This window comes from Lysinibacillus sp. DFXJR4, from assembly GCF_057196045.1.
Map to the genome: position 1 here is coordinate 1 of NZ_JBXUNW010000007.1, position 57,264 is coordinate 57,264.

At 38.4% G+C, this 57,264-nt stretch carries 71 protein-coding genes, 2 pseudogenes and 2 other annotated features (1 of these 75 only partly in view); of the genes and pseudogenes, 3 read left to right on the forward strand and 70 right to left on the reverse strand.

The features are described from left to right. The first annotated feature begins 369 nt into the window (after positions 1–369). Entirely contained in the window at positions 370–951 is a 582-nt protein-coding gene (locus tag AC2CGN_RS15030) for a hypothetical protein (RefSeq protein WP_429983456.1), read from the forward strand. Between the two features lie 33 nt (positions 952–984). Here AC2CGN_RS15030 and AC2CGN_RS15035 read toward each other — a convergent pair whose 3' ends face one another. Further along, complete coding sequence (locus tag AC2CGN_RS15035) at positions 985–1,665, reverse strand: KinB-signaling pathway activation protein (protein WP_429983457.1); 681 nt, start codon at positions 1,663–1,665, stop codon at positions 985–987. Between the two features lie 152 nt (positions 1,666–1,817). Between AC2CGN_RS15035 and gerD the strand changes: the two genes are divergently transcribed. Continuing rightward, positions 1,818–2,423, forward strand: coding sequence for a spore germination lipoprotein GerD (gene gerD / locus AC2CGN_RS15040; RefSeq protein ID WP_429986350.1), 606 nt, complete (start codon positions 1,818–1,820; stop codon positions 2,421–2,423). A gap of 57 nt (positions 2,424–2,480) precedes the next feature. Here the strand turns inward: gerD and AC2CGN_RS15045 are convergent, their stop codons facing one another. The 69 genes and pseudogenes from AC2CGN_RS15045 to ispF all read right to left on the reverse strand — a co-directional run bounded on the left by AC2CGN_RS15045 (position 2,481) and on the right by ispF (position 57,016). Then, complete coding sequence (locus AC2CGN_RS15045) at positions 2,481–3,536, reverse strand: P-loop NTPase (protein ID WP_286925681.1); 1,056 nt, start codon at positions 3,534–3,536, stop codon at positions 2,481–2,483. 72 nt (positions 3,537–3,608) lie between these two features. Continuing rightward, positions 3,609–4,322: an N-acetylmuramoyl-L-alanine amidase gene (locus AC2CGN_RS15050; RefSeq protein ID WP_286925680.1), complete on the reverse strand. Its 714-nt coding sequence runs from the start codon at positions 4,320–4,322 to the stop codon at positions 3,609–3,611. Positions 4,323–4,490: 168 nt separating this feature from the next. Further along, positions 4,491–5,441, reverse strand: a complete 951-nt coding sequence (locus tag AC2CGN_RS15055; protein ID WP_484514713.1) for a DUF4822 domain-containing protein — start codon at positions 5,439–5,441, stop codon at positions 4,491–4,493. A 235-nt stretch (positions 5,442–5,676) separates the two neighbouring features. Beyond that, positions 5,677–6,504, reverse strand: a pseudogene (locus AC2CGN_RS15060) (DUF4822 domain-containing protein); the annotation flags it as partial. Positions 6,505–7,001: 497 nt separating this feature from the next. Continuing rightward, entirely contained in the window at positions 7,002–7,760 is a 759-nt protein-coding gene (locus AC2CGN_RS15065) for a MerR family transcriptional regulator (protein ID WP_429988300.1), read from the reverse strand. 42 nt (positions 7,761–7,802) lie between these two features. Beyond that, positions 7,803–8,135: a magnetosome magnetite crystal formation protein family gene (locus AC2CGN_RS15070; RefSeq protein ID WP_429983463.1), complete on the reverse strand. Its 333-nt coding sequence runs from the start codon at positions 8,133–8,135 to the stop codon at positions 7,803–7,805. A 425-nt stretch (positions 8,136–8,560) separates the two neighbouring features. Then, complete coding sequence (gene rpsI, locus AC2CGN_RS15075) at positions 8,561–8,953, reverse strand: 30S ribosomal protein S9 (protein WP_004233744.1); 393 nt, start codon at positions 8,951–8,953, stop codon at positions 8,561–8,563. A gap of 25 nt (positions 8,954–8,978) precedes the next feature. Further along, positions 8,979–9,416, reverse strand: a complete 438-nt coding sequence (gene rplM / locus AC2CGN_RS15080) for a 50S ribosomal protein L13 (RefSeq protein WP_004233742.1) — start codon at positions 9,414–9,416, stop codon at positions 8,979–8,981. A 178-nt stretch (positions 9,417–9,594) separates the two neighbouring features. Continuing rightward, positions 9,595–10,335: a tRNA pseudouridine(38-40) synthase TruA gene (gene truA, locus AC2CGN_RS15085; RefSeq protein WP_484514716.1), complete on the reverse strand. Its 741-nt coding sequence runs from the start codon at positions 10,333–10,335 to the stop codon at positions 9,595–9,597. A gap of 13 nt (positions 10,336–10,348) precedes the next feature. Next, a complete protein-coding gene (locus AC2CGN_RS15090; protein ID WP_054771434.1) occupies positions 10,349–11,146 on the reverse strand; it encodes an energy-coupling factor transporter transmembrane component T family protein in 798 nt (265 codons plus the stop codon). Continuing rightward, complete coding sequence (locus tag AC2CGN_RS15095) at positions 11,143–12,015, reverse strand: energy-coupling factor ABC transporter ATP-binding protein (RefSeq protein ID WP_286925673.1); 873 nt, start codon at positions 12,013–12,015, stop codon at positions 11,143–11,145. Before AC2CGN_RS15095 ends, AC2CGN_RS15090 begins: the two co-directional genes overlap by 4 nt. Then, a complete protein-coding gene (locus AC2CGN_RS15100; protein WP_286925672.1) occupies positions 11,991–12,836 on the reverse strand; it encodes an energy-coupling factor ABC transporter ATP-binding protein in 846 nt (281 codons plus the stop codon). Before AC2CGN_RS15100 ends, AC2CGN_RS15095 begins: the two co-directional genes overlap by 25 nt. Positions 12,837–13,342: 506 nt before the next feature. Further along, positions 13,343–13,723, reverse strand: coding sequence for a 50S ribosomal protein L17 (gene rplQ, locus AC2CGN_RS15105; RefSeq protein ID WP_012296051.1), 381 nt, complete (start codon positions 13,721–13,723; stop codon positions 13,343–13,345). Positions 13,724–13,780: 57 nt separating this feature from the next. Next, positions 13,781–14,725, reverse strand: a complete 945-nt coding sequence (locus tag AC2CGN_RS15110) for a DNA-directed RNA polymerase subunit alpha (protein ID WP_004233733.1) — start codon at positions 14,723–14,725, stop codon at positions 13,781–13,783. A gap of 139 nt (positions 14,726–14,864) precedes the next feature. Further along, complete coding sequence (gene rpsK, locus AC2CGN_RS15115) at positions 14,865–15,254, reverse strand: 30S ribosomal protein S11 (RefSeq protein ID WP_004233731.1); 390 nt, start codon at positions 15,252–15,254, stop codon at positions 14,865–14,867. 25 nt (positions 15,255–15,279) lie between these two features. Further along, positions 15,280–15,645, reverse strand: coding sequence for a 30S ribosomal protein S13 (rpsM, locus tag AC2CGN_RS15120; protein ID WP_004233729.1), 366 nt, complete (start codon positions 15,643–15,645; stop codon positions 15,280–15,282). 24 nt (positions 15,646–15,669) lie between these two features. Beyond that, positions 15,670–15,783 carry a 50S ribosomal protein L36 gene (rpmJ, locus tag AC2CGN_RS15125; protein WP_000868344.1) on the reverse strand — a complete coding sequence of 38 codons (114 nt, stop codon included), beginning with the start codon at positions 15,781–15,783 and terminating at the stop codon, positions 15,670–15,672. Positions 15,784–15,820: 37 nt separating this feature from the next. Beyond that, positions 15,821–16,039: a translation initiation factor IF-1 gene (infA, locus tag AC2CGN_RS15130; RefSeq protein WP_004233690.1), complete on the reverse strand. Its 219-nt coding sequence runs from the start codon at positions 16,037–16,039 to the stop codon at positions 15,821–15,823. Between the two features lie 86 nt (positions 16,040–16,125). Beyond that, positions 16,126–16,194: pseudogene (locus AC2CGN_RS15135) on the reverse strand (hypothetical protein); the annotation flags it as partial. Positions 16,195–16,453: 259 nt separating this feature from the next. After that, the gene (locus AC2CGN_RS15140; RefSeq protein WP_286925574.1) at positions 16,454–17,107 is read right to left on the reverse strand and encodes an adenylate kinase; all 654 of its coding nucleotides are present in this window, start codon (positions 17,105–17,107) and stop codon (positions 16,454–16,456) included. A gap of 70 nt (positions 17,108–17,177) precedes the next feature. Next, positions 17,178–18,473, reverse strand: coding sequence for a preprotein translocase subunit SecY (gene secY, locus AC2CGN_RS15145; RefSeq protein ID WP_286925572.1), 1,296 nt, complete (start codon positions 18,471–18,473; stop codon positions 17,178–17,180). Continuing rightward, a complete protein-coding gene (gene rplO / locus AC2CGN_RS15150; RefSeq protein WP_054771430.1) occupies positions 18,473–18,913 on the reverse strand; it encodes a 50S ribosomal protein L15 in 441 nt (146 codons plus the stop codon). Before rplO ends, secY begins: the two co-directional genes overlap by 1 nt. A 34-nt stretch (positions 18,914–18,947) precedes the next feature. After that, the gene (rpmD, locus tag AC2CGN_RS15155; protein WP_054771429.1) at positions 18,948–19,130 is read right to left on the reverse strand and encodes a 50S ribosomal protein L30; all 183 of its coding nucleotides are present in this window, start codon (positions 19,128–19,130) and stop codon (positions 18,948–18,950) included. A gap of 13 nt (positions 19,131–19,143) precedes the next feature. Then, entirely contained in the window at positions 19,144–19,647 is a 504-nt protein-coding gene (gene rpsE, locus AC2CGN_RS15160) for a 30S ribosomal protein S5 (RefSeq protein ID WP_054771428.1), read from the reverse strand. 21 nt (positions 19,648–19,668) lie between these two features. After that, on the reverse strand, positions 19,669–20,028 hold the full coding sequence (rplR, locus tag AC2CGN_RS15165; RefSeq protein WP_286925571.1) for a 50S ribosomal protein L18: 360 nt from the start codon (positions 20,026–20,028) through the stop codon (positions 19,669–19,671). 32 nt (positions 20,029–20,060) lie between these two features. After that, positions 20,061–20,600 carry a 50S ribosomal protein L6 gene (gene rplF / locus AC2CGN_RS15170; RefSeq protein ID WP_054771426.1) on the reverse strand — a complete coding sequence of 180 codons (540 nt, stop codon included), beginning with the start codon at positions 20,598–20,600 and terminating at the stop codon, positions 20,061–20,063. A gap of 30 nt (positions 20,601–20,630) precedes the next feature. Further along, positions 20,631–21,029, reverse strand: coding sequence for a 30S ribosomal protein S8 (gene rpsH / locus AC2CGN_RS15175; protein WP_008181717.1), 399 nt, complete (start codon positions 21,027–21,029; stop codon positions 20,631–20,633). Between the two features lie 29 nt (positions 21,030–21,058). Continuing rightward, the gene (locus tag AC2CGN_RS15180; RefSeq protein ID WP_004233656.1) at positions 21,059–21,244 is read right to left on the reverse strand and encodes a type Z 30S ribosomal protein S14; all 186 of its coding nucleotides are present in this window, start codon (positions 21,242–21,244) and stop codon (positions 21,059–21,061) included. Between the two features lie 21 nt (positions 21,245–21,265). Continuing rightward, complete coding sequence (rplE, locus tag AC2CGN_RS15185; protein ID WP_004233654.1) at positions 21,266–21,805, reverse strand: 50S ribosomal protein L5; 540 nt, start codon at positions 21,803–21,805, stop codon at positions 21,266–21,268. Between the two features lie 28 nt (positions 21,806–21,833). Continuing rightward, positions 21,834–22,142, reverse strand: coding sequence for a 50S ribosomal protein L24 (gene rplX / locus AC2CGN_RS15190; RefSeq protein ID WP_053482809.1), 309 nt, complete (start codon positions 22,140–22,142; stop codon positions 21,834–21,836). A 35-nt stretch (positions 22,143–22,177) separates the two neighbouring features. Then, positions 22,178–22,546, reverse strand: a complete 369-nt coding sequence (gene rplN, locus AC2CGN_RS15195; protein WP_004233650.1) for a 50S ribosomal protein L14 — start codon at positions 22,544–22,546, stop codon at positions 22,178–22,180. Positions 22,547–22,589: 43 nt separating this feature from the next. After that, the gene (gene rpsQ / locus AC2CGN_RS15200) at positions 22,590–22,853 is read right to left on the reverse strand and encodes a 30S ribosomal protein S17 (protein WP_004233648.1); all 264 of its coding nucleotides are present in this window, start codon (positions 22,851–22,853) and stop codon (positions 22,590–22,592) included. 18 nt (positions 22,854–22,871) lie between these two features. Then, a complete protein-coding gene (gene rpmC, locus AC2CGN_RS15205) occupies positions 22,872–23,072 on the reverse strand; it encodes a 50S ribosomal protein L29 (RefSeq protein WP_004233646.1) in 201 nt (66 codons plus the stop codon). Further along, positions 23,062–23,496: a 50S ribosomal protein L16 gene (rplP, locus tag AC2CGN_RS15210; RefSeq protein ID WP_004233644.1), complete on the reverse strand. Its 435-nt coding sequence runs from the start codon at positions 23,494–23,496 to the stop codon at positions 23,062–23,064. The genes rpmC and rplP overlap by 11 nt, the downstream gene beginning before the upstream one ends. A 1-nt stretch (position 23,497) precedes the next feature. Continuing rightward, a complete protein-coding gene (gene rpsC, locus AC2CGN_RS15215; RefSeq protein ID WP_004233642.1) occupies positions 23,498–24,151 on the reverse strand; it encodes a 30S ribosomal protein S3 in 654 nt (217 codons plus the stop codon). Between the two features lie 3 nt (positions 24,152–24,154). Continuing rightward, positions 24,155–24,499 (reverse strand): 50S ribosomal protein L22, encoded by a 345-nt coding sequence (rplV, locus tag AC2CGN_RS15220; RefSeq protein WP_004233639.1) that lies wholly within the window; start codon positions 24,497–24,499, stop codon positions 24,155–24,157. Positions 24,500–24,521: 22 nt separating this feature from the next. Further along, entirely contained in the window at positions 24,522–24,800 is a 279-nt protein-coding gene (gene rpsS, locus AC2CGN_RS15225) for a 30S ribosomal protein S19 (RefSeq protein WP_036151954.1), read from the reverse strand. A gap of 60 nt (positions 24,801–24,860) precedes the next feature. Beyond that, positions 24,861–25,691, reverse strand: a complete 831-nt coding sequence (gene rplB, locus AC2CGN_RS15230; RefSeq protein WP_054771424.1) for a 50S ribosomal protein L2 — start codon at positions 25,689–25,691, stop codon at positions 24,861–24,863. Between the two features lie 48 nt (positions 25,692–25,739). Next, positions 25,740–26,024, reverse strand: a complete 285-nt coding sequence (gene rplW, locus AC2CGN_RS15235) for a 50S ribosomal protein L23 (protein ID WP_004233628.1) — start codon at positions 26,022–26,024, stop codon at positions 25,740–25,742. Next, positions 26,024–26,647 carry a 50S ribosomal protein L4 gene (gene rplD, locus AC2CGN_RS15240; protein WP_004233626.1) on the reverse strand — a complete coding sequence of 208 codons (624 nt, stop codon included), beginning with the start codon at positions 26,645–26,647 and terminating at the stop codon, positions 26,024–26,026. The genes rplW and rplD overlap by 1 nt, the downstream gene beginning before the upstream one ends. Before the next feature lie 26 nt (positions 26,648–26,673). Next, complete coding sequence (gene rplC / locus AC2CGN_RS15245) at positions 26,674–27,303, reverse strand: 50S ribosomal protein L3 (RefSeq protein ID WP_429986354.1); 630 nt, start codon at positions 27,301–27,303, stop codon at positions 26,674–26,676. A gap of 46 nt (positions 27,304–27,349) precedes the next feature. Further along, positions 27,350–27,658: a 30S ribosomal protein S10 gene (gene rpsJ, locus AC2CGN_RS15250; protein ID WP_004233624.1), complete on the reverse strand. Its 309-nt coding sequence runs from the start codon at positions 27,656–27,658 to the stop codon at positions 27,350–27,352. Between the two features lie 448 nt (positions 27,659–28,106). Then, the gene (locus tag AC2CGN_RS15255) at positions 28,107–30,092 is read right to left on the reverse strand and encodes an FtsX-like permease family protein (RefSeq protein ID WP_484514725.1); all 1,986 of its coding nucleotides are present in this window, start codon (positions 30,090–30,092) and stop codon (positions 28,107–28,109) included. Beyond that, a complete protein-coding gene (locus AC2CGN_RS15260; RefSeq protein WP_283870070.1) occupies positions 30,082–30,843 on the reverse strand; it encodes an ABC transporter ATP-binding protein in 762 nt (253 codons plus the stop codon). Before AC2CGN_RS15260 ends, AC2CGN_RS15255 begins: the two co-directional genes overlap by 11 nt. Positions 30,844–30,939: 96 nt before the next feature. After that, positions 30,940–31,956 (reverse strand): sensor histidine kinase, encoded by a 1,017-nt coding sequence (locus AC2CGN_RS15265; protein ID WP_429983467.1) that lies wholly within the window; start codon positions 31,954–31,956, stop codon positions 30,940–30,942. Between the two features lie 6 nt (positions 31,957–31,962). Beyond that, positions 31,963–32,652, reverse strand: coding sequence for a response regulator transcription factor (locus AC2CGN_RS15270; protein WP_429983468.1), 690 nt, complete (start codon positions 32,650–32,652; stop codon positions 31,963–31,965). Between the two features lie 219 nt (positions 32,653–32,871). Then, positions 32,872–34,059 carry an elongation factor Tu gene (gene tuf, locus AC2CGN_RS15275; RefSeq protein WP_429983469.1) on the reverse strand — a complete coding sequence of 396 codons (1,188 nt, stop codon included), beginning with the start codon at positions 34,057–34,059 and terminating at the stop codon, positions 32,872–32,874. 135 nt (positions 34,060–34,194) lie between these two features. After that, complete coding sequence (fusA, locus tag AC2CGN_RS15280; protein ID WP_429983470.1) at positions 34,195–36,273, reverse strand: elongation factor G; 2,079 nt, start codon at positions 36,271–36,273, stop codon at positions 34,195–34,197. A gap of 42 nt (positions 36,274–36,315) precedes the next feature. Further along, a complete protein-coding gene (gene rpsG, locus AC2CGN_RS15285) occupies positions 36,316–36,786 on the reverse strand; it encodes a 30S ribosomal protein S7 (RefSeq protein WP_054771422.1) in 471 nt (156 codons plus the stop codon). A gap of 44 nt (positions 36,787–36,830) precedes the next feature. Further along, the gene (gene rpsL / locus AC2CGN_RS15290) at positions 36,831–37,250 is read right to left on the reverse strand and encodes a 30S ribosomal protein S12 (RefSeq protein WP_004233609.1); all 420 of its coding nucleotides are present in this window, start codon (positions 37,248–37,250) and stop codon (positions 36,831–36,833) included. 98 nt (positions 37,251–37,348) lie between these two features. Further along, positions 37,349–37,597, reverse strand: coding sequence for a 50S ribosomal protein L7ae-like protein (locus tag AC2CGN_RS15295; RefSeq protein WP_054771420.1), 249 nt, complete (start codon positions 37,595–37,597; stop codon positions 37,349–37,351). A gap of 136 nt (positions 37,598–37,733) precedes the next feature. After that, positions 37,734–41,420, reverse strand: a complete 3,687-nt coding sequence (rpoC, locus tag AC2CGN_RS15300) for a DNA-directed RNA polymerase subunit beta' (protein WP_429983471.1) — start codon at positions 41,418–41,420, stop codon at positions 37,734–37,736. Positions 41,421–41,622: 202 nt separating this feature from the next. After that, the gene (gene rpoB / locus AC2CGN_RS15305) at positions 41,623–45,198 is read right to left on the reverse strand and encodes a DNA-directed RNA polymerase subunit beta (RefSeq protein ID WP_429983472.1); all 3,576 of its coding nucleotides are present in this window, start codon (positions 45,196–45,198) and stop codon (positions 41,623–41,625) included. 242 nt (positions 45,199–45,440) lie between these two features. Next, positions 45,441–46,043 carry a class I SAM-dependent methyltransferase gene (locus AC2CGN_RS15310; RefSeq protein WP_286925560.1) on the reverse strand — a complete coding sequence of 201 codons (603 nt, stop codon included), beginning with the start codon at positions 46,041–46,043 and terminating at the stop codon, positions 45,441–45,443. Between the two features lie 77 nt (positions 46,044–46,120). Continuing rightward, on the reverse strand, positions 46,121–46,483 hold the full coding sequence (gene rplL, locus AC2CGN_RS15315; RefSeq protein ID WP_054771419.1) for a 50S ribosomal protein L7/L12: 363 nt from the start codon (positions 46,481–46,483) through the stop codon (positions 46,121–46,123). A gap of 72 nt (positions 46,484–46,555) precedes the next feature. Continuing rightward, entirely contained in the window at positions 46,556–47,056 is a 501-nt protein-coding gene (rplJ, locus tag AC2CGN_RS15320; protein ID WP_054771418.1) for a 50S ribosomal protein L10, read from the reverse strand. 32 nt (positions 47,057–47,088) lie between these two features. Then, positions 47,089–47,234: a sequence feature (ribosomal protein L10 leader region), on the reverse strand. Between the two features lie 51 nt (positions 47,235–47,285). Further along, a complete protein-coding gene (rplA, locus tag AC2CGN_RS15325; protein WP_286925558.1) occupies positions 47,286–47,984 on the reverse strand; it encodes a 50S ribosomal protein L1 in 699 nt (232 codons plus the stop codon). 116 nt (positions 47,985–48,100) lie between these two features. Then, entirely contained in the window at positions 48,101–48,526 is a 426-nt protein-coding gene (rplK, locus tag AC2CGN_RS15330) for a 50S ribosomal protein L11 (protein ID WP_004233593.1), read from the reverse strand. A 233-nt stretch (positions 48,527–48,759) separates the two neighbouring features. After that, on the reverse strand, positions 48,760–49,293 hold the full coding sequence (gene nusG / locus AC2CGN_RS15335) for a transcription termination/antitermination protein NusG (RefSeq protein WP_283870079.1): 534 nt from the start codon (positions 49,291–49,293) through the stop codon (positions 48,760–48,762). Between the two features lie 335 nt (positions 49,294–49,628). Further along, a complete protein-coding gene (gene secE / locus AC2CGN_RS15340; RefSeq protein WP_054771416.1) occupies positions 49,629–49,814 on the reverse strand; it encodes a preprotein translocase subunit SecE in 186 nt (61 codons plus the stop codon). A 48-nt stretch (positions 49,815–49,862) separates the two neighbouring features. Beyond that, the gene (gene rpmG / locus AC2CGN_RS15345) at positions 49,863–50,009 is read right to left on the reverse strand and encodes a 50S ribosomal protein L33 (protein WP_484514732.1); all 147 of its coding nucleotides are present in this window, start codon (positions 50,007–50,009) and stop codon (positions 49,863–49,865) included. A 76-nt stretch (positions 50,010–50,085) separates the two neighbouring features. Continuing rightward, positions 50,086–50,733, reverse strand: coding sequence for an RNA polymerase sporulation sigma factor SigH (sigH, locus tag AC2CGN_RS15350; RefSeq protein ID WP_286925554.1), 648 nt, complete (start codon positions 50,731–50,733; stop codon positions 50,086–50,088). A gap of 68 nt (positions 50,734–50,801) precedes the next feature. After that, positions 50,802–51,314, reverse strand: a complete 513-nt coding sequence (locus AC2CGN_RS15355; protein WP_286925553.1) for an NYN domain-containing protein — start codon at positions 51,312–51,314, stop codon at positions 50,802–50,804. A gap of 2 nt (positions 51,315–51,316) precedes the next feature. After that, entirely contained in the window at positions 51,317–52,069 is a 753-nt protein-coding gene (rlmB, locus tag AC2CGN_RS15360) for a 23S rRNA (guanosine(2251)-2'-O)-methyltransferase RlmB (protein WP_286925552.1), read from the reverse strand. Next, positions 52,069–52,488 carry a Mini-ribonuclease 3 gene (locus tag AC2CGN_RS15365; RefSeq protein ID WP_286925551.1) on the reverse strand — a complete coding sequence of 140 codons (420 nt, stop codon included), beginning with the start codon at positions 52,486–52,488 and terminating at the stop codon, positions 52,069–52,071. The genes rlmB and AC2CGN_RS15365 overlap by 1 nt, the downstream gene beginning before the upstream one ends. Positions 52,489–52,493: 5 nt before the next feature. After that, the gene (cysS, locus tag AC2CGN_RS15370; RefSeq protein ID WP_429983473.1) at positions 52,494–53,894 is read right to left on the reverse strand and encodes a cysteine--tRNA ligase; all 1,401 of its coding nucleotides are present in this window, start codon (positions 53,892–53,894) and stop codon (positions 52,494–52,496) included. After that, a complete protein-coding gene (gene epsC / locus AC2CGN_RS15375) occupies positions 53,891–54,541 on the reverse strand; it encodes a serine O-acetyltransferase EpsC (RefSeq protein WP_286925550.1) in 651 nt (216 codons plus the stop codon). Before epsC ends, cysS begins: the two co-directional genes overlap by 4 nt. Positions 54,542–54,715: 174 nt before the next feature. Next, positions 54,716–54,938: a binding site (T-box leader), on the reverse strand. Positions 54,939–54,988: 50 nt separating this feature from the next. After that, on the reverse strand, positions 54,989–56,449 hold the full coding sequence (gene gltX / locus AC2CGN_RS15380; protein WP_484514736.1) for a glutamate--tRNA ligase: 1,461 nt from the start codon (positions 56,447–56,449) through the stop codon (positions 54,989–54,991). A 90-nt stretch (positions 56,450–56,539) separates the two neighbouring features. Further along, positions 56,540–57,016: a 2-C-methyl-D-erythritol 2,4-cyclodiphosphate synthase gene (gene ispF, locus AC2CGN_RS15385; protein WP_286925548.1), complete on the reverse strand. Its 477-nt coding sequence runs from the start codon at positions 57,014–57,016 to the stop codon at positions 56,540–56,542. Positions 57,017–57,200: 184 nt separating this feature from the next. Between ispF and AC2CGN_RS15390 the strand changes: the two genes are divergently transcribed. After that, positions 57,201–57,264, forward strand: the beginning of a protein-coding gene (locus tag AC2CGN_RS15390) for an SWIM zinc finger family protein (protein WP_484514739.1). Its footprint extends 1,595 nt past the window's final position; only the first 64 of its 1,659 coding nucleotides appear in the window; its start codon is at positions 57,201–57,203; its stop codon lies off the right edge, out of view.

A 57,264-nucleotide genomic window follows, 5' to 3' on the forward strand; every position in this document is an offset into this window, starting at 1 on the left:
GAGCCAGGATCAAACTCTCCATAAAAGAAATTTGATTAGCTCAAATTGTTTTGCTGGCATCAATTTTGATGTCCAAATTTTTTGTTTCGTTCACTAGCGAAAGCTAACTACTAAAAACTATATTGATTACGTTTTGCTTGTTCAGTTTTCAAGGTTCATTTTTTACTTTGTCGCGTCATCTCTTGGCGACTTATACATAATAACATCGATTATTCATGAAAGTCAACACTAAATCATAAGTTTTTTTAAGAAGTTTATTTTTCTCTTTAATATTTTAGAAACGAGGTTGTTATGATGGTTCGTAAAACGTTGATTTCATTGTTTTTCATCGTAATACTATTTGTTTTTATAAAGCCGATAAACTCAACTATGATTTCTGTATTTAATATCGCTGATGCTCCAGCAGTTGTAACAAAAGGGCATTACGGTACATCTCTTGTAGTAGAAATTTCTTTCTCTGATGAAGCACTAATGGACTGGCTTAACACTGTAAAAGAACCTTATCCACTCTTATTATTAGATGCTGCATGGATTAAACGATCACCAGAACAATTAAAAATCATACAAAAGCGGAAACTACCTACAGGATTATTAGGACCAGAGGATTCTATTGATGAACCTATTGATATGGCAGCCGTACAGAAAGATATCACTATTTACGAAAAATATTTAAAAGAAACACCCCTTTGGTTTGCTACTCGCAATCATCAATATTCTCAGGATTTACAAAAGAACTTATTTCAACAGCAAATAAACATACTTTCTCCATCTTTAATTTGGAGAGGAGAAAAAACACCTAAAATACAAAAGGGCGATTTTATTTTCATCACCTTGCATCAAAACAATCCAATTACATTTAAAGATATAAATACTTTGCTACAACAAAATAAATTTATGTCAATTGAAGAAAATATTTTTGGATATAAAGTTCAAACTAAAAAATCACCTTAAAAAAGTGCCTCCACATTAGCGGAGGCATCTTTATTATGCATTTGCGTTTTTCGCTTGTTCTCTACGTGCTTTACGGCGCGCTTCTAACTTTTGACGATCTTCATCAGATTTTGCATTATATTTGGGTAATACTAATAATTGATAGGCATTTACAGCAAGTAATGGGAATAGCAACAATGCAACATACTCGTTAATATTTTCATCTCGTCCCATTAAAGCAATCGTCCATTCCAACGTTGTAATAACAATCATAAAAAATAATGCTGAAATCAAAACATGCTTTTTCCCCGTCAATTTTACTTTTTGAACGGCTGTTGCAACTGCTCCAAAAATTAAAACAATTAATAATCCTAAATAGAATATCCAGCTTTGTCCCTCTTTAATTCCTGGGATAAAGCGGAAGAAAATAACGTCAAAAATAGTAATAGCAATTAAAAGTAACTGTACCCAATTCCATAGGGTCAATGTTCTAAAAATGTTAACTCCCACTTGATGGAGTGTTAAATAAGCAAAAAAGCCTGCTTGTGCAATTACACTCATTGTAAAACCTAAAAAGACCATCCATAAAAGCCCTGCTAAAAATTCTCCCCAATGACCATTTGTTATGTATGGTTGAAAGAAATCCCATCTAATAAATAAGCTACAAATTCCGTTGACAGCGCCTCCAACGAGCATTGCAAAAAAGAAAAACTTTGCCCAATTTCGTATCGTCACAACTAAAAGTCCCCCAATTTCTACAATATATCTGTATTTATTTTAACAATGCATTGTTAAAAAAGCTATTTCTCATCCTAACCAATACATAAAGTCATCGTAAATGTGAACAATAATTGAAAGAGTCTATCTATAGAAAGGACTGATGATTAATGCGAAAATTTACCTTATTACTAATTCTAATGCTTTTTCTTTCTGCCTGTTCACAAGATAAAACTTCTACCATGTCCTATGATGAAATAAAAAAAATTATGATTGACTCTTTACAAACTGAGGACGGTAAAAAGGCTTTACGGCAGCTTTTAGAGGAGCCTAGCTTTCGTGAATTATTGATTTTGGAGCATGATGAAGTGAAGAAGGCCACTGAGGAAACCTTACTTTCCAAGGAAGCAGAAGATTTTTGGAAGAAAACATTCGAAGATCCAAAGTTTAAAGAAACTGTCGCTAAAAGTATGCAAAAGCAGCAACAGGATATTATGAAGGAATTAATCAAAGATCCCACATTCCAAAAGGATATGGAGGCATTCTTTGGGCAGCCCGATATGCAAAAGCAGTTAGAAACAATTCTAAAGTCTTCCAACATGAGAAAACAAATGGAGGAAGTCGTAAAGGAAACAATTGAAAGTCCACTTATGCAAACTAAATGGCAGGAGCTTATTAAAAAAAGTGGCGGTGAAGGAACAGCACCTTCTGGTAAAAGTGAGAAAAAGGCAGGTAGCGGTGAAGGCACTGACAAAGGGCAAAAAACTACTCAGTAACTTCTTTATTTAAAAAACGGATTTCCTCATTTAATAATTTAGGAAATCCGTTTTTAATTATTTATTTAATTTATGAATCATTTTCGTCGCGATATCTAAATAAATTTGTCCAGTTGGGTGTTTTTCAGCATAAACAGAAGGGGCAAAATCTTCTTCTGACCAGTCAGGTTGACCAAGTGGAATTTGACCAAGTAATTCTGTACGTAGTTCTTCAGCTAACTTCGGCCCTCCACCTTGACCAAATACAAACTCACGATCACCTGATTTTGACTCGTACCATGCCATATTTTCAATAACACCTAAAATTTCATGTTCTGTTTGTAGAGCCATTGCACCTGCACGAGCTGCAACGAATGCTGCTGTAGGATGTGGTGTTGTAACAACAATTTCTTTCGATGAAGGCAGCATTTGATGAATATCTAGAGCTACGTCCCCGGTACCTGGTGGTAAATCGAGTAGCAGATAGTCTAATTCGCCCCATTCTACATCACGGAAGAATTGATCTAATACTTTACCTAGCATTGGTCCACGCCACACAATTGGTGCATTATTTTCAACAAAGAAGCCCATTGAAATCATTTTCACCCCGAAGCGATCAACTGGGAAAATTCGATTATCTACCACTTTTGGCATATCGGTAACACCCATCATATCTGGTACACTAAATCCGTAAATATCAGCATCAATCAAGCCTACCTTTTTACCAAGACGTGCTAATGCCACAGCGAGATTAACGGAAACTGTAGATTTCCCTACACCACCTTTACCTGATGCAATGGAAATAACTTGTACAGTGCTAAGAGGAGATAAAATATCCTGAGCCTCAGACTCAGTAGCCGTTCCACGGAAGCTTTGTAATTTCTCTGCTGATAGCTCCTCAAAGCGAATGCCTACTGTATTTGCTCCCGCTTCCTTCAAAACTTCAACAATTTTCATCTGTAATTGTAATTGTTCAGGTGTATTTGTTTTAGCAATCGCAATTTTTACACTGACATGATTTTTTTCTTCTTTTATTGATACATTTGAAATTCCATCTGTTTCTGCAAGTGATTTATGTAAAAATGGATCTTGTAGTTGTCCCAGTATTTCTCGTACTTGTTGTTCAGTAATCACGACGAACACTCCCCTTATTTTATCTCAATGTTAGTATATCATAATGATTTGATTTACGTTGTAGATGTTGCTCTATTCAATTTTAGCTAATAAATAGGCTTCTATACCTTCAACAATGGCATCACCCATTTTTTCTTGGTATTTTTTATCCGTTAAAAGTGCACGTTCCTCATCATTGCTGATAAATCCTGTTTCCACAAGTGCAGCAGGTACTTCAACTTTTTTCAGTAAATATATTTGTTTGATAGACAGTGCTTCTCGGTCTGTATTTTTTAAATTCGTACGTATAGATTCTTGGATGCTCTTTGCTAATAATTCACTTTCAGCATGTCCTTCTTTATGATAAAACACCTGTGCTCCACGCCATTTTGTCTCTGGAATAGCATTTGCATGAATTGTAATAAAAATATCTGGTTTTTCTTTTTCAACAATATCTTTTCTTAAAAAGATATCCTGCTTTTTTCGTTCACGCATTGTACCAAACTTCTCTGACGGCGCATGCTCCTCGATAACATCTCCATCCTGTGTTCGAGTCATTACAACCGTTGCGCCTTTTTTCTTTAGCTCTTTCTCGACATGCTGAGCAATTGCAAGTGTAATATCCTTTTCAATCACTTCGCCCTTTGAAGCTCCCCCATCCTGACCACCATGACCCGCATCAATGACAACCTTTTGGCCGCCAAGTGGGTCTGGCAGGAAGAAGTTACGGTCCGAAGCATTCGTTTCATATGCCACGACCACTATACTCATTAGCATAATTACTCCTAGTGCAAGCCAGCGCTTCACCCATATCCACCACCCTTTTACATTTAGTGTACGATGATAGTGAGAGAACTATGCCAGAAAGTGAAAAAAACTCGCAAGTATTAACATTGAGAGATTGATTTGTAATAGAAGTTAATATTTAAAAATGGCATTAGTCCCTTACAATTTTCGAACTAATGCCGTTAATGTCTATTTTTGTGTAAATTCTGGTTTAAACTTACCTGTATAAGGTTCATGCTCTACAAACACTGTGATATCCTTGCCATCTTTGTCTTTACCAGTTCTTAAATAAGTGAATTTCTTGTTATTAAGCTCAGTAATCTCAAGGATAGCCCCATATTTATTTTCACCTATTGAAACATGTGCTCTTAGCTTATTTCCATGAAGAACATTAAAGTAACCGTAATCTCCACGGCTTTCACCTGTTTCAGGATTGAAAAATTCATATCTATTCGTATCAGCATTATATTTAGCAATACTGATAAAATTTGTATTATATTGTGTTATATCATTTCCTTCTGCATCTAATACAACCGTTCCCTGCCAAAGTGTATCAGCTAAAATTTTATCGCCATCCACATCTTTTACAATTGTACCTGTGGAATTTTTTAATGCTTTATCTTCTTCAGTAAATGTTAGCTTTCTGTCTTTATAAGGAACATGCTCAACGAATACCTCTACATCGTTACCATTTGCATCTTTCCCCATTCTTTTATACGTAAATTTATTTTGCGTTAGCTCCGTAATTTCCACAATTGCTTGATAATTTTTCGATTCAGAAATCAATACTCTTTGCTTTCCATCATTCGTGATAAAGAAAACACCTTTATCATCGCGACTTTTCCCTGTTTGTGGATCAAAAAATTCGTAACGAGCTGAATTAGCATCATACTTAGCCAGACCAATAAAATTAGAATTTTCTGCGGTTAAATCCTTCTTATTTTTATCGTAAACTTTTGTGCCCTGCCAGTTGGTACTACTGAGAATATTTACATTCGCTTGACCTTTCGTCATTTCAATCTGCCTTTGATCTCCAGATTGCTCAGTTTTAACTTCCTCTTTCTTTTTTACATCTTGTTTACTCTGACATGCGGCAAGCAATGCCATTATAGCAAGTGAAATGATTAATAGCTTTTTCATGAATTGACCTCCATTTTATATATTCAGTTACTTCATGGTCCTCTACGAAATAACAGCTTACACGCAGTATCAGCCATTTCCGCGTAAAATACACATTACTTAGCAATTTATCCAACTGGAGATAACAGCGATTGTTATGTGAGCTACAGGATTATAATTAAATTTCTTCACACAAAAACAGCATCAGTCCCATAAAAGACTAATGCTGTTTTTCACCAAGGAGGAATTTGAAAATTTATTTGAGTGTGAATTCAGGATTATATTCACCTTCATATGGTTCATGCTCAACAAATACAGTTACTTCATTTCCATCTTTGTCTTTACCCATTCTTTTATACGTAAACTTCTTATCGTTTAGCTCTGTGATTTCAAGTGCTACACCATATTTATTGGCGCCAATTGAAACGTGGGCTCTAACTTTATTGCCATGGATAATATCAAAGTAACCATAGTCTCCACGACTTTCTCCTGTTTCAGGGTTAAAAAATTCATATTTATTTGTGTCTGCATCATATTTTGCGATACTGATGAAGTTCGTATTATATTCAGTTACATCATTACCAGCTTCATCTAACACTACAGTCCCATGCCACAATGTCTCTGCTAAGATCTTATCACCGTCCACGTTTTTTACAATATCACCTGTAGTAGCATCTAAAGTTTTATCCGCATCCGTGAAAGCAAGATCCTTATCATTATAAGGAATATGCTCAACAAAAACTTCTACATCGTTGCCTTCCTTATCTTTACCCATTCGTTTATAAGTAAAAATATTGTTGTTTAACTCTGTTATTTCCACAACGGCTTGGTAATTTTTCGATTCAGAAATTAAAATTCTGCTTTGACCATCATTTGTAATAAAGAATGTTCCTTTATCATCACGGCTTTCTCCAGTAGTCGCATCAAAGAATTCATAGTGACCTGTTTCAACATTATATTTAGCAAGACCAATAAAGTTTGCATTCTCAGCTGTTAAGTCATTATTATCTTTATCGTATACCTTTGTTCCTTGCCAGTTTGTACTACTAAGCATGTTAGCCATTTCTTGTCCTTTTGTTAACTGTGTATTATTTTCGATTGCGGCACTCTCTTTTTTTACTTCTGCACTTTCTGCATCATTTTCCTTTACAGTCTCTTTATCCTGACATGCAGCAAGGAGTGCCGTCGCTGCAACGGATACTATTAATAGCTTTTTCATATCTCCATTTACCCCCATAATTTAGTTATCTCAAGCCCTTTTTAGTTATTTATTGAGGCTTGATGTTCCATTGACAATCATATTAATATTGAATGTTAAACTCCCTCTAAATAATTCCTTAAAAAAATATAAACTTATCCGAAAATAATTTTAATAAATACTTCTTATTACCTTAAAAAAGCCATCTAATTTGAATAAAAATCTGTCAAAATAGAGTAAATACAAAAAAACCCAATTCCTCGCATTAAAATTGAGAAATAGGGCTTTTATCCTTACTCCAGAAAAGTGGCCTTTAATAGAATAACTACTATAGGATTTTATTCAAAAACATTTATATTGAAAGTAATTGTTAATAGCAATGTTCAATATTCAATTGCGTTATTATTTTGATGACAATTTATAGCTTCTTTTAAAAATTCTAGCTCCTTCTCGGTGAAAGGGTTTGGAAATGAAATTGGTTCTGTAAAGGGAAGCTTCTCTTTAATTGAATCTAAGTTTCCTTTTGCAGTTTCATCTATTAGTTTTAGGAGTATTTCTATTGTTTCTTGCGCCTCTTTTGAAGAAGGTATAGCTTTCGTAAAAGATAATTGTTTGATTTTAGTCAAAACCCTACTCCATTTTTTGTCTAAATTAATTTCTTCCTGCTTACTAATATTAAATAAATGATCATTAAAATCGTTCTCCTTCAACCACTTTTCAGTATCTTCTTCAAATATTAATTTTTGAAGCATTGAACAAAACACATCAACATTAATAATTTCCTCAGCTTCTGTTATTTTAATAAGATGATTTAAATCAGATATAATGTTGGCAATCTCAACTTTTTTTGCTTCAAATAACTTCTTTTGATAAGTTAAAGATTTTATTAATATTTCACCTTCAACTGTTTGTTTTTCAAGTATAGTTTTAATATCTTTTAAAGGAAGGCCTAAAAACTGTAGAGCTTTAATTTTTTGTAAAAGTCTTAAATCTTCTTGTGAGTATAATCTATGTCCTCCATCTGTATAATCACTTGGTTTCAATAAGTCTATGCTGTCATAATATCGAAGAGTTCGGATGCTAACACCAGACTTTTGTACAAATTCCCCTATAGTAAATATATCTTTATCCAATATTATCACCTCATTGAAAAGCTTTGTCGCTTAGTAATATAAGATTATATTTTATACCTTAAAATATCTTATAACTGGGTAAGAAAACTTTTTTCCCTTTAAAGTATAAATCGTGGCAATTAAAATTAATATGGTTTCCAGTATAATCAGTGCAAAGGATAGAATAGAAACCATGTTAATTTTTTTAGATACAAAAGTTAATATTAGTAAAATAGGGAAAAAAGTAAAATGAAGATTCATCCCTTCTTTTGCGTGATTGGCAAAATAATCATTCCTACCTTTCGTTACCAGATATACTAATATCGGTAAAATAAAGGTTAACAAAAGTGAGAATAAATGCATAAAACTTGCTAGGACCCTGTTTAATAAACTTTCCTTTTTCAATAGTCCTACCTCCAGTGTCATAAATTATTAGTTACCGTTTTATTCGGTAACTAAATTCATCATAAAAGGTGACGCTACTAGAGATACAAGTATAAATTTTTATTTTATTTCAAAATGGTTTTTCACCACAACTTGGGGTTGACTTAAAAATTTGATTATTTTCGATAAAATAATTCCTTATTCAAACGCAATTTTTAGGTTAGTGCAAATTGTTAGCTTACTTTTTGTAATACGCTATCATGATAGTTAAATAATCTATTTCTGAATTAGGTCTTTCCCGTATTACCTAAGGTTAATTTCATCCTTTATCACCTAGCTGTTTTAATCAAAGGGTCTATTAACGGGATATTATTTTTGTTCAACATAAAAAAGCTCCTCTCAGGTAAACCTGAGAAGAGCTTGGAAACGTTGATATAACAACGATATTAACGTTTTGAGAACTGAGGTGCACGACGAGCGCCGCGTAGACCTGGTTTTTTACGTTCTTTCATGCGTGAATCACGAGTAAGTAATCCAGCAGATTTTAGTGCAGCACGGAAATCTGGGTCTACTTGAAGTAGAGCACGAGCGATACCGTGACGAACAGCACCAGCTTGACCAGTGTATCCACCACCGTTAACGTTTACGTGGATATCATAGCTTCCTGTAGTTTCAGTAGCTACTAATGGTTGTTTAATTACTTCACGTAGTGCAGCGAATGGTACGTATTCTTCGATTTCACGTTTGTTGATAACAATTTTACCTGTACCTGGTACTAAACGTACGCGAGCTACAGAGCTTTTACGGCGACCAGTGCCGATGTATTGAACTTGTGCCAAAGTAATATCCTCCTCTTAATTTATATTATCCGCGAAGCTCGTATGCTTCTGGTTTTTGTGCAGCATGTGGATGCTCTGTTCCTGTGTAAACATTAAGTTTAGTGAACATTTTGCGACCTAAAGAGTTTTTAGGAAGCATACCTTTAACTGCTAATTCGATCATTCTTGTTGGGTACTTATCTAGCATTTCACCAGCAGTACGAGTTTTTAAACCACCAGCGAATTGAGTGTGGTGACGGTAAAGTTTACCTTCTAATTTGTTACCAGTTAAATGGATTTTATCAGCGTTGATGATGATTACGTGATCACCTGTGTCAACGTTTGGTGTGAATGTTGGTTTATGTTTACCACGTAAGATTGCAGCTACTTCAGAAGCTAAACGTCCAAGAGTTTGGCCTTCTGCATCAACTACTAACCATTTACGGTCTACTTCGTGACCTTTAGCCATGAATGTTGTACGCATGTATATATCCTCCTAATCGATTCGATTACCGTTATTTTTCATTAAACTACACTATAAGTTTCGGGGCTTATTTGTGGTGGTAATGAAAATACCATCTGTTATCATATAATGAATGACTTTTAAAGTCAAGCAATTTCATTAAACACCTGGTGAAGTTGTTCAGAATGATAGAACGTCACTAGTAGAACACTTTTTCTAAGTATAACCCTTGTGGTGGTGCGGTTTTTCCCGCTTTATCACGGTCTTCTGAGGCGATTATAAGTGCCACATTATCTATAGCACGTCGACCTACACCAACCTCCCAAAGTGTACCTGCAATAATACGAACCATATTATATAAGAAGCCAGTACCTTCGATCACCATATGAAGCTCTTCCCCATGCCATTCAAATTGCAGTGTTGTTACTGTGCGTACTTTATCCTTCACACTTGTATTTGCTGCACAAAAGCATGAAAAGTCATGTGTACCAATGATAGCCTTCGCCGCCTCCTGCATTGCATCTACATTAGGTTTGACGCCATTTGTCTCAACCGTGAAATGTCTACGAAACGGACTTTGAACACGCTCGCAGGACCAAATATAGCGGTATCGCTTTCCAGTCACACTGTATCGTGCATGGAAGTCATGTACTACTTCCTCTACTGACAATACGCGAATATCTCTAGGAAGCTGTACATTCAAAGCCTTGCTATACTTGTCAGTTGGAATGGCAAGTGGTGTATCAAAATGCAATGTTTGTCCGGTTGCATGGACTTTCGCATCTGTACGGCCACTTGCGGTAACTTTTATCTTTTCCCCTTTATGCATAATGGTAAGAACTCGCTCAAGCTCAGCCTGGACTGTGCGCTCTCCAGGCTGTACCTGATAGCCAGAAAAATGTGTTCCATCATAGCTAATAATTACTTTTAATCGTCGCATAAAGCTAACTCCTTTAACTTCTATAAAAGAATAGCAATACAGCTATTGCTACTAGTAACACCAAAGCAAATGTATCACCCATATCCCACTTTAGCTTACGATATCTAGTGCGTCCCTCTCCTCCACGGTAGCCTCTTACTTCCATAGCTGTTGCTAAATCCTCCGCCCGTTTAAAGGCACTAACAAAGAGAGGAACTAGCAATGGAACCACTGCCTTAATACGATCCGTTAATGGTCCTGAGGATAAATCTGAGCCACGTGCCATTTGAGCCTTCATAATTTTATCAGTTTCATCCATTAACGTGGGAATGAAGCGTAATGAAATAGACATCATCAAGGCTAACTCATGTACAGGCACTTTTAAAGCTTTTAATGGATTTAGCAGTACTTCAATGCCATCTGTAATTGAGATCGGTGAGGTTGTAAGAGTTAAGATAGATGTCATAAAGACCAATACTAGAAAACGTACTGAAATAAAAATCCCTTGTCGTATTCCCTCTTCGTAGATTTTAATATACTTCCAATCAAATACCAAGGCACCTTCCCTTGTCATAAAAATATGAAGTAAGAAGGTAAAGGCCATTAAAAATAGTACTGGCTTTAAACCGTTGATTAAAAAATACAGACGTATACGCGATACAAATACAATAAGTAAGGTAAAGGCTAGAAGCATAGCATATGTCGCTGTATTGTTTGCTAAAAATACGATAATAATGAACGCGAAGACAAATAGTAGCTTTGAACGCGGATCAAGCCTATGGACAGGAGAATTTCCTGGTAGGAAGCGTCCAAATATCATTTTTTCCATCATGATTCTGCACGCTCCTCTCGTAGCATTCGAGCAACTTCAGAAGCGAGCTCCTCTTCCGTTAAACATACTTTTTGCAAAGGCTTTTTCATCATTTGCTCAATTTTTTGCTGAAAGCGTACTATACGAGGAGGCTCTAAGCGGAAATTTTTTAATGTCTCGACATCTTTAAAAATCTCTTGCGGTGTACCACTCAATACGTTTTTTCCTTCATGCATAATAACAATATTATCTGCATAACGAGCTGCGTCCTCCATACTATGCGTAACTAGGATTGTCGTAAGCCCTCGTTCCTGATGAAGATTATAAAACATATCCATAATTTCCTTTTGACCACGCGGATCAAGCCCAGCAGTTGGTTCATCTAAAACAATCACCTCTGGCTCCATGGCTAATACACCTGCAATTGCTACTCTTCGCATCTGTCCACCTGATAAATCAAAAGGTGATTTTTCAAGTATGTTCTCTGGCAGACCTACTAAGTCTACTAATTCCTTTGCACGTGCTTCAGCCTCTTGTTCTGAAACGCCGAAATTCATAGGACCAAACATAATATCCTTTAACACGGTTTCTTCAAACAGTTGATGTTCTGGAAATTGAAACACAATACCAACCTTTTGGCGAACAGCCTTTAAATCCTTCGCCTTTTTACCAGCTACAACAATACGGTCACCTATATGTACTTCCCCAGAAGTAGGTCTTAGAAGTGCGTTAAAGTGCTGAAGTATGGTTGATTTACCTGAGCCTGTATGCCCAATAATCGCTTGATACGTATGTGATGGGATTTCAAAATCTACATCGAATAATGCCCGTTTTTCAAAGGGTGTGCCCTGTGCATAGGCATAGCTTACTTGTTGAAGTTTGATGTCCATAAGTCATTCACCAACTCTTCTTCTGTCATATGTTGTCCCATTAATGGAACACCTTCCTTTTGCAGTAACTTTGAAAGCTTCATGGCAAATGGTAAGTCAAGCCCTAGCTCAACTAGCTTGTCCCCAAGTGCAAATATTTCTACAGGTGTACCTTCGGCAAATTTCTTACCATCGTTCATGAAAAGGATACGATCCGCAAGCATCGCCTCTTCTAAATCATGTGTAATGGATAGTACTGTTAATCCTGTTTCAGCTCGTAAAGTTTGAACTGTCTGTAATACTTCACCACGTCCCTGTGGATCTAGCATAGACGTAGCTTCATCGAGGATAAGAAGCTTTGGTTTTAACGCAAGTGCTCCTGCGATGGCAACACGCTGCTTTTGCCCACCTGATAAGTGATGAGGCTCATGATCTAAGAAATCACTCATTTTCACTTGCTCTAGTGCTGCATGTACACGTTTCACCATTTCTTCAAAGGGTACACCGTTATTTTCAAGAGCAAAGGCTACATCATCCTGCACAGTCGCTCCAACAAATTGATTATCAGGATTTTGAAAAACCATCCCCATCTGCGAACGGCTCTCCCAAAGATTCTCTTCTGTTAATACTTCGCGTAATATACGTACATCGCCCTGTTGTGGATATAACAATCCATTCATTAGCTTTGCAATCGTAGATTTACCAGAACCGTTATGACCCACGATAGCAATCCATTCACCCTCCTGCACTGCAAAGCTAACATTCTCCACAGCATTACGGCTTTCATGATCTTCTGGTGTATATGAGAATGTTACATTATTTAACGATAGAATTTCAGACATTTCTAGAACTCCTCTCTACATGCTCAGCTCTACTAACTAACTTACACTGTTTTATGTATGATTTCTACTACAATCATTATGTCGATAAAAGAAAAGTGATAAAAACATTGTAGTAATTTCTATCCAACTCTTTTACATTAAACAGAACATCCAAGATTTTAAGGTCCGTTAACATGGATTGTTCACATCATGTTGATGAATGTATTTAATATGAAAAAGCAAGTTTCCAAGCCCATATATTAAAAAAAGCACCACAATTTGGCGCTGTCTTACATAATAAAAAAGCGCGCACCTCATTCAATAGAAATGCGCTAGTCGTTACATTTACAAGAAACATGGGTGCTCAAACCCTTGTTTCCTCGAATGAGGTGCGGAGAGCTAAACGAGACGCCACACAACAGTGCCCGCTCATCATAACGCTCAGCTTAATTATTTGTCGTATAAATCATTTATAAAGAAAGAGGGTGGTGATTCCCACCCTCTTCACCACAAGTTTTCTCTTATGATTAAACTAATTCAATCACAACTACAGGTGCACCGTCACCACGACGAGGACCTACTTTAAGAATACGAGTGTAACCACCTTGACGTTCTGCATAACGTGGCGCAACATCATCAAATAACTTTTGAAGTGCAAATGAAGTTGTTTCGTTACCTTCTGCATCAGTAGTTGTTACTAGTTCACGACGGATGAATGCAGCAGCTTGACGGCGTGCATGTAAATCTCCGCGTTTACCTAAAGTAATCATTTTTTCAACAGCTTTACGTACTTCTTTAGCGCGAGCCTCAGTAGTTTCGATACGCTCGTTGATGATTAAATCAGTAGCTAAGTCACGTAACATCGCTTTACGTTGAGAACTTGTACGACCAAGTTTTCTGTAACCCATGGATGTTTCCCTCCCTTATAAAAAAATATCTGATCTTGTAAGTTTTGTTTAAATCGCTTAGTCTTCTTTGCGTAATCCTAAACCAAGCTCTTCTAACTTCGCTTTTACTTCTTCTAGTGACTTACGTCCAAGGTTACGAACTTTCATCATATCGTCTTCTGACTTGTTTGCAAGCTCAAGTACTGTATTAATACCCGCTCGTTTCAAGCAGTTATAAGAACGAACAGAAAGATCAAGTTCTTCGATAGTCATCTCTAAAACTTTTTCTTTTTGATCCTCTTCTTTTTCGACCATGATTTCAGCAGTTTGTGCCTCATCAGTCATGCCAACGAAGATGTTAAGATGCTCGGTTAAAATTTTTGCTCCGAGCGAAATCGCCTCTTTCGGACCGATGCTACCATCTGTCCACACATCAAGAGAAAGTTTATCGTAGTCAGAAGACTGACCTACACGAGTATTTTCCACTTGGAAATTGACGCGTGATACTGGAGTGTAAATAGAGTCGATCGGGATCACGCCGATAGGAAGATCCTCACGTTTGTTTTGATCAGCAGGAGTGTAACCACGGCCGCGTTGAGCGTACATACGCATACGTAAATGACCGTTTTTAGCGATTGTTGCAATATATAGATCTGGGTTTAAAATTTCTACGTCACTGTCATGTGTAATGTCAGCAGCCGTAACTGTACCATCGCCTTTTACATCAATCTCAATAACTTTTTCTTCGTCAGAGTAGATTTTAAGAGCAAGTTTTTTCACGTTCAAAATAATTGAAGCTACATCCTCTACCACGCCTTCTACTGTTGAGAATTCGTGAAGAACACCGTCAATTTGAATTGAAGTGACAGCAGCTCCTGGTAATGAAGACAGAAGGATACGACGTAAAGAATTACCCAAAGTGTTTCCATATCCGCGTTCAAGCGGTTCTACAACAAACTTTCCATATTTGGAATCTTCGCTGATCTCCACCGTTTCAATCTTTGGTTTTTCAATTTCGATCATTTCATTTACCCTCCTTCAAAACATCGAATGTATAGGTTCTTTCCATCATAGATTCGATCGTCAATGACGTATCGTTTATTATCTGCACAAGACAGTCTGTACAAAAAATGATGTTCTCATACAATATGAGACGCACCCATTACACGCGACGACGTTTTGGCGGACGGCAACCATTGTGAGGAACTGGAGTAACGTCTTTAATAGCAGTTACTTCTAACCCAGCAGCTTGAAGTGCACGAATTGCAGCTTCACGACCTGCACCAGGACCTTTAACAGTTACTTCCAACGTTTTCAGACCATGTTCAAGGGATGTTTTAGCAGCAGTTTCTGCAGCCATTTGAGCAGCGAATGGTGTAGATTTACGTGAACCACGGAAACCAAGAGCACCAGCACTTGACCAAGATACAGCGTTACCTTGCATATCTGTAATCGTTACAATTGTATTGTTAAATGTAGAACGAATGTGTGCAATACCAGATTCGATATTCTTTTTCACACGACGTTTACGAGTTTGTTGTTTACGAGCCATGTTAAGAAGGAACCTCCTTTACCAATTATTTTTTCTTGTTCGCAACTGTTTTACGAGGACCTTTACGCGTACGCGCATTGTTCTTCGTATTTTGACCACGAACAGGTAAACCACGACGGTGACGGATACCACGGAATGAACCGATTTCCATCAGACGTTTAATATTTAATGAAGTTTCGCGACGTAAGTCACCTTCAAGTTTGTATGAATCTAATTGTTCACGGATTTTGTTTAACTCATCTTCAGTTAAGTCGCGTACGCGTGTATCTTCTGAAATGCCTGCGTCAGCTAATACTTTCTGAGCTGTAGTTTTACCAATACCGAAAATGTACGTTAATGAAATTACCACGCGTTTGTCGCGAGGAATGTCAACACCAGCAATACGTGCCATGTACGTTGTGCACCTCCTTCAGAATTATCCTTGTTTTTGTTTGTGTTTAGGATTTTCACAGATTACCATTACTTTACCGCGTCGGCGAATTACTTTACATTTTTCGCAGATCGGTTTCACAGATGGTCTCACTTTCATCTAACCTAACCTCCTTAGTAGTCCGGAGCGCAAAAGATTATTTAAAACGGTATGTGATACGACCGCGAGTTAAATCATAAGGAGATAACTCGATAGTAACCTTATCTCCAGGTAGAATGCGGATAAAGTGCATACGAATCTTACCAGATACGTGTGCTAGAATCACATGTCCATTTTCTAATTCTACCTTAAACATCGCGTTTGGCAAAGTCTCAACAACTGTTCCTTCGACTTCAATTACATCATCTTTCGCCATCTACTCTGTCTCCTCTCTATATGCAAATTAAAGTTCTCATCGTTACATCAAACGGATATCTGCTGCAACCATCGAAGCAACCTCGTTTCAACATATGTTTGGATTGTATGAGAGATGTTTGAAAGACGCTCGTCTGGTTTCGCTTCACACAATCCACGGAATCTACAGGACCAGCAAAGGACACTGAATCTCCCATGTTTACACGAATACCGGAATGTCTTGGATGAGATATTCATACCCGTTACACAGATGCTTCCACGAAACCCATTATACTCCTTTAAAAATAATGTTGCACTTTTTAAAAGAAATATATACCGGGCACAATATGCTTTTGCAACTCTCAAAAAAATTATGTTTCGTTGTTGCTTCCGCATGCCTCCCGCGGAAGCAGTATTCTGCGCCCGGAGCCGGGTATCAGCTGCGGCTGCCCTGTAATAGAGCATCAAGATCAGCAAATACTTTGTTAATATCTTGCTGTCCATCTATATTAGTTAACACACCTTTAGCTTCATAGAAATCAAGTAAAGGCTGTGCTTGTTTCATATTTACGTCCAGACGGTTTGCAACCGTTTCAGGATTATCATCCGCACGTGTATAAAGCTCGCCACCATCTTTATCACATTTTCCTTCCTCAGCAGGAGGATTAAAAATTAAATGATAGGATGTACCGCAAGTTTTACAAATACGACGACCTGATAGACGAGCAATTAACTCATCTCTTTCAACTTGAATGTTAAGCGTATGTTCAATTGCCTTGCCTAGATCAGCAAGAATGCTATCTAAAGCTTCAGCTTGTGGAACAGTACGAGGGAAACCATCTAATAAGAAGCCCTTTTCACAATCAGGCTTAGCAAGTCGCTCACGAACAATACCAATCGTTACTTCATCTGGAACTAAAGCTCCTTGATCCATAAACGATTTAGCCTGTAAGCCTAGTTCTGTGCCTTCTTTAATAGCAGCACGGAACATATCGCCTGTAGAAATATGAGGAATCGCGTACTTCTCAACAATCTTATCTGCCTGTGTACCTTTACCAGCACCTGGCAGACCCATTAAAACGATATTCATAAGGAAATATTCCTCCCACAAAAGGTTTGCTGATTTCAGGAAACGATGAAACGTTCCCCAAAAACCAACATTATTTCATAAAGCCTTTGTAGTGACGTTTAACAAGTTGAGACTCTAGCTGTTTCATCGTTTCGAGCGCTACGCCGACTACGATAATAATACTTGTACCACCGATCTGCACAGTGGCAGGTAGTTTCATAAAGTTCATGAATAAAATCGGCATTACAGAAAGAACAGTTAAGAAAATCGCACCGACAAATGTCAGACGATATAACACGCTTGTTAAATACGTTTGCGTACTTTCACCAGGACGAATACCTGGAATGTAAGCACCTTGCTTTTTCAAGTTATCAGCCACATTTTCTGGATTCACTTGTACGAATGCATAGAAATATGTGAATGCGATAATTAAAACAATATAAACAATCATTCCAACAGGTTTTTCATAATTGAATATGTTTTCAATGAATGTTGTCACATCATTTTTACCGAAGAACGGAACTAACATACGAGGTGTCATCAAGAACGCTGATGCAAAGATTACCGGAATAACCCCTGCAGCATTTACTTTTAACGGTAAATGCGTTTGTTGACCACCAGTTTGCTGGTTACGTCCTGTAACTCGTTTTGCATATTGAATTGGAATTTTACGTAGTGCTTGTTGCACATAGATAACTCCAACAACAACTGCAAGCATAATTAAAATAAGTAAGCCTAGGATAACCAGATTGATAAATAGCTTATCACCAGCACCCTCGATTTGTTGTGCATAAACTTGGTTGATACTTGTAGGTAATGCCGCAACTATACCTGCGAAAATTACAATCGAAATACCATTACCAACACCATGCGCAGTAATTTGTTCAGCAAGCCAAACTAGGAATGCTGTACCCGCTGTTAATACAATACAAATTGTAACATAAGTTAAAATTCCTTCTTCCTTAATCAATGATCCGCCATACATTTTATTAAAACCAAATGACATCGCGAATGACTGAATAAAAGCAAGAATAATTGTAAAGTAGCGCGTGAATTGAGCAAGTTTACGTCGTCCGACTTCACCTTGCTTTGCCCATTCAGCAAATTTCGGTACTACGTCCATTTGCAATAACTGAACAATGATTGAAGCAGTGATGTATGGATAAATCCCCATAGCGAAGATGGAGAAGTTTTTCAGCGCACCACCGCCAAAAGTATTCAGGAAACCAACGAGATTCAACTCATCAGTTACCTTTAATACATTAGCATCAACGTTTGGTACTGGCACAAACGTACCAATACGGAAAACGATCAACAATAAAAGGGTGAAAATGATTTTATTTCGTATATCTCGAACACGCATAAAGTTAGAGATTGTCTGAAACATTAAATCACCTCAGTAGTTCCGCCGGCATTCTCGATTGCTTCTTTTGCTGAAGCTGAGAATTTATGAGCTTTTACAGTAAGCTTTTTGTTTAGAGTTCCGTTGCCAAGAACTTTAATTCCAGCTTTTTCATTGCTCACAAGACCAGTTTCAAGTAATAATGCAGTAGTTACCTCTGCACCGTCTTCGAAACGGTTTAAAGTGTCAAGGTTAACGATAGCGTATTCTTTACGGTTAATGTTCGTAAAGCCACGTTTTGGTAAACGACGGAATAATGGGTTTTGACCGCCCTCGAAGCCTGGGCGTACACCGCCACCAGAACGAGCGTTTTGACCTTTATGACCTTTACCTGCTGTTTTACCGTTACCAGAACCGATACCACGACCAACGCGGTTGCGTTGCTTACGAGAACCTTCTGCTGGTTTTAACTCATGCAGTTTCATAGTGGGTGGCACCTCCTTGTTCAATAATTGGAAATTAAATTTCTTTTACAGTAACTAAGTGAGCTACTTTATCTAACATACCGCGAGTTGCTGCATTATCAGCTTTCTCAACAGTTTGATGTAATTTACGTAAACCTAGAGCTTCGATTGTCTTACGTTGCGCCGGTTTAGTACCAATCACAGATTTTGTAAGGGTGATTTCTAATTTGTTAGCCATTATCTTTCCCCCCTTATCCTAATATTTCTTCCACTGATTTACCACGTAATTTAGCTACGTCCTCTACGCGTTTTAATTCAGTTAAACCTTGAACAGTTGCACGCACCATGTTGATTGGTGTGTTTGATCCAAGTGATTTTGAAAGAATATCAGTAATACCAGCAAGCTCAAGTACGGCACGTACTGGGCCACCAGCGATAACTCCTGTACCAGGAGCAGCAGGTTTGATTAGGATTTCTCCTGCACCAAAGCGACCTTGCACTAAGTGTGGAGTTGTTCCACCTACGCGTGGCACTTCGATTAAGTTTTTCTTCGCATCTTCAACAGCTTTGCGGATAGCATCTGGCACCTCTTGAGCTTTACCAGTACCGAAACCTACATGACCGTTTCTATCGCCAACTACAACTAATGCTGTGAAGCGGAAGCGACGTCCACCTTTAACAACTTTAGCAACACGGTTAATAGTAACTACGCGTTCTTCAAGTTCTCCAAGTTTGTTTGCGTCAATACGACTCATGAAATGTGTCCCTCCTTCTTATTAAAATTCTAAACCGTTCTCACGTGCAGCTTCAGCTAAAGCTTTAACGCGTCCATGATATAAGTAACCACCACGGTCAAATACTACAGCAGTAATATTTTTTTCCGTAGCGCGTTTTGCGATTGTTTCACCGACTTTAGTTGCAGCATCAACATTGTTACCAGCACCATCGAAACTATTTTCTTGAGAAGATGCGCTAACAATTGTTACGCCTGCTACGTCATCGATAAGTTGCGCGTAAATGTTCTTGTTAGAACGGAATACGTTTAAGCGTGGACGCTCAGCTGTACCCGAAATTTTAGAACGTACACGAGCATGACGTTTTTTACGAACCTGATTTTTATCTTGTTTCGTAATCACAAGGGTCACTCCTTTCTAATGCTTAGGCAGCATTATTTACCTGTTTTACCTTCTTTACGACGAACATATTCGCCTTCATAACGGATACCTTTACCTTTGTAAGGCTCTGGTGGACGCACGTCACGGATGTTAGATGCAAGAGCACCAACGCGTTCTTTGCTGATACCTTTAACGATGATTTTAGTGTTAGAAGGAACTTCAATTTCTAGACCATCTTCAGGTGTGAACTCAACTGGATGTGAATAACCTACGTTAAGTACAAGTTTTTTTCCTTGTAATTGCGCACGGTAACCAACACCGATAAGCTCTAAAGATTTTTCGAAACCAGCAGAAACACCAGTAACCATGTTCGCTAGAAGCGCACGAGTAGTACCGTGGTTTGTGCGGTGTTCTTTTGAATCAGAAGGACGTGATACTGAGATTACGTTACCTTCTTGCTCAATTTTCATATCTTGGTGGAAAGAACGAACAAGTTCGCCTTTAGGACCTTTAACAGTAACATTGTTGTCAGCTGCAACAGTAACAGTTACGTTAGCTGGTACCTCGATAATTTTTTTACCTACACGAGACATTTAGTTGCACCTCCATTCATTTATTGCTAATTACCAAACGTATGCTAGAACTTCGCCGCCAACTTGTTTAGCGCGAGCTTCTTTATCTGTTAATAAACCTTGTGAAGTTGACACTAAAGCGATACCAAGTCCGTTCAATACTTTAGGTACTTCATTTGTTTTAGCATATACTCGTAGACCAGGTTTAGAAATACGTTTTAAGCCAGTGATAACACGCTCGTTATCTTTACCGTATTTTAAGAAGATACGGATAATACCTTGCTTATTGTCTTCCACGTATTCTACGTCACGTACGAAACCTTCACGCTTTAAAATTTCAGCGATTTCTTTTTTCACGTTGGAAGCTGGTACTTCTAACTTCTCGTGACGAACCATGTTCGCATTACGAATGCGAGTAAGCATATCTGCAATCGGATCAGTCATTGTCATTACATTTACCTCCTTCCCAAATTAGGGGATTACCAGCTGGCTTTTTTCACGCCAGGAATTTGTCCCTTATATGCAAGTTCTCGGAAACAAATACGGCAAAGTTTGAATTTGCGATATACTGAATGTGGACGACCACAGCGTTCACAACGTGTATATTCTTGTACTTTAAACTTTTGCTTACGTTGTTGTTTAACGATCATAGATTTTTTAGCCACGTTTTCGCCCTCCTTGTTTGATTACTTTTGGAACGGCATACCGAATTGTGTCAATAACTCGCGAGCTTCTTCATCAGAATTCGCTGTCGTTACGATCACGATGTCCATACCGCGTACTTTTGAAACTTTATCGTAATCGATTTCTGGGAAAATTAATTGCTCTTTAACACCTAAAGTGTAGTTACCGCGACCATCGAATGCTTTTTTAGAAACACCACGGAAGTCACGTACACGAGGTAGTGAGATTGAGATTAATTTGTCCAAGAATTCATACATACGCTCACCGCGTAATGTAACTTTAGCACCGATAGGCATACCTTCACGTAGACGGAAGCCTGCGATCGATTTTTTCGCTTTCGTTACTACTGGTTTTTGACCAGTGATGATTGTTAATTCTTCTACAGCTGCATCTAATGCTTTTGAGTTTTGAACTGCATCACCAACACCCATGTTGATAACGATTTTCTCAACCTTTGGCAGTTGCATAACTGATTTATATCCAAACTTGCTCATAAGAGCAGGTGAAACTTCATTTAAATATTTTTCTTTTAGGCGGCTCATGTGTGTACCTCCCTTCTATTTATACTAATTAGTCGATTACTGCACCTGATTTTTTTGCAACACGAACTTTTTTACCGTTTTCGATTTTATAACCTACACGAGTCGGCTCGCCAGATTTAGGATCGATTAGCATTACGTTCGAAACGTGAATTGCAGCTTCTTGGCTTACAATTCCACCTTGTGGATTCAATTGGTTAGGTTTTACGTGTTTTTTCACGATGTTCACACCTTCAACAAGAACGCGATCTTGTTTAGGGTAAGCAGCAAGAATTACGCCTTCTTTGCCTTTATCCTTACCAGTGATAACCTTAACCTTGTCACCTTTTTTTACATGCATGCTGTCGCACCTCCTTGATTGGCACTATCATGAAATTAAAGAACTTCTGGAGCTAGAGAAACGATTTTCATGAAGTTGCTGTCACGTAATTCACGTGCAACAGGTCCGAAAATACGAGTTCCGCGTGGTGATTTATCATCACGAATAATTACACAAGCATTTTCATCAAATTTGATGTACGTACCATCTTTACGACGTACGCCTGATTTAGTACGAACGATAACAGCCTTAACAACGTCACCCTTCTTGACAACGCCACCTGGTGTTGCTTTCTTAACTGTACAAACAACGATATCACCGATGTTAGCAGTTTTACGGCCAGAGCCACCAAGCACTTTAATTGTAAGAACTTCACGTGCACCTGAGTTGTCAGCAACTTTCATACGACTTTCTTGTTGGATCACTTAGGTTACCTCCCTTCGGAAATTGGTTGTTCCGAAATAGTTATTAAATAATAACCGCTTTTTCTACAACTTCAACTAGACGGAAACGTTTAGTAGCTGATAGCGGGCGAGTTTCCATGATACGTACGATATCACCGATTTTCGCTGTGTTTAACTCATCATGAGCTTTAAACTTTTTAGAGTATTTTACACGTTTACCATAAAGCTTGTGCTTTTTGTAAGTCTCAACTAAAACAGTAACAGTTTTGTCCATTTTATCTGAAACAACGCGGCCCGTGTAAACTTTGCGTTGATTACGCTCAGTCATACTTGAAAACCTCCTTTATCAGTTATTTGCACTGATTTCTCTTTCACGAATAACAGTTTTCATACGCGCGATTGCTTTACGCACTTCACGAATACGAGCTGTGTTTTCTAATTGACCAGTCGCCAATTGGAAGCGAAGGTTGAAAAGCTCTTCTTTCAGTGATTTCACTTTTAATTCAATTTCAGAAGTGGCAAGGTCACGGATTTCATTAGCTTTCATTAGATTCACCACCAGTTTCTTGACGTTTTACGATTTTACATTTAACAGGAAGCTTATGTGATGCTAAACGAAGTGCTTCACGTGCAACCTCTTCAGATACACCAGCAATTTCGAACATAACTTTTCCTGGTTTTACTACTGCTACCCAACCTTCAGGAGAACCTTTACCAGAACCCATGCGGACTTCTAGAGGTTTTTTAGTGTAAGGTTTGTGTGGGAAGATTTTAATCCAAACTTTACCGCCACGTTTCATGTAACGAGTCATCGCGATACGAGCAGATTCGATTTGACGGTTAGTAATCCAGCTAGCTGTTTGAGCTTGTAAGCCCCATTCGCCGAAAGTTACTTCTTTACCGCCTTTCGCTTCGCCACGCATGTTTCCGCGGTGTTCACGACGGTATTTTACGCGTTTAGGCAATAACATATTATTTGCCTCCTTCCACAGATTTCTTCGTAGGAAGAACTTCACCACGGTAGATCCATACTTTAACGCCTAATTTACCGTAAGTAGTGTCAGCTTCTGCGTGTGCATAATCAATGTCAGCACGTAGAGTATGAAGTGGAACAGTTCCTTCACTATAGTGTTCAGCACGCGCAATATCAGCGCCACCTAAACGACCAGATACTTGTGTTTTAATTCCTTTTGCACCAGCGCGGATTGTGCGTTGGATCGCTTGCTTTTGCGCACGACGGAAAGATACACGGTTTTCTAATTGACGAGCGATGTTTTCAGCTACTAAGCGAGCATCAAGATCAGCACGTTTGATTTCGATAATATTGATGTGTACACGTTTACCAGTTAAATCGCTAAGGTATTTACGAAGATTTTCAACTTCAGTACCACCTTTACCGATTACCATACCTGGTTTCGCAGTGTGAATTGTAATGTTTACACGGTTTGCAGCACGTTCGATTTCTACTTTAGAAACAGAAGCGTCTTTAAGAGCCGTTTCAATATATTTACGCACTTTGATGTCTTCGTGAAGTAGAGTTGCATAGTCTTTTTCAGCGTACCATTTTGACTCCCAGTCACGAATAATACCAACGCGTAGTCCTATTGGATGTACTTTTTGACCCACGGATTAACCCTCCTTCTTCTCAGATACCACTAGAGTAATGTGGCTTGTGCGTTTGTTAATTGCGCTTGCACGTCCTTGTGCACGTGGACGGAAACGTTTTAATGTTGGACCTTCATCAACGAAAACTTCAGAAACTACTAAAGAGTTGATGTCAAGATCATAATTGTGCTCAGCGTTAGCAACTGCAGATTTTAATACTTTTTCAACGACTGGAGACGCCGCTTTTGGAGTATGACGTAAAATTGCAACTGCCTCACCAACTTGCTTGCCTCGAATTAAGTCTACAACTAGACGTACCTTACGAGGAGCAATGCGAACTGTACGAGCGATAGCTTTAGCTTGTGTCATTAGGATTTACCTCCTCTCAAAATTAGCGTCTTGTTTTCTTGTCGTCTGCACCGTGACCTTTGTAAGCACGTGTCGGTGCGAACTCACCAAGTTTGTGGCCAACCATATCTTCTGTTACGTATACTGGAACGTGTTTACGTCCATCATAAACAGCAATCGTTAAACCGATGAAGTTCGGGAAGATTGTAGAACGGCGTGACCAAGTTTTGATAACTTGTTTTTTCTCAGAAGCCTCTTGTGCCTCCACTTTTTTCATTAAGTGGTCATCGACAAAAGGTCCTTTTTTCAAGCTGCGACCCATGTAGGAACCTCCCTCCGTGATTCCACCACGGCTCTCACATAGAACCGTAGTTTAATCACTTTATTTTTTACGACCACGGATAATAAATTTATCCGATTTGTTTTTCTTCTTGCGAGTTTTGTAACCAAGTGCTGGTTTACCCCAAGGAGTCATCGGTGATTTACGTCCGATTGGAGAACGTCCTTCACCACCACCGTGTGGGTGATCGTTAGGGTTCATTACAGAACCACGAACTTCTGGGCGTTTACCTAACCAACGGCTACGACCTGCTTTACCGATGTGTACAAGTTCGTGTTGTTCGTTACCAACTTGACCGATTGTAGCGCGGCAAGTAGCTAACACTAAACGTACTTCACCAGATTGAAGACGAACGATTACGTATTTATCTTCACGACCAAGTACTTGCGCAGAAGTACCAGCAGAACGTACTAATTGTCCACCTTTACCAGGTTTTAATTCGATGTTATGGATAGTTGTACCCATTGGAATGTTTGCTAATGGTAATGCATTCCCTACTTTAATATCAGCATCAGGACCAGACACGATTGTTTGACCAACCTCTAGACCTTTTGGTGCTAAAATGTAAGCTTTTGCTCCATCAGCGTAGTTGATTAATGCGATATTCGCAGAACGGTTTGGATCATATTCAATAGTAGCAACTTTTGCCGGAATGCCATCTTTAACACGTTTGAAATCGATAACACGGTATTGCTTCTTATGACCACCACCATGATGACGAACAGTGATTTTACCTTGGTTGTTACGACCAGCTTTGCGTTTAGTTGGTTCAAGCAATGATTTCTCAGGCTTGTTAGTTGTAATTTCCGCAAAGTCTAATGACGTCATATTACGACGACCGTTAGAGGTAGGTTTATACTTTTTAATCGCCATTGTGTTTTCCCTCCTTCTTGAGTGTTCAAATCATAAATCCATTAAGGATTACATTTCGAATAATTCAATTTCTTTGCTATCAGCAGTTAATTTAACAATCGCTTTACGACGTTTGTTTGTGTAACCACCATAACGGCCAACGCGTTTGAATTTACCTTTGTAGTTAAGAACGTTTACTTTCTCAACTTTTACGCCAAAGATTTCTTCTACTGCGTCTTTTACTTGAGTTTTGTTTGCGCGAGTGTCTACTTCAAAAGTATACTTTTTCTCTGCCATAAGTTCTGAAGAACGCTCAGTAATGACCGGACGTTTTAAAATATCACGTGCTTCCATTATCCAAGCACCTCCTCAACTTTTTCTACTGCAGATTTAGTGAATACAACTTTATCATGACCTAATAGATCAAGAACGTTGATTCCATTTGCAGTTAAAACTGTTACACCTGGGATGTTACGAGCAGATAATGCTACGTTTTCATCTAGATCAGCAGTTACGAATAAAGATTTTTTCTCTAAAGAAAGATCTTTAAGAATTTTTGTGAATTCTTTTGTTTTTGGTGCTGCTAGTGTAAGAGCATCAAGAACTAAGAAATTTTGTTCTACTACTTTAGCTGATAAAGCAGATTTAAGAGCTAAACGACGAACTTTTTTAGGTAATTTATAAGAATAGCTACGTGGTGTAGGACCGAATACGATACCACCACCGCGCCATTGTGGAGAACGGATAGAACCTTGACGAGCACGACCAGTTCCTTTTTGACGCCATGGTTTACGACCACCACCAGCAACTTCAGAACGGTTTTTCACCTTGTGATTACCTTGACGAAGAGAAGCGCGTTGAGCTACTACAGCGTCGAATAATACTGCTTCATTTGGCTCGATTCCGAAAATCGCATCGTTTAATTCGATTTCACCAACTGAAGCACCTGTTTGACTAAGTACAGATACTTTTGTCATTCCTGTTTCCTCCTTTCCTTAAGTGATTACTTAGCTTTAATTGCAGTTTTTACTGTAACTAGAGCTTTTTTAGAACCAGGAACATTACCTTTAACAAGTAGTAAGTTACGTTCCGCATCAACTTTCACGATTTCTAAGTTTTGGATTGTAACTACAGTGCCACCCATTTGACCAGGTAATTTCTTTTGTTTAAATACGCGGTTCGGAGCAACTGGACCCATTGAACCAGGACGACGGTGGTAACGAGAACCGTGGGCCATAGGACCACGAGATTGACCGTGGCGTTTAATAACACCTTGGAAACCTTTACCTTTAGTAACTCCTGTTACATCAATTACATCGCCTTCTGCGAAAATTTCTACTTTGACTTCTTGACCAACTTCGTATTCTCCAACGTTCACGTTGCGGAATTCACGAATGAAGCGCTTAGGAGCAGTATTCGCTTTTGCTACGTGACCTTGTTCTGGTTTGTTAGAAAGCTTAATGCGCTTATCTTCGAAACCAACTTGGATCGCTTCGTAGCCGTCTGTTTCAACAGTTTTCTTTTGAAGAACTACGTTTGGAGTAGCTTCGATAACTGTTACCGGGATTAAATCGCCGTTTTCAGCGAAAACTTGTGTCATACCAATTTTTCTACCTAAGATTCCTTTAGCCATTTGTCACACCTCCTGTAAGTTTTAAAAAGTTATATTGTTTTTACCATTAAAGTTTGATTTCGATATCAACGCCAGATGGTAAATCAAGTTTCATTAACGCATCAACAGTTTGTGGTGTTGGGTTAACGATATCGATCAGACGTTTATGCGTACGCATCTCGAATTGTTCACGAGAATCTTTGTACTTGTGAACAGCACGTAGAATTGTGTACACAGACTTCTCAGTTGGAAGTGGAATCGGACCTGATACACTTGCACCTGAACGTTTTGCAGTCTCCACAATTTTCTCAGCAGACTGATCTAAAATACGGTGATCATACGCTTTTAAACGAATACGAATCTTTTGTTTTGCCATTATTTTCCCTCCTTCTCGCCTATTTTCTAGACATTCTCCACGAAAATTCTCCAACACACCGCCATGGCAAAGCGGCCGGGTGTGTCGGCAACCTCTCGCTTCATCGCAGTCAAAGACCAACATTCAACATTATATACAATAAAAAAAGAATAAGCAAGTCTTTTCGCTAAATTCTTTTAAATGTTGCTGATATTCTTACTACTACTATTTCTTCGCTTATTTAAGCCGTTTACTAGTATAAAGAAATTCTAGAAATATTGCAACACATAAGAGTATAATATCAACGTTTTCGAATATTTCTAACAACTTACAATCTTATATAAAAGTAGATATTATAATTCCAAACCAAAGATCTTTCAATTTACCTAACTTATTCTTTCCTGTACATAAAAAAACAGTATGGTGATTAAATACCCATACTGTTTTTGAATTTCTTCCTATTGAATTGCTATAGTGATTCGCGAATAACCTTTTTATAATAGCCCACTGAGAGGAATGCAAAGATAGCATATAAAGCTATATAACAACTCATAGCAATCCATAACGGTGTTGTTAACTCTGAGCCAAATAAAAACCATCCTGATTTTACAGCAAAATAACTATGAAGTAATCCAATGACTAACGGAACGCCAAAATTGAAGGCCTGTTTCATATAAATTCCTTTCAAAATATCTCTTTCTGCAAAGCCTATCTTTCTTAGAATTGTATAAGATCCGCGCTCTTCTTCAGCCTCAGACATTTGCTTAAAGTATAAAATGCTACCTGTTGTCATTAAAAATGCTAATCCTAAAAATGCAGTCGTAAAAATAGTTATTCCTAAGTCTTCAATATACTCCTTACGTTCGCTTTCAAAAGAAGATTGTATAAACTGTTTTGATTGACCATTGCTATCCAACGCTGAAATAACCCCTGCACCTGTTTGAATATATAATTCCTCTGCTTGAGCTATATCTTCTTTGGATTTCAAATTTATTGTGGCTTGCTTATGCCAAGGGAAAAGCTCAGATTGTACTGCTAGCTTTTCAAACATTTCATCTGTAACGACAAAAATTGGTCCACCACCGCCAGCTGTTACGATCCCACTTATAATACTATTATCTTGAATGTCCACAACATGGAATGTTTCCTTGAGCTCTCCAGCAGATACCACAATATTGCGATCTTTCTCTAACTTGAACATCGCTGCCATGTACCCACCATAATTTGTTAAGATAACTTCATTACCAGATATCGATGCATCTGGGTTAATTTGTTGATAATCAGAAAGTGGAACGGTATAGATTGTTCCTTCCATATTATAAAAAGGATTTCCTTCTCGTTGTTCTTCTTCTGATAATAATTGTCCAACCGAGGCTATTACTCCCTGTAATCGGTAATCTATTTTGTCAAAAGCAATATTCTTGTCCTCTAGCTTCTTTAGAAACTCCTGCCCATTGTCTTCAAGTAAGATATAATCTCCAGGTACTTGGCTAAATGCTGACGATTCTGATGAATAATACCCTATATACGATAATGTTGTAATCCCTAGTGAAACACCCGTTAAAACTGTTATTAATGTCAAAGATTTTGCGTTACTTTTCATGCGATGCATAATTGGTGTTAATGCTAATACATCACGAACGGTTAAATGTCCATTTTTCTTTAAACGGATAGAATTCATTATAAACGCTACAGAGAAACGAAATACTATAAATGTCCCACCTATAGTAGTAGCCAAAATAATCATCATGTTAACAAATAAATTGCCAGCAGATTCGATATCAAAGAGCTTTGTTGAAGCATAATAGCCATATACAATCAATACAAGCCCTATAAAGCCTATCGCCATTTGTAATGGACTAAAACGTTTTACGCGTTCATCTGCTTGTTTAGCAGCACTGAATAAGGAAAGTAATGATACGCGGTGAATCATCCAAGCCATTTGGACAAGCACAATTACTAAGAGTATAACGAAAACGATTATAGATTTCTGTAATGCCTCCATACTAAATGTCATCGTGACAAGCGCCTCTTTTTCTAGTACTCGTAATAGTATCATGGCAAATAATCGAGAGCTAAAGAAGCCTGCAAGCATACCTAAAATGACTGCACCAACAAATAATAGAATACTTTCAATTGCTAATAGACGTACAATCAATCCCTTTGTCATACCGATTAGTTGATATAAACCAACTTCCTTACTACGACGCTTCATAAATAGATGGTTTGCATATAGCACGAAGAATAACACTATAAAATACAATATATATGTTGCTGCTCCAAAACCTGCTGTGGCTGTACCACTCTTACTTACAGTTTCTAGTACATCAGCATTGTTTTGCAAAGTCACAAAGGAAAAAAATAAAGTCACACTGAAAATAAGAGCAAAAAAATATAAATAATAGTGCTTCATATTTTTCTTCATGCTACGTAATACAAGCTTACTAAGACTCATAACCGTCACCACCTAGCACACTTTGCGTATGCATGATTTCTTGGAAAAACGCCTGCCTCGTTTTATCTCCTTTATATAGCTCACTATAAATAAGCCCGTCCTTTAAGAACAAAACACGCGTACAAAAGCTTGCGGCTACTGCATCATGCGTAACCATCATAATAGTAGCCTTCTTTGCCTCATTAATACTTTGTAGATTTTTTAAAAGTGCAGTAGCTGATTTAGAATCAAGTGCACCAGTAGGCTCGTCTGCAAATACTAGCGATGGATTTGTAATGAGTGCACGAGCTGCAGATGTACGTTGTTTTTGTCCACCTGATATTTCATTGGGATATTTATTTAAAATCTCAGCAATTCCTAATAAATTTGTTAGCTCCTTTACACGACTGTCTGCAACAGCCTTTGGTAGCTTACCAATAGCCAATGGTAATAATATATTTTCTTTTACTGTTAACGTATCCAGTAAATTATAGTCTTGGAATATGAAACCTAGTTGCTCACGGCGAAAGTTAGCTAGAGCCTTTTCCTTCATTCCTCGTAGGTTTTGACCATTTATTTCAATAACACCTTCTGTGGCAAAATCAATAGAGCACAGAACGTTTAATAATGTTGTTTTTCCAGAACCTGATGGGCCCATAATTCCAACAAATTCTCCTTGATTAACCTCTAAATCTATACCCTTTAAAACCTCTTGAGCTGTTGATTTTTTACCGTAGACCTTCTTTACTTTACGACCAATTAAAACTGCCACTTATAAACGCCCCTTTCTATAGTTCAAGTGTACCCTGTCTTCTTCGCTTATTCGTGCGTTTTACATGACAATATAAAAAGGTAGGTGACAATTTCGTCATCTACCTGTTAGTTTGACATATTCATTTTGTAATGGAAAACGCAAGGTAAATATGGAGCCTTCCCCTACACTAGATTGAACCGTAATACGAATTCCAATCTTCTGTGCTACATTATGTGCTAAGTATAAACCCATACCCGTTGATTGACTAGATTCCCTCCCAGCCGTCCCCGTATATGACTTCTGAAAAATTCGAGGTAAATCCTCCTTACGAATACCAATACCATTATCTTTAATGTGTAATAGTGTCGCTCCTGTTGGGTCTACTTCTGTAAATATGAATATCTCTGAGTTTGCAGGACTATATTTAATCGCATTAGATAAAATTTGTCGAACAATAAAAGCTAGCCATTTACCGTCTGTCATTACTGTTTCTGTAAGCTCTTCAACATCAAAGCCGATACCCTTTTCAATACACCATGCCTGCATAGCTTTTATTTCGTTATAGACAGCGGCTCGTAGCTCTATTTCTACCATATAATTATCTTTTTCAATGGAAGATAATCGTGTTTGATGTAGCTGCTGATCCACTAATAAATGCAGCCTAAGCCACTCTGCTTCTAATTTACGTCGTAATGTTAAATCTTCTATATGATCAAGCATTAGATTAATAGTTGTTAATGGTGCTTTTACTTCATGAACCCATGCAAGAAGCTCATCTGAATACTCCTGTAATTGAACTTTAGCTTGATTTAACTCTGTATTTTTATCATAAATAATATCTTCTATTTTCGTAAAGTAAGCTGCTTGAAAAGGCGAAAGGACTAAGCTTCTGCTATGTGCATCATCAAGTTGGCTATCTACATTTCCCAGGAAATCTTTAAGCTGCTTTGTCTCAACTACGTATCTCCAAAAAAGAAATATTATAAAACTAACAAGCAAAATCACATTTACGTACCAAATAGATACCCCTACTAAACCAACGTCTAATAAAAATAAGATGTTAAGTACAACCACCATAAATAATAAGTAGCCTATCCATGCTAAACGTTCTCTTATAAATAATAATAACATTGTGCTTCACGTCCCTTGTGTGACTGCAATATAACCAAGTCCCTTTTTGGTTAAAATAACATCCTGTAAACCTATATCCTCAAGCTTCGTACGTAAACGATTAACATTTACAGACAAAGTGTTATCATTAACAAAGCGCTCATCATCCCATAACTTTCTCATCAAATCATCTCTAGAAACAATTTGATTCGTCTTTTCCACTAAAATACGTAAAATAAAGAGTTCATTTTTAGTTAAAGAGGCAAGATTACCATTATACATAATTTCACTTCTAGCATAGTCAATAACCGCACCATTGAAGCGTGTAACATCCAAAGATTCTTCTATATAATCGTATGTACGACGTAAAATAGCCTGAACCTTAGCTAGTAATACTTCCATATGGAAAGGCTTTTGCACAAAATCATCGGCACCCATTTGCATTGACATGACCATATCCATCGGGTGGTCTCGTGACGATAGAAAGAGGATTGGGACCTTTGAAATATGACGAATTTCACGACACCAATGAAAACCATCATAGGCTGGTAATTGTATATCAATTATGACTAGATGTGGTTTTTCCTCTATAAAATCATCCATCACCTTTTGAAAATTTTTAGGGCCAACCACTTGTAAAGACCATTGGGTAAATCTTGTCTGAATCATTTCAAAAATTGATGGATCATCCTCTATCAATAATATCTTCAACTCCATAGTGAAGCACTCCTTTTTAACAAGTAGGATATCTTGCCTTTAACGCTGCAAGCTTGAAAATACTCTTTTAACTTAAATAATCATAGTACAATCTGTCATTAGCCACACTAAGTGAACATACAATAATCTAATTTAAATTTATTACTCTAATTTTAACATAAAAAAACCAATCCGCAGGCGTCCCCACAGATTGGTTTTGAAAATTAGCATGCGCTAAAATTATTTTTGGATAGAAGAAACTACACCAGCGCCTACAGTACGGCCACCCTCACGGATAGAGAATTTAGTACCTTCTTCAAGAGCGATTGGAGCGATAAGTTCTACTGTCATTTCGATGTTATCGCCAGGCATTACCATTTCAACGCCTTCTGGTAAGTTACAGATACCTGTTACGTCAGTTGTACGGAAGTAGAACTGAGGACGGTAGTTAGAGAAGAATGGAGTATGACGGCCACCCTCTTCTTTTGATAAAACGTAAACTTCTGCTTTGAAGTTAGTGTGTGGAGTGATTGAACCTGGTTTAGCTAATACTTGACCACGTTGGATTTCATCACGAGAAACACCACGAAGAAGTGCACCGATGTTGTCACCAGCTTCAGCATAGTCTAATAATTTACGGAACATTTCTACACCAGTTACAGTAGTAGATTTAGCTTCTTCAGCAATACCTACGATTTCAATTACGTCACCAACTTTAACTTGACCACGTTCAACACGGCCAGTTGCAACTGTACCACGACCAGTGATAGAGAATACGTCCTCTACTGGCATCATGAATGGTTTGTCAGTTTGACGTTCTGGAGTTGGGATGTAAGAATCTACAGCGTCCATTAATTCAACGATTTTTTCTTCCCATTCTGGTTCACCTTCAAGAGCTTTAAGAGCAGAACCTTTGATTACAGGGATATCATCGCCTGGGAATTCATATTCAGATAGTAGGTCACGGATTTCCATCTCTACTAATTCTAATAATTCTTCGTCGTCAACCATATCACATTTGTTCATGAATACTACTAAGTATGGAACACCTACTTGACGAGATAAAAGAATGTGTTCACGAGTTTGTGGCATTGGGCCATCAGCAGCAGATACTACTAAGATACCGCCGTCCATTTGTGCAGCACCAGTGATCATGTTTTTAACATAGTCAGCATGTCCTGGGCAGTCAACGTGTGCATAGTGACGAGTTTCTGTTTCATATTCTACGTGAGAAGTGTTGATTGTGATACCACGCTCTTTTTCTTCAGGAGCGTTATCGATATCAGCGTAAGATTTAGCTGTACCACCCATTTTTTTAGAAAGAACTGTAGCGATAGCAGCAGTTAAAGTAGTTTTACCATGGTCAACGTGTCCGATTGTACCAATGTTAGCATGCGTTTTAGAACGGTCAAATTTTTCTTTAGCCATTAGAGATTGCCTCCTCAAAATTATATGTTTTATTTTTAAATTTATAGAATGAATGCTAATAGAGAACGGGCCCATCCCCTATCCTGCAATCATAGCTTACAAATTAGTTATACTTTATGCAAGATGAAAATTCAATTATTCACCTTTATTTTTTTTGATGATTTCTTCAGAGATTGATTTTGGTACTTCTTCATAGTGATCGAATACCATTGAGAATACACCACGACCTTGCGTTGCAGAACGTAAAGTTGTTGCATATCCAAACATTTCTGAAAGTGGAACCATCGCACGAACAACTTGAGCGTTACCGCGAGCTTCCATACCCTCTACGCGACCACGGCGAGAAGTAATGTTACCCATGATATCACCAAGGTATTCTTCTGGAATTACAACTTCAACTTTCATCATTGGTTCAAGTAAAACCGGGCTACATTTAGAAACCGCGTTTTTAAGAGCCATAGATGCAGCAATTTTGAATGCCATTTCGTTAGAGTCAACATCATGGTATGAACCATCGAATAATTTCGCTTTGATGTCGATTAATGGGTAACCAGCAAGTACACCGTTTTGTAAAGCGTCTTTAAGACCAGCTTCTACAGCAGGAATGTATTCACGTGGAACTACACCACCAACGATAGCATTTTCAAATTCAAAGCCTTTTCCTTCTTCATTTGGAGAGAATTCAATCCAAACGTGACCAAATTGACCACGACCACCAGATTGGCGGACGAATTTACCTTCAACTTGAGCAGAGCCACGGAATGTTTCACGGTAAGATACCTGTGGAGCACCAACGTTAGCTTCTACTTTAAATTCACGGCGCATACGGTCAACTAAGATATCAAGGTGAAGTTCACCCATACCAGAGATGATTGTTTGACCTGTTTCTTGGTCAGTATGAGCACGGAAAGTTGGATCTTCTTCTTGTAGTTTTTGTAAAGCTTGACCCATTTTATCTTGGTCTGCTTTTGATTTTGGTTCTACAGAAAGAGAGATAACTGGCTCTGGGAATTCCATTGATTCAAGAATAACTAGGTTTTTCTCGTCACATAATGTATCACCAGTAGTAGTATCTTTAAGACCTACCGCTGCTGCGATATCCCCTGCGAACACTTGAGAAATCTCTTCACGAGAGTTAGCGTGCATTTGTAGGATACGACCTACACGTTCACGTTTACCTTTCGTAGAGTTTTGTACATATGAACCTGATTGTAAAATACCAGAGTACACACGGAAGAATGTTAATTTACCAACGAATGGGTCTGTCATAACTTTAAACGCAAGAGCCGAGAATGGTTCTTCGTCTGAAGAATGACGTACAACTTCTTCATCAGAATCTGGTAAAGTACCATTGATAGCAGGTACATCTGTTGGAGCTGGTAAATAATCGATTACCGCATCAAGCATTTTACGAACACCTTTGTGTTTGAACGCTGTACCACAGATAACTGGGTAGAATTCAACGTTAATTGTTGCTTGACGAATAGCCGCTTTAAGCTCTTCTTTAGAAATTTCTTCACCAGCGAAGTATTTTTCCATGATACCTTCATTAACTTCAGCAACTGCTTCGATTAATTTTTCACGGTATTCTTCAGCTTGTGCTTTATACTCTTCTGGAATTTCGCCTACAGATACATCTGTACCTTGGTCGTTTCCATAGAAAGTAACGTTCATTTCAATTAAGTCAATGATTGCAGAGAATTGATCTTCAGCACCGATTGGTAATTGAATTGGATGTGCATTTGCTTGTAGACGCTCATGTAAAGTACCTACAGAGTAAAGGAAGTCAGCACCCATTTTATCCATTTTGTTGATGAATACGATACGTGGTACACCGTATGTTGTAGCTTGACGCCATACAGTTTCAGTTTGAGGTTCAACACCAGATTGAGCATCAAGTACTGTTACCGCACCATCAAGTACGCGTAGTGAACGTTCAACTTCTACTGTGAAGTCTACGTGTCCAGGAGTATCGATGATATTTACACGGTGGCCGTCCCATTGAGCTGTTGTTGCAGCAGAAGTGATTGTAATACCACGTTCTTGCTCTTGTTCCATCCAGTCCATTTGAGAAGCGCCTTCGTGAGTTTCACCAATTTTGTGAATCTTACCTGTGTAATAAAGGATACGCTCAGTTGTTGTTGTTTTACCAGCATCAATGTGAGCCATGATCCCAATATTACGTGTATTCTCTAGAGAGAATTCGCGTTTCATTAGGTATTTCTCCTTCCATATTGAGCTTATGCGATGTTTAGATTACCAACGGTAGTGAGCGAATGCTTTGTTCGCTTCTGCCATTTTGTGCATATCTTCACGTTTTTTAACTGATGCACCAGTGTTGTTAGAAGCATCCAGAATTTCGTTAGCTAGACGCTCTTCCATTGTTTTTTCTCCGCGAAGGCGAGAGTAGTTAACTAGGTAACGAAGACCTAAAGTCGTACGACGTTCTGGGCGTACTTCAACTGGCACTTGGTAGTTAGAACCACCAACACGGCGAGCACGTACTTCAAGAACAGGCATTACGTTGTTTAGGGCAGCTTCGAATACTTCGATTGGATTTTCACCAGAACGTTCTTTAACTAGCTCGAACGCACCGTATAAAATCTTTTGAGAAGTACCTCTTTTACCATCAATCATCATTTTGTTGATTAAACGAGTTACTAGTTTTGAATTATAAATTGGATCTGGTAACACGTCACGTTTGGAAACAGGACCTTTACGAGGCATGTGTTTTCCTCCTTTCATTGAGTGAATAACTTATAGTTTTTAAATTATTTTTTTTCTTTAGGGCGTTTTGTACCATATAGAGAACGTGATTGCATACGACCGTTTACACCAGCAGTATCAAGAGCACCACGAACGATATGGTAACGAACACCCGGTAAGTCTTTTACACGACCGCCACGGATAAGAACAACACTGTGCTCTTGTAAGTTGTGGCCTTCACCAGGAATGTACGCTGTAACCTCGATTTGGTTAGTTAAACGTACACGAGCGTATTTACGTAACGCTGAGTTAGGTTTTTTAGGCGTCATTGTACCTACACGAGTACAAACACCACGTTTTTGAGGAGATTTAACATCAGTTAAAGATTTTTTAAATGAGTTATATCCTTTGTTTAACGCTGGTGAGTTTGATTTCGTGATTTTAGATTTACGAGGCTTACGTACCAATTGGTTAATTGTAGGCATCGATTTTTCCTCCCTTCATTTCTTCTTTTTCAATACCACACATCCAGGTGGTTCATTTTTTGGGTAAAAACAAAGTCTTTGTGTTTCAAACACAAAAACTACTCTACAGCAATCGCAACTACCGCAGCTCCAACATGGATTCCACAGGCCTTGCCCAATTCCTTTTTGGACTCAACAAGAATGATTGGTATCCCGATTTCTCTCGCGAAAGATATGGCCGAATCGGTTACCCAATTGTCTGCATCAAGTGCCACAAAGAGTTCTTTCACTGAACCAGCTTGCATTGCTTTCACTGCTTGCTTTGTACCTATGATTGTTTGACTAGCCCTTACTTTATCATAAGACATTTTCATATCCTCCGAAGTACAGACAGTTAACTATCAACCTTCAATATATTATCATTATCAATTTCGGCTGTCAACTAATATCTTGAAAAAGTCCGAAGAGACATAAAACTCATCTCTTCGGAACTTATTTAAATGATTATTCAGCAGAAACTAAATCTTCCGAGTCAAGCTCATCTTTTTCGATGCGGATTTGACGGTAACGTTGCATACCAGTACCTGCAGGAACAAGTTTACCGATAATTACGTTCTCTTTTAATCCAAGAAGCTCGTCACGTTTACCTTTAATTGCTGCATCTGTTAACACACGAGTTGTTTCTTGGAATGATGCGGCAGATAAGAATGATTCTGTTTCAAGAGAAGCTTTTGTAATACCCAGGATAACAGGTCGACAAGTTGCAGGATTTTTGCCATTCATAACAGCATCTGCATTTGCCTCTGAGAATTGGTGGATATCTAGTAATGAACCTGGTAATAAATCTGTATCTCCAGCTTCAATTACACGGACTTTACGAAGCATTTGGCGAACCATTACCTCGATGTGTTTATCACCAATTTCTACCCCTTGCATACGGTATACTTTTTGTACTTCTTTTAATAGATATTCTTGAACTGTCGAAACGTCTTTTACTTTTAATAATTGTTTTGGATCGATAGAACCCTCTGTTAAAACTTGACCACGCTCTACATTATCACCTTCGATAACTTTTAGACGCGCATTATAAGGTGCTTGATACTTACGAGTTTCTACGTCACCTTGAATAGTAATTTCTTTTAAGCCTTCACGGATTTCTGTGATATCTGAAACAGTACCTGCGATCTCTGAAATAACAGATTGACCTTTTGGATTACGTGCTTCAAAGATTTCTTGGATACGTGGAAGACCTTGTGTAATATCGTCTCCGGCAACCCCACCTGTATGGAATGTACGCATTGTTAACTGTGTACCTGGTTCACCGATTGATTGAGCAGCAATAATACCAACTGCCTCTCCAACCTCAACCTTTTCACCTGTTGCTAAGTTCATGCCGTAACATTTTTTACATACGCCATGTTTTGTATTACATGTGAACGCTGAACGGATAGTTACTTCCTCGATACCAGCCTCGATAATTACACGAGCAATATCTTGGTCAATTAAGCCGTCTTTTTCTAAAATAACTTCACCAGTTTCAGGGTGTAGAATTGTTTTCTTCGTATGACGACCAACAATACGTTCATCTAGAGCCTCGATTAGTTCAGTGCCTTCCATTAATGCACCAATTGTTAAACCACGGTCAGTACCACAGTCATCTTCACGCACAATAACATCCTGTGCAACGTCAACAAGACGACGTGTTAAGTAACCTGAATCGGCAGTTTTTAGGGCTGTATCGGCAAGGCCTTTACGCGCACCATGCGTCGAAATGAAGTACTCTAATACGGTTAAACCTTCACGGAATGAAGATTTGATTGGAAGTTCAATGATACGACCAGCCGGGTTGGCCATCAGACCACGCATACCTGCTAATTGTGTAAAGTTAGAGGCATTACCACGGGCACCTGAATCAGACATCATAAAGATTGGATTTGTTTTCTCAAGAGATTTCATCAGCTTCGATTGAATTTCATCTTTCGCTGCACTCCAGCTTGAGATAACGCGGTCATAACGCTCATCTTCCGTAATGAAACCACGACGGAATTGCGCCTGAACTTTATCCACTTTTTCTTGAGCCTCTGCTAAAATTTCACCTTTATCTGGTAATACGACAATGTCAGAAACACCAACTGTAATACCCGCGCGTGTTGAATATTTAAATCCTAGGTTTTTCATGCGGTCAAGCATTTTAGATGTTTCTGTAATGTGGAAACGTTTAAACACTTCGGCAATGATATTTCCTAAGAATTTTTTACGGAACGGGTTCACAACTGGTACTGATGCAAAGTATTTGCGTAGTACAGCTGTACGTTGTGCATTAATTTTGCCTTTTTCATCAAGTGCATTATAAGCAGCATCTGCCTCAAGCTCTTTTAACGTTTCTTCATCAATTGTTAAGTTAACAAAGAATTTGTCTGGTGTTTCTTGCTCTAAGTTGAAATCAGTTGGCTCATTAATATACGGGAATGATTTAGGTAAAATTTCGTTAAAGATTACTTTCCCAACAGTTGTTAATAAGAACTTATTATTTTGTTCTTCTGTAAATCTTGGGTTGTTTAACGAACTTGCTTTAATGGCAATACGAGTATGCAAGTGAACATGACCTGTATCATATGCAATTAACACTTCGTTTGGACCATAGAAAACAGAGCCTTCTCCTCGAGCATCTTCACGCTCAAGTGTTAAGTAATAGTTTCCTAATACCATATCCTGAGAAGGTGTTACAACTGGTTTCCCGTCTTTCGGGTTCAGGATATTTTGTGCAGCAAGCATTAATAGACGCGCTTCTGCTTGTGCTTCTGCCGATAATGGTACGTGAACCGCCATTTGGTCACCATCGAAGTCAGCGTTGTAAGCTGTACATACCAATGGATGAAGACGAATAGCACGACCTTCAACTAATGTTGGTTCGAACGCTTGAATACCGAGACGGTGAAGCGTTGGTGCACGGTTTAGTAGTACTGGATGCTCACGGATAACATCTTCTAAAACGTCCCATACGTCGTTGTTTAAACGTTCGATTTTACGTTTAGCAGATTTAATATTATGAGCAAGACCGCGTTCAACTAATTCTTTCATAACAAATGGCTTGAATAACTCAATAGCCATTTCTTTTGGTAGACCACATTGGTACATTTTTAAGTTTGGACCTACTACGATAACGGAACGACCAGAGTAGTCAACACGTTTACCAAGTAAGTTTTGACGGAAACGACCTTGTTTACCTTTCAACATATGTGAAAGTGATTTTAACGGACGATTACCAGGACCTGTTACAGGACGACCACGACGACCGTTATCAATTAAAGCATCAACAGCTTCTTGTAACATACGTTTTTCATTTTGTACGATGATGCTTGGAGCACCAAGGTCTAATAAACGTTTTAAACGATTGTTACGGTTGATTACACGACGATATAAATCGTTTAAGTCAGAAGTGGCGAATCGACCACCATCTAATTGCACCATTGGACGAAGCTCTGGTGGAATGACAGGTAGTACATCTAAAATCATCCATTCAGGTGAGTTACCTGAGTTACGGAAAGATTCAACAACCTCTAGACGTTTGATGGCACGCGTGCGACGTTGACCTTGTGCAGATTTCAACTCTTCTTTTAAAGATTGAGTTTCATCTTCAAGATCAATTTTACCTAATAACCTTTTAATTGCTTCTGCACCCATAGATGCCTCGAATGTGTTACCGAATTTTTCGCGATATGCACGGTACTCTTTTTCAGAAAGTAGTTGCTTACTTTCTAAGTTTGTAGCACCTGGTTCGATTACTACGTAAGATGCAAAGTATATTACTTCTTCTAGTGCACGTGGGGACATATCTAAAATAAGACCCATACGGCTAGGAATACCTTTGAAGTACCAGATATGAGAAACTGGTGCCGCTAATTCGATGTGGCCCATACGTTCACGGCGTACTTTAGCGCGTGTTACCTCAACACCACAACGATCACAAACTACGCCTTTATAGCGTACACGTTTGTACTTACCACAATGACATTCCCAGTCCTTTGTTGGACCGAAAATACGCTCACAGAATAAACCATCTTTTTCTGGTTTTAATGTACGATAGTTAATTGTTTCTGGTTTTTTTACTTCACCGTATGACCAAGAGCGAATCTTGTCAGGAGAAGCTAAACCAATTTTCATATATTCAAATTCATTAACGTCTATCAAGGAGCCTACCTCCCTCTAGTATAGGTCTTTATAAAGACTCTTTTACGCAGCTCGATAATCGTTTGCAAAGAATTGCCTCTTTGGCAAAGGATTAGAAATAGAATGATTTATTAAAAGAAAAAGCCAGACAGGGCGTTAAATCCTGCCCGGCTAATTTGAAAAATAAGTTTGACCTATTCACAATTGTGAATTTGGTTTTCCATTATTCAAAAGACTCTACTGGCTCTTCTTCTGTTTCTGGCTGTGGAGCAATGTTAAGTGCATCAGCTGGTTGAAGATCATCTTCCTCGTCTAAATCACGAAGCTCTACTTCTTCATCGTTGACTGTTAACATTTTTACATCCATACCAAGAGATTGAAGTTCTTTAATCAATACTTTGAATGATTCAGGAACGCCTGGCTCTGGTACACTTTCACCCTTAACGATTGCTTCGTATGTTTTCACACGACCAACAACATCATCGGATTTAACTGTTAAGATTTCTTGAAGTGTGTAAGCGGCACCGTATGCTTCAAGTGCCCATACTTCCATCTCACCAAAACGTTGTCCACCGAACTGTGCTTTACCACCAAGTGGTTGTTGCGTAACGAGTGAATAAGGACCTGTTGAACGTGCGTGAAGTTTATCATCAACCATGTGAGCAAGTTTAATCATATACATGATCCCTACTGATACACGGTTATCGAATGGTTCACCTGAACGTCCATCATACAGGATTGTTTTACCATCACGGTTCATACCAGCTTCTTCCATCGTTTCCCAAACATCTTCCTCATTGGCACCATCAAATACTGGCGTTGCCATGTGAACGCCAAGATAACGAGAAGCCATACCTAAGTGAAGTTCTAAAACTTGTCCGATATTCATACGAGATGGTACGCCAAGTGGATTTAACATAATATCGACAGGCGTTCCGTCTGGCATGAATGGCATATCCTCTTCTGGTAAGATACGAGAGATAACCCCTTTGTTACCGTGACGTCCGGCCATTTTATCCCCAACACGTATTTTACGTTTTTGAACAATGTAAGCACGAACTAATTGGTTAACACCTGGTGGTAATTCATCGCCATCTTCACGATTAAATACCTTCACATCAAGAATAATACCGCCTGCACCATGTGGCACACGTAATGAAGTATCGCGAACTTCACGCGCTTTCTCGCCGAAGATTGCATGTAATAAGCGTTCTTCTGCTGTTAATTCTGTAACCCCTTTAGGCGTTACTTTACCAACAAGAATATCACCATCACGTACCTCAGCACCGATGCGGATGATTCCGCGTTCGTCTAAGTTACGAAGCGCATCTTCTCCAACGTTTGGAATATCACGTGTGATTTCTTCTGGTCCTAATTTTGTATCACGAGACTCTGATTCATATTCTTCGATATGAACAGAAGTATAAACATCGTCTTTTACAAGGCGTTCGCTCATAATAACAGCATCCTCATAGTTGAAGCCATTCCATGTCATAAACGCAACAAGCACGTTACGACCAAGAGCAAGCTCACCTTTTTCCATCGATGGACCATCTGCTAAAATATCACGAGGCTTCACACGTTCGCCAACTTTTACAAGTGGACGCTGGTTGTATGAAGTACCTTGGTTTGAACGAATAAATTTTTGTAATTTATATTTTGTTAAATCACCTTTAACTTCTTTACCGTCAATGACTTCGATTCGGCGTACATGGATAGATCGAGCTTCAACATGCTCAACGATACCGTCATATTTCGCTACGACAGCCGCACCTGAATCACGGGCATCAACATGCTCCATACCAGTACCAACAAATGGCGCCTCTGGATTTAATAGAGGTACAGCTTGACGTTGCATGTTGGCACCCATAAGTGCACGGTTCGAGTCATCATTCTCTAAGAACGGGATACATGCAGTCGCAGCTGAAACTACCTGTTTAGGAGATACGTCCATGTAGTCCATTTGTGATTTATTAAATACTGTATTATCTCCACGGAAACGTCCTACTACTTCGTCATTCGCAAAAGTACCATCAGGATTTAATGGTGAATTCGCTTGTGCTACATAGTAGTTATCTTCTTCATCAGCAGTTAAGTAATCAATTTGATCCGTCACTTTACCTGTTTCATGGTCAATACGACGATAAGGTGTTTCAATGAATCCAAATTTATTTACTTTAGCAAATGAAGATAATGAGTTGATTAAACCAATGTTTGGTCCCTCTGGCGTTTCAATTGGACACATACGACCATAGTGAGAGTAGTGAACGTCACGTACTTCGAACCCTGCACGCTCACGTGTTAAACCACCAGGCCCTAATGCTGAAAGACGGCGTTTATGTGTTAACTCTGCTAATGGGTTTGTTTGGTCCATAAATTGTGATAATTGAGAGCTACCGAAGAACTCTTTAATAGACGCAATCACTGGACGAATATTTATTAATTGCTGTGGCACAATAGCAGCTGTATCGTTAATGGACATACGCTCTCGTACCACACGCTCCATACGAGATAAACCGATCCGGAATTGATTTTGTAATAGCTCACCAACTGAACGCAGACGACGGTTACCTAAGTGGTCAATATCGTCTGTAGCTCCTACATGATACAGTAAGTTAAAGAAATAACTTACAGAAGATAATACATCAGCAGGCGTGATATTTTTCACTTCCTCATCAATATACGCATTACCAATAATATTGATTTCTTTTTGTGCTTCATCTTTTGGTGCATAGATTTTAATAGATTGGATAGTTACATCATCTTCAAGCACTCCACCAACTTGTGATAAAGTACGGTACCCAATACCTTTAGATGAATCCTCAAGGAAAGGCAAGATTTTATCTAACGTACGACGATCAAGAACTGTACCCTTCTCTACTAAAATTTCGCCTGTTTCTGGGTCTACAAGCGTTTCAGCAATCGTTTGATTAAATAAACGATTTTTGATATGAAGCTTTTTATTCATTTTATAGCGACCAACATTCGCTAAATCATAGCGTTTTGCATCAAAGAAACGAGAGTATAATAAGCTCTTCGCACTTTCAACTGTTGGTGGCTCACCTGGACGTAAACGTTCATAGATTTCTAAAAGTGCTTTTTCAGTACTTTCAGAGTTATCCTTTTCTAACGTATTACGTAAATACTCGTTATCACCAATAATATCGATAATTTCTTGGTCTGAACCAAAGCCTAATGCACGAAGCAACACTGTTACTGGTAGCTTACGAGTACGATCTATACGTACATACACTACATCCTTTGCATCAGTTTCATATTCTAACCACGCACCGCGGTTCGGAATAACTGTAGCTCCAAAACCTTTTTTACCGTTTTTATCAGTTTTATCATGGAAATACACACTTGGTGAACGAACTAATTGTGAAACGATAACACGTTCAGCACCATTGATAATGAACGTACCTGTTTCAGTCATTAATGGGAAATCACCCATGAATACATCTTGCTCTTTCACTTCGTCTGTTTCTTTGTTGTAAAGACGTACCTTCACACGTAATGGAGCTGCGTAAGTAACATCTCGCTCTTTACACTCATCGACATCATACTTAGGATCACCTAATGAATAATCGATGAATTCTAATGAAAGATTGCCTGTAAAGTCCTCGATCGGCGAAATGTCACGGAACATTTCACGTAAACCTTCTTCAAGGAACCACTCGTAAGACGCCGTTTGAATCTCAATCAGATTTGGAAGCTCAAGCACCTCTTTAATACGCGCAAAGCTTCTACGCTGGCGGTGTTGTCCATACTGAACTAGTTGACCTGTCAACTCATTCACCCCTCAATAAAGCGATATTAGGTCTTTGCAAAATCATACAAATAGTGTATGATTTCGAAAGACAAAAAGAAAACGAGTCTTCAAAAAGATCTCATTTTCGGTTAACTAAACTTATCTTGGCAAGTATACCCATATTAAAACAAACCTATACAAAAAGGGCACACGACCTCAAAATAATATTTTTGCATTGTATCATATTATCATAGCCGATTTGTCAAGTCAATATTTTATACATATTTCATTTATTTTTTTGCACGTACGATCCAGTAACCTTTTTTCTTTTCCACAACTTCGACTTCAGAAAATTTTTCTTCTAAATAACTAACCGTTGATGGTGCACCTTGCTTTTTTTGAATTACTACCCACAGCTCACCAGATGACACTAACTTATCATAAGCTCCATCGTAAAAACGGAAAATTGTTTCTTTTCCAGCGCGAATTGGAGGATTGGTTAAAATAGCTGCGGCTTTTACATCCTTGTCAACCATCGATAGTCCGTCACTCACAAATATCCGTACATTTTGAACACCGTTTACTTGCGCATTTTTTTGTGAGAGTGCAACCGCACGTTCATTTATATCCATCATAAAAACAGTACGACCTGGATTTGTTTTGGCAATCGATAACCCGATTGGTCCATACCCACATCCCACATCAAAAATTGCACCATCAATATCAGGCATCTGAAAAGCATCTATTAACACACGGGATCCAAAATCTACTTCGCTTTTACTAAAAACACCCGCATCTGTCTCAAATGAAAACGAATGCCCCAATAATTTGAATGTCCAATGACGAGGTTTACTCTCAGCTTGAGGCTTATTTGTATAATAGTGATCTGCCATTTTCACGCCTCCTCAGAATGAAGAAAAAAAGCTCGCCAAAATGACGAGCTTTCCTTTTGTTAAAAAGTAACGCGAGATTACTTAACTTCTACAGATGCGCCAACTTCTTCAAGTTTAGCTTTGATTTCTTCAGCTTCATCTTTAGATACGCCTTCTTTAAGAGCTTTAGGAGCGTTATCTACTACTTCTTTAGCTTCTTTAAGACCTAAACCAGTGATTTCACGAACCACTTTGATTACTTTAATTTTTTCTGCACCAGCAGATGCTAATACTACGTCAAACTCAGTTTTTTCTTCAGCAGCGCCAGCAGCACCGCCAGCAACTACTGCTACAGGAGCAGCAGCTGTTACACCGAATTCTTCTTCGATAGCTTTTACTAAATCGTTTAATTCAAGAACTGTCATAGCTTTGATAGCTTCTAAGATTTGCTCTTTATTCATTATAATTTCCTCCTAATTGGATAATGTTTTATTGTTTGCGATCAGGCCGCAGAAGTTATAGTGCGTATGAAATTACGCGCCTTGTTCTTCTTTTTGTTCAGCAACAGCTTTTGTTGCAAGTGCGAAGTTACGCACTGGAGCTTGAAGTACAGATAAAAGCATAGAAAGTAGACCTTCGCGTGATGGAAGTTCTGCAAGTGCTTTAACATCTTCAACTGAAGAAACAGTTCCTTCAATAATACCTGCTTTAATTTCTAAAGCTTCATTTTTCTTAGCGAACTCATTGATGATTTTAGCAGGCGCTACAACATCCTCATTTGAGAACGCAATTGCGTTAGGACCAACTAATACGTCATTGATTCCTCCAAGACCAGCAGCTTCAGTAGCACGACGAGTTAATGTATTTTTGTATACTTTGAACTCAACGCCAGCTTCACGAAGTTGTTTACGAAGCTCTGTCACTTGCGCAACATTAAGACCACGGTAATCCACAACTACTACAGAAGCAGCGTTTTGGAACTTTTCAGTAATCTCTTGAACTTGTACTTGTTTGTTTTCGATTGCTTTGCTCATGATGACACCTCCTATTAGAATGGGTCATTTATACCGACAAAAGAAAAGCCTCTGGGTCAAATAGACACAGAGGCTGAAAGTCATCATCTTTAAATAAGAATCTGAATTCCGATGTCCTCGGTAGGAACATTAAGTGACAAGTCACTCCTACTGTCTACGGTACAAATGGATAATTCACAACAGCAACCATATTATCATATATAATTACTATTGTCAACATATATATAAATTATTTTACTACTACATTAGAAGCGTCAATTTTAACAGCTGGACCCATTGTAGTTGTAACGTTTACAGATTTCATGTAAGTACCTTTAGCTGCTGCAGGTTTTGCTTTTTGCACTACATCAAAAACAGCTAAGAAGTTTTCTACTAATTTTTCTGCTGAGAAAGAAACTTTACCGATAGGAGCATGGATGATACCAGCTTTATCTGCACGGTATTCTACTTTACCAGCTTTGATTTCTTCGATAGCTTTTGTTACATCAAAAGTAACTGTACCAGTTTTAGGGTTTGGCATTAAGCCTTTAGGTCCTAAAACACGACCAAGTTTACCAACTTCACCCATCATGTCAGGAGTTGCTACGATTACATCGAAATCAAACCAACCTTGTTGGATTTTTTGGATGTACTCTGCATCACCTACATAGTCAGCGCCAGCTGCTTCAGCTTCTTTAAGTTTTTCACCTTTCGCGAATACTAATACGCGTTGAGTTTTACCAGTACCGTTTGGAAGCACTACTGCACCACGGATTTGTTGGTCGTTTTTACGAGTATCAATACCTAGACGGAAAGCAACTTCTACAGTAGCGTCGAAGTTTACTGTGCTAGTTTTTTGAGCAAGTTCAATTGCCTCTTGAGCGTTGTAAAGTGTGTTACGATCGATTAATTTTGCTGCATCTTGCAGTTTTTTACCTTTTTTAGCCATTATATAATTCCTCCTTGATTGTGGTTGTAGCGGATTTTACCTCCCACGAATAAAGGTTGCGCGTTCACAAAGAAACTTCGCAACCTTCCAAAAAACAAAACATCAAGTAACAGGGATTAGTCTTCGATAACAATTCCCATGCTTCGTGCAGTACCTTCAACCATTAACATAGCAGCTTCTACTGAAGCAGCGTTAAGGTCTGGCATTTTAGTTTCAGCGATTTCGCGAACTTTATCACGTTTAACCGTTGCCACTTTTTTACGGTTTGGTTCACCAGATCCAGATTGGATACCAGCTGCTACTTTAAGTAGAACTGCTGCAGGTGGAGTTTTTGTAATGAAAGTGAAAGAACGGTCTTCAAATACTGAAATTTCAACTGGAATAATAAGACCAGCTTGATCAGCCGTACGCGCATTGAATTCTTTACAGAATCCCATGATATTCACACCTGCTTGACCTAATGCAGGACCAACCGGTGGAGCTGGATTTGCTTTACCAGCAGGGATTTGAAGTTTTACAACTTTAATAACTTTTTTAGCCACGAGACACACCTCCTTAAGTCCGTGATGTGGTAATTGGGTTGCCCCTCCCACTCAATATCTGTCTGTCAGCTAAGTGCCGATAACATTAAAATTATCATTGCAGACGTCAAACTAAAGTATGACAGTCTGACCTATGAAATGATACCACTTTTAGTTTTTTTAAGCAAGTAGTAATTTACAAAATCTGCGAAACATACATCTAAGCATTTATTTTACAATGCAGTTTCTCACATTTATATTTTCTGTATTTGTTCAAAGTTAAGTTCCATAATTGTTTCGCGACCAAACATATCAACAGACACTTTCACTTTTCCTTTTTCAGTGTCAATTTCTTCTACACGTCCTTGGAAGTGTGCAAAAGGCCCTTCCAGTACTTCGACAGCCTCTCCCACTGAAATATCTACTTCTACAACTTTGTCAGACATACCCATTTGTTGTAGCAGGCGATCTGCTTCTTCTGGTAATAAAGGTGTTGGTTTTGCACCCCCGCCTGATGAACCGATAAAGCCTGTTACACCTGGTGTGTTACGTACAACATACCAAGAGTCATCTGTCATAATTAGTTCTACTAATACATAACCAGGGAAGACTTTACGCATCATTGTACGTTTTTTTCCATCCTTCATTTCTGTTTCCTCGTGTTCAGGCACGATTACACGGAAAATCTTATCTTGCATCCCCATTGTTTCAACACGTTTTTCTAGGTTTGCTTTTACACGATTTTCATACCCTGAATACGTATGAACAACATACCAATTTTTCTCCATAATTACTAGGACTCCTCGTCCGTCCCTCCCTTACAAATAAAAGTGAAAATGAATCGCGATATGCTAAACGCATCCCTTGCCCTTTTCACAAACATCTCATGTAGACATAGTTTTACCTACTTAAGAAAGCCCGATGATATGTACAGAAACTAGCATAGTCATCTATCGCTACTAATATACTTATCAAAATGAGAATATCTTACTGCCATTCACTTCACTCAAATCACTCATTCATTAAGATGGAATTTTCTGCTGAATGAAGATAAAACAAACGAAAAAACCCGTTATTGCAAAGGACGGGCATTTTCAGAAGTATTAACATGCTATTTACTAAATTATAACTCTAAGTACCAGCGGAATAATGATGAAATACCTAAGTCTACTAACACAAAAAATAAAGCCATAATTACAACAGTTGAAATTACAACGACTGTATATTTCGTCAGTTCTTTACTTTTTGGCCAGCTTGTTTTGCGCATTTCCGACATTACATTGCTGAAAAAGTCTTTAATCTTGCCCATTCTAGCCTAACCTCCGAATCAATCATATCTGTCTATTTACAAATTACTTTATAGCGTTTGTTTATGCACTGTATGTTCATTGCAATGCGAGCAAAATTTCTTTAATTCGAGGCGTAAAGTTGAGCCTTCTTTTGCTGGGAACGCGTAATTTCTCGACCCGCATTTTTCACAATTTAATACGACTTTTTTTGCCATATAATCACCTTTTCGGCACTTTGTCTTTTAAAGACTAACACCTAAAATTGTCAATGTCAACAAAGGTATGCAATCGTTAGGACATTTCCTCAAGGACTAAATGCCTCTCTAATTTACGCTTTACTCTTTGCAGTGCATTGTCAATGGACTTCACATGGCGATTTAATTTGGCCGAAATCTCATGATAAGATTGTCCATCTAAGTATAAGGCTAGTACTTGTAGCTCTAGTTCACTTAAAATCTCACTCATCTTTTCTTCTAGATAGCCGAACTCTTCTCTATGAATCATCAATTCTTCCGGATCATCCATAATAGCGCCTGTTAACACATCCATTAACGTACGATCTGATTCTTCATCAAAAATTGGCTTGTCCAAGGATACATAAGAATTAAGTGGAATATGCTTTTGTCTAGTTGCAGTTTTAATAGCTGTAATAATTTGCCTTGTAATACACAGCTCAGCAAATGCTCTAAAAGAAGCTAGCTTGTCTCCTTTAAAATCTCGTATCGCTTTATACAAGCCAATCATACCTTCTTGCACAATGTCTTCCTTATCTGCTCCAATTAAAAAATAAGATCTTGCCTTCGCTCTTACTAACAAACGGTATTTCGTAATTAAATAATCTAACGCATCTGTATTACCTTGATGCACCATTTCAATAAGTTCTTCATCATTGAATCGTTCAAAATCTTGTGTCACTTGTACAATGCTATTTTTAAACATGGTATCACCTCAGCCACAACAGATAATTAGGAACAGTATAACGGAATTGGAAAATATGCGTCAATCAATCATTTCAAGCCACGTCGCCATTTTTCAAAAGCTAACGCAACATCTGGCTTTAATTCTATACGAGAAGGCGGTTTGCTATCTTGTTTCCGCTTCACATCATGTGAAATTTTTTGTTGGATTATACCCATATCAATCTCAAGCTCTCTTGCGGATTTTCGTAAAGCGCCATTACCAAAAATAACGCTTTGCTCCGCCATATCAGAAGTTGCTACATAGATTTGAACATTTCTAGCTTTTAGTTCATGTGTCATTTTTTCAATACGTTCATCTGCTGTTTCGTTTTTCCGTGTATAAATGATTTCGACATCATTTTCTAAATAAGATTGCTCCACACCTGGTACAAGATGTGCGTCAAAAACGATAATGACACGCCATCCCATTGCTGCCTTATATTCGGCCATCAACTCAATCAATCTTCTACGTGCATCTTCAAATTTCGCGTCACGTAATGGCCGCAGCTCTTTCCAAGCCCCAATCATATTATAACCGTCAACAAGCAAAATGTTTTTCATGCCTACTCAATCGCTTCTTGACGTTTACGGTACACTTCGTACATTAAGAGTGCAGCAGCTACTGATGCATTTAGTGATGTGACATGCCCTACCATTGGTAAATGGTACAAAAAGTCACATTTCTCTTTTAGTAGACGGCCCATTCCTTTGCCCTCACTACCAATAATAATTGCAAGTGGTAATGTAGCATCCATTTTTCGATAGTCTGCAGAACCCTTTGCATCTGTACCAGCTATCCATACACCTCGTTCTTTAAGTTCATCGACTGTATGAGCAAGATTATTCACACGTACTACAGGTACATGCTCAATAGCTCCTGTTGAAGCCTTTGCCACTACTGCGGTTAAACTTACTGAACGACGCTTTGGTATTATGATTCCATGTGCTCCTATTGCATCTGCAGTTCGCATAATAGAACCTAGATTATGAGGATCCTCCAGCTCATCTAATATTAAGAAAAATGGATCCTCCTGTTTTTTCGCTGCTGCTGCAAATAAATCCTCTAACTCTGCATATTTATATGCTGCAACAGAGGCAACAATTCCTTGATGATTTGCATTTGATAATTGATCGACCTTTTTTTTCGGAACAAATTGAACAATGACACCACGTTCGCGTGCTAAATCAAGTAATTCATTTACACCTGATTTTTTCACACCTTCTGCAATCCATACTTTATTCATATCACGGCCTGAACGAAGTGCTTCTAACACTGGGTTTTTACCGGCAATTATTTCACCATTTTGCTCTGCCATTATTGCGACACTCCTTTCGATTCCTCGATTATTTGAATAGCGTATGCAATGATTTCATAAACGCGCTCTAGTTCATTTAACAAATACAAACTTCCAAGCACTGCCTCAAAACCTGAGCTATTTCGATAAGTCTGCACATCTGTATTTTTTGGCACAGAGCCGGATTTGGCATTGCGCCCACGACGGAACACAGCCAATTCCTCCTCTGTTAAAAAGCTTTCCTCTATCATCCGATGAACAATCTTAGATTGTGCTTTTGCTGACACATAATGTGTAGCTTCCCTATGAAGCGTGTTTGGTTTGACACGACCAGCACGTAGTAAATACTCTCGTACCTTTTGTTCTAAAACAGCATCTCCCATATAAGCTAACGCTAGCGCATTCAATTGTTTAACATCTTCTTTACGGAGTTTATCCAAGTTACTTACCCTCGTTTCCATCTAGTTCCTTGTCGCGTATCTTCTAAAATGATACCTTGCGCTTGCAAATGGTCACGAATTTCATCTGAACGAGCAAAATCACGGTTTTTACGTGCCTCTACACGCTCTTGTAAAAGGGCTTCTATTTCTTCATCCAATAGCTCTTCTTCTTTAGCAAATTCAATACCTAAGACGTCACCTAACGCCTCAAAAGTTTCCATAAAATGCGATAATACTTTCTCATTAGTGTTTGTTTCATTTAAATAAATATTAGCAATGCGAGCTAATTCAAACAATACTGAAATACCATTAGCTGTATTAAAATCATCGTCCATCGCTTCTTCAAAATGAGCTTTTTGTTCCTCAATTTTTTCAAGCCACTGTTCTAAATGATCACCTAAGCTAGCAGTAGCTGTTAAACGATGTTTGATATTATTGTAAGCAGTTAGGATTCGTTCTAATCCCGTTGCGGCTGCATCCACTAAATCTTTTGAAAAGTTGATTGGGTGACGATAATGCACAGAAAGCATAAAGAATCTTAAAATTTGTGGATCAATTTGTTTGCGGATATCATTGACAAGTATAAAATTCCCTAGAGATTTAGACATCTTTTCATTGTCAATATTAATATACCCATTGTGCATCCAATAACGCGCAAATGTTTTATCATTATGAGCTTCAGATTGTGCAATTTCATTTTCATGATGTGGGAATGTTAAATCTTGACCACCAGCATGAATATCAATGGTATCTCCTAGATGCTCCCGCGCCATTACAGAGCATTCAATATGCCAACCAGGACGACCTTTTCCCCATGGACTCTCCCAGAAAATTTCACCCGGTTTAGCAGCTTTCCATAAAGCAAAATCTAATGCATCATCTTTCTTCTCACCAGCTTCAATACGAGCACCGATTTTTAAATCATCCACTGATTGATGCGATAATTTACCATACCCATTAAATTTACGCGTCCGATAGTAAACATCACCAGCAGATTCATAGGCATAACCCTTATCCATTAACACTTGAATAAATTCAATGATATCGTCCATATGCTCTGTAACACGTGGATGTACATCAGCTTTTTTACAGCCTAATGCTGTAACATCTTCAAAATACGCGTTAATAAAGCGCTCTGTTAATTCATGAACTTCTTCACCAAGCTCGTTAGCTGCTTTTATAATTTTGTCATCTACATCTGTGAAATTTGATACAAATTTCACATCATACCCTTTATACTGAAAATAACGGCGTACTGTATCATAAACAATTACAGGTCGTGAATTTCCAATATGAATATAGTTATAAACTGTAGGACCACAAACGTACATTTTCACTTTGCCTTCTTCTAGTGGTACGAAAGGTTCCTTTTGTCGTGTTAATGAGTTAAAGATTTGAATACTCATTGTGTTTCTCTCTCCTTTTGTAAGCGTTCGATCTCCTGTTGCAATGTAGCAATCTGCTTCTCGAAAACTTGACAACGTTCTTCTACTGGGTCAGGTATATTTTGATGGTCTAGTTTTTTCTCTAGACGAATTCCATCCTTAATCACTATTTTACCAGGTATACCGACAACTGTAGCATTTGGTGGCACTTCTTTTAAAACAACTGAGCCTGCGCCTATTTTACTATTCTCACCAATTGTAATCGAGCCTAATACTTTTGCGCCAGTTGCTACAAGTACATTATCCTCTAATGTCGGATGGCGTTTTCCTTTTTCTTTACCTGTACCGCCTAAAGTCACACCTTGATATAAGGTTACATTATCACCAATTTCACATGTTTCACCAATAACAACGCCCATCCCATGGTCAATAAAGAAACGTCGACCAATCTTCGCTCCAGGATGAATTTCAATTCCAGTAAAGAAGCGACTAATTTGTGAAATGGTACGGGCTATAAAATAAAAACGCTTTTTAAAGAACCAGTGAGCAACTCGATGTGCCCAAGTGGCGTGCAGTCCCGAATATGTTAGCACAACTTCAAGTACACTGCGCGCAGCTGGATCATTTTCAAAAATGGTTTCTACATCTTCCTTCATTCTTTTAAACACAAAAAACTCCCCCTTTTCTTTTTGATCTGCCTTGATCCTTTGAAATTTTCACAATAATCAACTGCATCCTTGGACTTTGAAATACTGTGCTGACGTTGATTGCTCTCCAGAGTTGCTAGTAGCAGAACGAATTTTATATAAATAAAAAACGTCCCCATCATTCCCAAAAGGAATGACAGAGACGCTAAATTTAAAATGCGCGGTTCCACTCTGATTGAAGGCAAAGCCCTCCACTCTGGACGTCCTGTAACGGGAACGAATCGATAAAGCCTACTATTTGTTCAGCCCTATGCTCAAAGGTGCATTTCAGTTTTGCCTAGGCTCAGACCACTTTCAGCCGGTGATGGTCCTCTCTTTAGAGCATGCGCCACTTACTTCTCCTTATCAACGCTTTCTCAATGTAAATTCATTTTACAACGAACTAATAAATTGTCAATAAAATTCTATTTATTGTGCAAATTTTTCTACGCGGTCAATTGCTTTTTCTTTACCAATTAAACAAATGGCATTCGGAAGCTCTGGGCCATGTGTTTCTCCAGTAGTGACAACTCGAATTGGCATAAATAAATTTTTACCTTTATGACCTGTCGCTTTTTGCACGGCTTTAATAGCTGCTTTTACTGCATCTGGTGTAAATTCTTCTAACTCTTCAAGCTGTTTCTTAAATGCTGCCATGACCTCAGGTACTTGCTCACCTGCTAAAACAGCTTTTGCTTCTTCATCATATTCAATATGATCGTTAAAGAATAGGCTAGATAAATCTACTATTTCAGCACCAAAGCTCATTTGGTCATGATACAGTGCAATTAAATCTGTTGCCCATGCATGTTGTTCTGGAGTCAGCTCTTCTGGTAATAGGCCTGCTTTTTGTAAGTGTGGTAAAGATAATGCCACTACTTCTTCTAAAGATAACTTTTTAATGTATTGGTTGTTCATCCATGTAAGTTTTTGCTTATCAAACATAGACGGTGATTTTGATAGGCGTTTCTCATCAAAGATTTTAACAAATTCTTCCTTGGAGAAAATCTCTTCTTCCCCTTCTGGAGACCAGCCAAGTAATGCAAAGAAATTGAACATTGCCTCAGGAAGGTAGCCTAAATCTTTATATTGTGTTACGAATTGAATAATGGATTCATCACGTTTTGATAATTTTTTACGATTTTCATTAATGATTAATGTCATATGACCAAAGCGTGGATACTCCCAGCCAAATGCATCAAAAATCATCATTTGTTTTGGTGTGTTAGATAAATGCTCTTCACCACGGAAAACATGGGAGATTTCCATAAAGTGGTCATCAAGCACTACAGCATAGTTATAAGTTGGAATACCATTTGCTTTAACAATTACCCAGTCACCAATATCTTTTGATTCAAATGTAACTTGTCCACGCACTAAGTCCTCAAATTCATATGTTACATTTTCAGGTACGCGCATACGAATTGTATAGGATTCACCAGCAGCCTCTTTAGCAGCAACCTCCTCTGCTGATAAATGACGACAAGTCCCATCATATGTTGGAGCAGCTACTCCTCGTGCCTTTTGCTCTTCACGAGATGCTTCTAATTTCTCAGAAGAACAGAAGCATTTATAGGCTACACCCTTCTCTAAAAGCTTTTCCGCATGCTCTTTATAAATATCAAGACGCTCCATTTGACGATAAGGCGCATATGGTCCACCGATATCGATGGATTCATCGTATTCAATACCTAACCATTTTAGGTTATCTAGCTGAGATGCTTCTCCACCCTCTACATTACGCTCAATATCTGTATCCTCTATACGTACGATAAATTTACCGTTATGATGTTTTGCATATAAATAATTGAATAACGCTGTACGCGCTCCACCGATATGTAAGTAACCAGTAGGGGATGGCGCGTAACGAACACGAACTTCTTTCGCCATAATTAAAAGCCTCCTAAATTTTCGATCAAAAATTGACTTTGTTCATTTTACCACTCTGCTACAGGAAATAAAAGCGCTGATAGCCTGCTTTTACTTCTTAATCAATAGAATTGTTGCCATTGCAGCAATCCCTTCCTCACGACCAGTAAAACCTAATCGTTCAGTTGTTGTCGCCTTGACATTAACTTGTGACGGCTCTGCGTTCAACAATTCAGCAATACGATTTTGCATTTGCTCAATATATGGTGCCATTTTCGGTCGCTGTGCCATAATTGTACAATCAACATTCCCTAGAACATACCCTTTATCCTCAACAATTTTCCAGATATGCTCTAATAATTTTGCTGAGTCTGCATCCTTAAATGCGGGGTCTGTGTCTGGAAAATGCCGACCGATATCTCCTTCTCCAATAGCCCCTAATGCTGCATCTGTGACAGTATGTAATAAAACATCTGCATCAGAATGCCCTACTAACCCTTTTTCATGAGGAATTGTTATACCACCAATAATTAATGGACGTCCTTCTTCAAATGCATGTACGTCAAAACCTTGTCCAACTCGAAACATACGATACTACTACGTTCTTGCCGTAGCAGCATTCACCTACCTTTATGATTTTCTATTTATAGACAGTTTACCATATTTCCTAGGAAATGAGTGATTTCACAAAGCCATCAGATATTTGACTCTCACTACTCGCACATTCTTTGTTATCCTTACCTTAAGTCTAAAACAATAAGGCGGTGCAGAAATGAATATTAATACTTTTGAAAGTCAGTTTAGCAAAGTAATAGTACAACGTGGGTACGATTATT

Bases quoted from the DNA above. Each gene is read 5' to 3' on its own strand.
- rplX (WP_053482809.1), bottom strand. From the start codon at position 22,142: ATGCATGTAAAAAAAGGTGACAAGGTTAAGGTTATCACTGGTAAGGAT.
- rpmD (WP_054771429.1), bottom strand. From the start codon at position 19,130: ATGGCTAACAAATTAGAAATCACCCTTACAAAATCTGTGATTGGTACT.
- rplM (WP_004233742.1), bottom strand. From the start codon at position 9,416: ATGCGTACAACATTCATGGCTAAAGGTCACGAAGTAGACCGTAAATGG.
- AC2CGN_RS15255 (WP_484514725.1), bottom strand. From the start codon at position 30,092: ATGAGTCTTAGTAAGCTTGTATTACGTAGCATGAAGAAAAATATGAAG.
- AC2CGN_RS15265 (WP_429983467.1), bottom strand. From the start codon at position 31,956: ATGTTATTATTATTTATAAGAGAACGTTTAGCATGGATAGGCTACTTA.
- rplF (WP_054771426.1), bottom strand. From the start codon at position 20,600: ATGTCTCGTGTAGGTAAAAAAATTATCGAGGTACCAGCTAACGTAACT.
- AC2CGN_RS15110 (WP_004233733.1), bottom strand. From the start codon at position 14,725: ATGATCGAAATTGAAAAACCAAAGATTGAAACGGTGGAGATCAGCGAA.
- AC2CGN_RS15355 (WP_286925553.1), bottom strand. From the start codon at position 51,314: ATGAAAAACATTTTGCTTGTTGACGGTTATAATATGATTGGGGCTTGG.
- AC2CGN_RS15100 (WP_286925672.1), bottom strand. From the start codon at position 12,836: ATGTCTGAAATTCTATCGTTAAATAATGTAACATTCTCATATACACCA.
- rplL (WP_054771419.1), bottom strand. From the start codon at position 46,483: ATGAATAAAGAGCAAATCTTAGAAGCTATCAAAGCTATGACAGTTCTT.
- gltX (WP_484514736.1), bottom strand. From the start codon at position 56,449: ATGGCGAAAGAAGTTCGTGTTCGTTACGCGCCATCCCCTACTGGTTAC.
- ispF (WP_286925548.1), bottom strand. From the start codon at position 57,016: ATGTTTCGAGTTGGACAAGGTTTTGACGTACATGCATTTGAAGAAGGA.
- rpsE (WP_054771428.1), bottom strand. From the start codon at position 19,647: ATGAGTCGTATTGACGCAAACAAACTTGGAGAACTTGAAGAACGCGTA.
- rpsK (WP_004233731.1), bottom strand. From the start codon at position 15,254: ATGGCTCGTAAACAACAAACTCGTAAACGTCGTGTGAAAAAGAATATC.
- rpsL (WP_004233609.1), bottom strand. From the start codon at position 37,250: ATGCCTACAATTAACCAATTGGTACGTAAGCCTCGTAAATCTAAAATC.
- rplQ (WP_012296051.1), bottom strand. From the start codon at position 13,723: ATGGGTTACAGAAAACTTGGTCGTACAAGTTCTCAACGTAAAGCGATG.
- secE (WP_054771416.1), bottom strand. From the start codon at position 49,814: ATGGGCAAGATTAAAGACTTTTTCAGCAATGTAATGTCGGAAATGCGC.
- rpsH (WP_008181717.1), bottom strand. From the start codon at position 21,029: ATGACAATGACTGATCCGATTGCAGATATGCTTACTCGCATTCGTAAT.
- AC2CGN_RS15030 (WP_429983456.1), top strand. From the start codon at position 370: ATGATTTCTGTATTTAATATCGCTGATGCTCCAGCAGTTGTAACAAAA.
- AC2CGN_RS15090 (WP_054771434.1), bottom strand. From the start codon at position 11,146: ATGATGGAAAAAATGATATTTGGACGCTTCCTACCAGGAAATTCTCCT.
- secY (WP_286925572.1), bottom strand. From the start codon at position 18,473: ATGTTTCAGACAATCTCTAACTTTATGCGTGTTCGAGATATACGAAAT.
- AC2CGN_RS15310 (WP_286925560.1), bottom strand. From the start codon at position 46,043: ATGGCAGATCACTATTATACAAATAAGCCTCAAGCTGAGAGTAAACCT.
- rplA (WP_286925558.1), bottom strand. From the start codon at position 47,984: ATGGCTAAAAAAGGTAAAAAACTGCAAGATGCAGCAAAATTAATCGAT.
- truA (WP_484514716.1), bottom strand. From the start codon at position 10,335: ATGCGACGATTAAAAGTAATTATTAGCTATGATGGAACACATTTTTCT.
- rpmJ (WP_000868344.1), bottom strand. From the start codon at position 15,783: ATGAAAGTGAGACCATCTGTGAAACCGATCTGCGAAAAATGTAAAGTA.
- rplP (WP_004233644.1), bottom strand. From the start codon at position 23,496: ATGTTATTGCCTAAACGCGTAAAATACCGTCGTGAACACCGCGGAAAC.
- fusA (WP_429983470.1), bottom strand. From the start codon at position 36,273: ATGAAACGCGAATTCTCTCTAGAGAATACACGTAATATTGGGATCATG.
- infA (WP_004233690.1), bottom strand. From the start codon at position 16,039: ATGGCGAAAGATGATGTAATTGAAGTCGAAGGAACAGTTGTTGAGACT.
- rplE (WP_004233654.1), bottom strand. From the start codon at position 21,805: ATGAGCCGCCTAAAAGAAAAATATTTAAATGAAGTTTCACCTGCTCTT.
- AC2CGN_RS15095 (WP_286925673.1), bottom strand. From the start codon at position 12,015: ATGGACATCAAACTTCAACAAGTAAGCTATGCCTATGCACAGGGCACA.
- AC2CGN_RS15055 (WP_484514713.1), bottom strand. From the start codon at position 5,441: ATGAAAAAGCTATTAATCATTTCACTTGCTATAATGGCATTGCTTGCC.
- sigH (WP_286925554.1), bottom strand. From the start codon at position 50,733: ATGTTTAAAAATAGCATTGTACAAGTGACACAAGATTTTGAACGATTC.
- rpmC (WP_004233646.1), bottom strand. From the start codon at position 23,072: ATGAAAGCTAATGAAATCCGTGACCTTGCCACTTCTGAAATTGAATTA.
- rpsM (WP_004233729.1), bottom strand. From the start codon at position 15,645: ATGGCACGTATTGCTGGTGTTGACATTCCTCGCGACAAACGCGTGGTA.
- AC2CGN_RS15270 (WP_429983468.1), bottom strand. From the start codon at position 32,652: ATGGAGTTGAAGATATTATTGATAGAGGATGATCCATCAATTTTTGAA.
- rplV (WP_004233639.1), bottom strand. From the start codon at position 24,499: ATGACACAAGCTAAAGCTATCGCTCGTACAGTTCGCATTGCTCCTCGT.
- tuf (WP_429983469.1), bottom strand. From the start codon at position 34,059: ATGGCTAAAGAAAAATTTGACCGTTCTAAAACGCATGCTAACATTGGT.
- rplC (WP_429986354.1), bottom strand. From the start codon at position 27,303: ATGGCTAAAGGAATCTTAGGTAGAAAAATTGGTATGACACAAGTTTTC.
- rplB (WP_054771424.1), bottom strand. From the start codon at position 25,691: ATGGCGATTAAAAAGTATAAACCTACCTCTAACGGTCGTCGTAATATG.
- AC2CGN_RS15295 (WP_054771420.1), bottom strand. From the start codon at position 37,597: ATGTCTTATGATAAAGTAAGGGCTAGTCAAACAATCATAGGTACAAAG.
- rlmB (WP_286925552.1), bottom strand. From the start codon at position 52,069: ATGGCAGAGCAAAATGGTGAAATAATTGCCGGTAAAAACCCAGTGTTA.
- gerD (WP_429986350.1), top strand. From the start codon at position 1,818: ATGCGAAAATTTACCTTATTACTAATTCTAATGCTTTTTCTTTCTGCC.
- rpsG (WP_054771422.1), bottom strand. From the start codon at position 36,786: ATGCCTCGTAAAGGTCCTGTTTCCAAACGTGACGTGTTACCAGATCCA.
- nusG (WP_283870079.1), bottom strand. From the start codon at position 49,293: ATGGAGAAAAATTGGTATGTTGTTCATACGTATTCAGGGTATGAAAAT.
- rplD (WP_004233626.1), bottom strand. From the start codon at position 26,647: ATGACAAAAGTATCTGTACTTAGTCAAACAGGTGCTTCAGTTGGTGAA.
- rpsQ (WP_004233648.1), bottom strand. From the start codon at position 22,853: ATGACTGAGCGTAATCAACGCAAAGTTTACACGGGCCGCGTTGTTTCA.
- cysS (WP_429983473.1), bottom strand. From the start codon at position 53,894: ATGAGTATTCAAATCTTTAACTCATTAACACGACAAAAGGAACCTTTC.
- rplW (WP_004233628.1), bottom strand. From the start codon at position 26,024: ATGGAAGCACGTGATATTTTAAAACGTCCGGTCATTACTGAGCGTTCT.
- rpsJ (WP_004233624.1), bottom strand. From the start codon at position 27,658: ATGGCAAAACAAAAGATTCGTATTCGTTTAAAAGCGTATGATCACCGT.
- rpsS (WP_036151954.1), bottom strand. From the start codon at position 24,800: ATGGGTCGCAGCTTGAAAAAAGGACCTTTTGTCGATGACCACTTAATG.
- rplO (WP_054771430.1), bottom strand. From the start codon at position 18,913: ATGAAACTGCATGAGTTAAAACCAGCAGAAGGTTCTCGTAAGCAACGC.
- AC2CGN_RS15140 (WP_286925574.1), bottom strand. From the start codon at position 17,107: ATGAATATCGTTTTAATGGGTCTGCCAGGTGCTGGTAAAGGTACACAG.
- rplJ (WP_054771418.1), bottom strand. From the start codon at position 47,056: ATGAGCAAAGCAATCGAAAACAAACAAGTACAAGTTCAAGAGATTACT.
- rpmG (WP_484514732.1), bottom strand. From the start codon at position 50,009: ATGGCAAAAAAAGTCGTATTAAATTGTGAAAAATGCGGGTCGAGAAAT.